This window comes from Leifsonia shinshuensis (assembly GCF_014217625.1).
Classification (GTDB): domain Bacteria; phylum Actinomycetota; class Actinomycetes; order Actinomycetales; family Microbacteriaceae; genus Leifsonia; species Leifsonia shinshuensis_A.
The window spans coordinates 2,084,526-2,142,196 of sequence record NZ_CP043641.1 but is presented as its reverse complement, the minus strand read 5'-3'; the positions used below and the strand labels follow the sequence as shown (position 1 = coordinate 2,142,196).

Here is a 57,671-nt window from a genome sequence, read left to right as displayed (position 1 = left end):
GGGCAAGCAGCAGCCACGGGTCCGTGACCCCGGTCTGCAGGGCGGCGACGTGCGCCAGGAGGCCGGCGTCGGTCTCGAACCACTCGGTCCCGGGGATGCGCAGCGCCGCGAACTCGGCGTGGCGCTGCTGCTCCACGGCGCGGTCGCCGCGTTCGAAGGCGAGCACTTCGTCGTGCGGGAGGCTCGCGAAGCGCTGTGCCGGGTTGGCCGTCGTGCCGATCTTGATGCGGTCGCGGTAGCGGAGGTAGTAGACCACGTCGACGCGCGACGCGCGGGCGCCGTCGGGCGGCGGCTCGCCCACCCTCCACTCGCAGATGGCGCAGAGCCAGCCGGACGGGTACCGCACGCCCAGCCGCGAACCGCAGAACGCGCACGGCGACGGGAGCAGATCGGTCCGGCCGTACTCGCCCTCCACCCACTCGTGCGCCTCCAGCAGGTGCGCGAGGCACAGCTCGAGCGGCGCCCCGGGATGGGCGGGCGCTCCGCAGAGCGAGCACGGCTCGGTCACGCGGTGACGTTACCGCGGGCCGCCGACACGGTCGATCGCCCGGTTCCGGTTTCGTGCGTCCACCCGCGCGCATCCCACACCCTCACCCTCCGCGCCACCTTCCATGACGCCCCGTTTCACCCGCGCAACACAGTGTCACGCCGGCTCGACCGCGGTTGCGGTCCGCCCGCATCCTGGGCTGCATCCCGTCCCGCATCCGATGCATTCCAGGAGTCTCCATGCGTTCCCGTTCTCTCCGCACCCTCGCCGGCGCCGCCGTCGCGCTCACCGGTGTGCTGGCGCTCGCCGCGTGCGCCGGCGCCTCCAACGCCGCGACCGGCGGCCAGAAGGTCGACGGCGGCACCATCGTCTACGCCCACCAGCAGGAGCCCGCCTGCGTGTTCGGCGGCTGGATCGAGCAGGCCTACCTCTCGTACCAGGTGCTCGACAACCTGACCTCGCTCGATGAGAACCACAAGGTCGTGCCGTGGCTCGCCACCGCGTGGAAGCAGTCCGACGACGGCCTCACCTGGACCTTCACCCTGAAGAAGGGGGTGAAGTTCACCGACGGGACGCCGCTCACCGCCGCGGCCGTCGCCTACAACTTCGACTACTGGGTGAAGGGCGGGAACACCACCGCGAAAGTCTGGCTCGACGGCTACTACAAGGATGCCAAGGCCGTCGACGACCAGACGCTCCAGATCGACCTGTCCCGCCCGTACCCGCGGCTCGCCGACAACCTCACCCAGGGCTATTTCGGCATCCAGTCGCAGCACGCGCTCGAGACCCGCACGAAGGAGCAGAACTGCGAGGCCCCGATCGGCTCCGGCGCGTTCACGGTCGACAAGTGGAACCGCGGCCAGGACATCATCCTCAAGAAGAACAAGGACTACACGTCCCCGCCCGCGAACGCGAAGCACACCGGACCGGCCTACGTCGACACGATCGACTGGAAGTTCGTCGCCGACCCGACCACCCGCGTCGCGGCGCTGCAGGGCGGCCAGGTCGACGCGATCTACGATGTGCCCTCCGTGCAGTGGAGCGTGCTGAAGGCCGGCGGCTACCAGCTCGAGAAGTTCGTCACCCCGGGCCGGCCGCAGCAGATCTCGTTCAATACGGCGAAGGGCCCGTTCACCGACGAGCAGGTGCGCCAGGCGTTCGCGTACAGCCTGGACCGGCCGCAGATCGTGAACACGATCGGCCGCGGGGTCATCCCGTCGGAGGGCAACGGCGGCGTCAGTCAGGCGACCCCGGGCTACAGCCAGAAGGCGGCGGCCTGGTACACGCAGGACGTGAAGAAGGCGAACGCGCTCCTCGACGCCGCCGGCTGGAGCCAGAAGAACTCCGACGGTGTGCGGGTGAAGAACGGCCAGCCGCTGACCGTGCGCCTGCCGTACGGCGCCGGCTCGATCATCAACGCCGACGGCGCCGCCATCCTGCAGGGGGTGAAGGGGCAGGCGAGCAAGGTCGGCTTCGACGTCAAGCTCATCCCCGTCCCGCAGAGCGAGTTCTTCTCCGGCAAGTACTCGGGACCGGACGCCTACGACCTCCAGGCCGGCTACTGGACGAGCGTCACCGCGGGCATCCTCTACATCAACTGGAGGCCGTCCACCGCCGACGACCCGAACTACAGCAACAGCGCCTTCGCCAACGACCCGGTGCTCGCGCAGTACATCCTCGACGGCAACTCGGCGGCCACCGTCGAGCAGCAGAACGCCGACTACCAGAAGGCGCAGGACTACATCGCGCAGCACGCGCTGTCGATCGGCGTCTACGACCGGCTGAGCACGCTCGCCGTCTCGCCCAAGCTCCACGACGTCTGGCAGGAGCACGCACAGGGAGGACCGACGTTCTATGACGCGTATCTCACCAAGTGAGCTCGCACCGAGCGAGCCGGCGGTCGCTGACGCGGAGGCCGCACCGGGCGGCGCGGCGGTCCTCACGACCGTCCGCACCCGGCGCGGCCGGGCCGTCGCCCTCACCCTCCTGAAGAAGGTCGGCGCGGCGGTCGTGGTCCTCTGGGGCGCGGCGACCGTGGCGTTCTTCGCCCAGCTCGCCCTGCCAGGCGACCGGGCGACGACCATCCTCAACATCCGCGCCGGCCAGGTGCAGCTGCGGACCCCGGCCGAGCTGGAGCAGATCCGTGCCCAGTACGGCCTCGCCCGTCCGGTCATCCTGCAGTACCTCGACTACTTGCGCGGGCTGGTCGCAGGTGACTTCGGGACCTCGTACCAGCAGTATCGCCCGGTCACCGCCATCATCGGCGAGCAGCTCGGCAACACGGTCACCCTCTCGGTGACAGCTATCGCCCTGGCCTGGGTGATCATGGTCGTCTGGGTCACCCTCACCGCCGGGCGCGGTCCGCGCGTCGGAGCGATCGGCTCGACCGTGGACGTCGTCACCGCGGGCCTCCCGGCCTACTGGCTCGGCATCATCCTCCTGCTGGTCTTCGGGCTGGGGCTGCGCTGGTTCCCGATCATCAGCGGCTCGTCCCCGAACGGGATCGTGCTGCCTGCGCTGACGCTCGCGATCCCGCTCGCCGGATTCATGGCGCAGAGCGTGCGCACCGAGTTCGAGCGCTCGCTCGACCAGCCGTTCGTGCTGTCGGCCCGGATGCGCGGCATGGGGGAGTGGGGGATCCGGCTGCGGCACGTCCTCCGCCACGCCGTCATCCCCGCCGTCACCCTGTCCGGCTGGGCGCTCGGCGCGACGCTCTCCGGCGCGGTGATCGTGGAGTCGATCTTCTCGCGGCCCGGGATCGGCTCGGTGCTGGTCACGGCCGTCAACTCGCAGGACCTGCCGGTCGTCACCGGCATCGTCACCCTCGTCGCCGTGGTCTACGTGGCGGCGAACCTCATCGTGGACGTCGTCTACACGGTGATCGACCCCCGATTGGAGCTGTCATGACCTCCGTCGCCTCACCCTCGAATCAGCGTCTCGCGTCGTCCGCGGTCACCCGGATCACCCGTGCTCCGTGGGGGCTGTACCTCGCCGTCGCCTTCGCGGCGCTGCTCCTCGTCGCGGTGATCGCCCCGCAGCTCCTCACCACTCACCTTCCGACCGCCGTCGACTATGGTGCCGCCCTCCAGCCGCCGAGCTGGGCTCACCCGTTCGGTACGGATGAATCGGGGCGCGACCTCTACACCCGGGTGGTGTGGGGCGCCCGCGACTCACTCACCATCGGCGTGGGAGCCGCGGCCGTGAGCATCGGCCTGGCGCTGATCCTCGGCACCCTCGCCGCGCTGGGCGTCAAGCCGGTCGCCGTCGTCATCGACCGGTTCGTGGAGATCCTGTTCGCGTTCCCCGCCCTCCTGCTCGCGTTGCTGCTGATCGCGATCGCCGGGCCGAGCGCGGCCACGCAGGTCCTCGCCGTCGGCGTCGGGACCGCGCCGGGTTACGCGCGGATGATCCGCGGCCAGATCCTCGGCGCGCGGAACTCGGCCTACGTGGAGGCCGCGACCGCCCTCGGGCACTCGCGCTGGCGGATCGTGCGCGCGCACATCCTCCCGAACGCGCTGCGTCCGCTGGTCGCCGTGTTCGCGCTGTCGATCGGCCAGTCCATCGTGTGGGCGTCGAGCCTGTCGTTCCTCGGGCTGGGCGTCGCGCCCCCCGCGTCCGAGTGGGGCGCGCTGCTCGACGCGGGGCGCGCCTACCTCACCACGGCCTGGTGGCTGGTCGTCATCCCGGGTCTCGTCATCGTCGCGGTCGCCCTGGCCGCGACCACCATCGGCCGGCACATCCAGGCGCGCCTGGAGAAAGGGGAGCGATCGTGAGCATCGCAGAGCAGGGGACCGTGGAGGCCGCGAGGACGGGCGCCGCGAGCACGGGCGACCCGGCCGCCACCACCTCAGACGACCTCGCGAACCTCGACTGGCCCGCGGCGCGCCTGCGCGTCCGCAACCTCCGCACCGGCTTCACCGTGGACGGCGTCCACCGCCCCATCGTCGAGGGCGTCTCCTTCGACCTCCTCCCCGGCCAGTGCGTCGCGATCGTGGGCGAGTCGGGGTCCGGCAAGTCGGTCACCGCGCGCAGCCTCGTCGGCCTCGCCGGGCGCACCGCGACGGTGGAGGCCGACCAGCTCGAGCTTCACCACGAGGACGCCCGCGCTTTCACCCCGCGCCAGTGGCGTCGCGTCCGCGGCCGGGATATCGGCTTCGTCCTGCAGGACGCGCTGGTGTCCCTCGATCCGCTGCGCCCGGTCGGCGCGGAGATCGCGGAGGCGCTGCGGCTGCACCGCTGGGGGGACCGCGCCGCGCGGAAAGCCAGGGTGCGCGAGCTCCTGGAGCGCGTCGGCGTCCCGTCGCCGGAGGTCCGGGCGCGTCAGCGTCCCGACCAGCTCTCCGGCGGCCTCCGCCAGCGCGCGCTGATCGCCTCCGCCATCGCGCTCGACCCGGACATCGTGATCGCCGACGAGCCGACCACCGCCCTCGACGTCACGGTGCAGGCGCAGGTGCTCGCCCAGCTGGAGGCGATGAAGGAGCGCGGTGCGTCGCTCATCCTGATCAGTCACGACCTGTCCGTCGTCGCCCGGCTGGCCGACCACATCCTCGTCATGCGCGGCGGCGTCGTGCTGGAGCAGGGTCCCGCCGAGCGTGTGCTCGCCGATCCCGAGCACGAGTACACCCGCGCGCTGATCGCTGCGGTCCCCGGCGAGGCCACCCGCGGACGTGCGCTCACCCCGGGTTCACCCGATCCCGCTCCGCGACCTCCCCTCGGCGCACCGGTGCTGGAGGCCCGCGATCTCACCAAGCGCTTCCACACCTCCGACGGCACCGTCACCCGCGCGGTCGACGGCGTCACCTTCAGCCTCCGCGCCGGCGAGACGCTCGGCATCGTGGGGGAGTCCGGCTCGGGCAAGAGCACGACAGCCAAGCTCGCGCTCGGACTCGAACGCCTCGACGGTGGCGACGTCCGGTTGCTCGGCCAGGAGTGGTCGGCCCTGCCCGAGTCCCGCCGCCGCGCGCTGCGCCGTCGGATCTCTGTCGTCTACCAGGATCCGCTGAGCTCGTTCGACCCGCGCTGGACCGTCGAGCGCATCCTGCTCGACGCCCTCCGCTCGGAGCGCTTCGCCGACGGAGCCGCGCGCGACGCCCGCGTGCGTGAGCTGCTCGGCCAGGTCGGGCTGGGTGAGGAGGTGCTGCCGCGCTTCCCGCTGAAGCTCTCCGGAGGCCAGCGCCAGCGCGTCGCCATCGCCCGCGCCCTCGCCCCGCGGCCCGACGTGATCGTGCTCGACGAGGCCGTGTCGGCGCTCGACGTCACGATCCAGGCGCAGATCCTCGACCTGCTCGTCACCCTCCAGCGCGCGTCCGGCGTCGCCTACCTCTTCATCTCGCACGACCTCGGCGTCATCAGCCACCTCAGCGATCGCGTGCTCGTGATGAAGGACGGCCGGGTCGTGGAGGAGGGGACGGCCGAGGACGTCTTCGAGCGCCCCCAGCAGACGTACACTCGTGACCTGATCGCAGCGATCCCGGAGTTCGCCCCGGGAGCCGGAGACGCACGCAGCGACAGCAGAACCCCGGAAGGCGACGCATGACCACCGAACCCAAGCAGCTCTTCGTCAACCTGTTCGAGATGGCGTGCGTGAGCCACATCACGCACGGCCTCTGGCCGCTGCCGGGCAACAACCGCGAGCGCTTCGCCGATCTCGACTACTGGCTGGAGCTCGCGCAGCTGCTGGAGCACGGCGGCTTCGACGGGATCTTCCTCGCAGACGTGATCGGCGCGTACGACGTGTTCCGCGGCGGCCCCGAGACCGCGCTGCGGGAGGGCCTGCAGAGCCCGAACCTCGACCCGCTGCTGCTCGTCCCGGCGATGGCGGCCGTCACCGACCGGCTCGGTTTCGGGGTGACGTTCTCGACCACGTACGAGCCGCCGTTCGCGTTCGCCCGCCGGATGTCGACCCTCGATCACCTGACCAAGGGACGGATCGGGTGGAACATCGTCACCTCCTACCTCCCGAACGCCGCCCGCAACTTCGGGCTCGACGACGAAGTGCCGCACGACGAGCGCTACCGCCGCGCCGAGGAGTACCTGGACGTGCTCTACAAGCTGTGGGAGGGCTCCTGGGACGACGACGCGGTGATCGCCGACCGGGAGGCGCGCGTCTTCACGGACCCGTCGAAGGTGCGCTACATCGACCACGTCGGCGAGCGGCACAGGGTCGCAGGCCCCCACATCGTGCACCCGTCGCCGCAGCGCACGCCCGTGCTGTTCCAGGCGACCGGCTCGCCCGCCGGGATCGAGTTCGCCGGCCGGCACGCGGAGGTCGTCTTCACGGGCGGCCGCACGAGCGAGGAGTTCCGCCGCAACGCGGACGGGATGCGCGACGCGGCCGCGCGCCACGACCGGCAGCGCGACGACGTGAAGTTCATCGCGATGGCGGGCGTGATCGTCGGCCGCACGACGGAGGAGGCCGAGGACAAGTGGAGGCTGTACCAGCAGCACTCCAGCCTCGACGGCATCCTGGCCCACAGCAGCCTGCCCGTCGACCTCACGGCGTTCCCGCGCGACATCACCGTGCGGGAGGCACTGGCGCGGGCGGAGTTCCCGGCCGAGCGGGTGCCGTTCCTGCCGCTGGACAGGACGGTCGGCCAGGCCCTCGACTTCATCAAGAACGGCCGCGACGACCGGTTCCTGGTGGTCGGCGACCCGAAGACGGTGGCGGACGAGATCGAGCGCTGGCTGGACGAGGACGGCCTCGACGGCATCAACCTCCGCCAGTACCACTCGTTCGAGACGGCACGCGACTTCGCCGAGCTGGTCGTCCCCGAACTGCGGAGGCGCGGACGGCTGCCCCAGGAGGGGGAGCGGTCGGGGACGCTGCGGGAGCGGTTGTTCGGCGACGGGCACAGCCGGCTGCCGCAGCGGCACCCCGGCACGCGGTATCGGGGCGGGGCGAACCTGCACGCGGAGGCGGTGGGCGCGGCGCGCTGACGCACGATCTGTGCGCACCCGCACGCTAGGTTGGACAAATGCGTGCGATGGGGGCGTTCTGGGTGCAGCGAGCCCGCGCGCAGGCCGGCACGCTCGTCGCCACCGGGCTCGTCGTGGTCGTCGTCGCCGCGCTGGCGAGCGTGATGACCGGGCTCGCCTTCCGCTCGCCGACCTCGGCCGTCCACGCGACCCTCGCCGCGGAGCCCGCCGCCGTCACCTCGGTGGCCCTCGAGTCGAGCGCGCTGTCCGACCTGAACGCCCAGGACGCCGAGGTCCGCCGCACCCTCGCGAAGCGGCTCTCCGGCCTCCCGGTCGCCGTGGCCTCCACGTTCTCGGCGCCGTCCGTCCCGGTCGAGGGAGGGGGAGGCCGGACGGCCGAGCTCCTGGTCGCCGGCGACGGTCTCCAGGGGCGCGTCACCATGACGCAGGGCCGCTGGCCCAGCGGTGACGCGGAGGCCGCGGTCGACACCGCGTTCGCCCGCAGCCACCAGGTCTCCGTCGGCGACCACGTGACGCTCCTCGGTCCCTCCGCGCCCGTCACGGTCGCCGTCACCGGCCTGTGGCGCCCGGCCGATCCCGCGGCCCCGGCCTGGCTCGGCCTGAACTCCGGCGACGGACGGCTCGTCGTGTCCGCCGCGACCGCCGTCGCCGCGAGCGACGGCGTCGTCGGCCGCTGGGTCCTCACCCCGGACGCCCGCCGCACCTCCGCCGCCGACCTCCCGCGCCTGCACGACGCCCTCGGCGGAGCGTACTCCCAGCTCAGCGGCGACTCCGCCGCGGGCGCCAGCCCGTTCTCCACGAGCGGCGACGGCGTCGCGACCGTCGCCGCCATGCAGCGGTCGGTCGTCGCGCTGCACGCCGTCATCCCGGTCCCGCTCGCCGTCCTCGCCGCGTGCTCCGCGATCGCGCTCGTGCTGCTCGCGCAGCTGCTGGCCGGGGCGCGCCGGGTGGAGACCCGGCTGCTGCGTTCGCGGGGCGTCACCGTCCCGGCGCTCGCGCGGGCGACCGCGGTGGAGTCCGCGCTGGTCGTTCTGGCGGCGACCGTCGTCGGGACGCTTGCCGCGCAGCTCGTCCTGCTCGCGACCGTCGGACCGCCCGCCGGCGCGCTCGACCTCCTGCTGCCTCCCGCGCTCACGGTCCTCGTCGCCGTCGCCGCCACCACGCTGACCGTCGTCTTCTCGGCGCGCGCGGCCTCCGACTCGCCCGGAGCGGTGGAGGCCGGGCGCGGGCGCACCGCGGTGTCCGCCGGTGTCACCGTGCTCGCCGTCGTCGCCGCGGCCGTCACCCTGTGGCGGTTCGTGGCCTTCGGGCCGACCGTCGGCGGCGGCGCGGACACGGTCGACCCGACCGGCGTCGTCGCACCTGCCGCTGTGCTGTGCGCGATCGCGCTGGTCGGCCTCCTGCTGTTCGGCCCGGCGTCGGCCGCCGTCGAGCGCGTGGCGGGCCGGGGCCGCGGAGTCGCGGGGGTCCTGCCCGCCCGTCAGGTGGGGCGCGGCGTCGCGCTGTTCGCCGGGCCGGTCGCGCTGATCGTGCTCGCGGTCGGCTCGCTGACTTTCGCCGCCGGGTACGCGGGGACCTTCGGCGGCTTCCTGCGCGACTCGGCGCTGCTGGTGAACGGCGCGGCGGTCCGCGCGGACCTCGGCGTCGGAGGCAGCCCGCACGGCCCCGGCGACGTGTCGGGCGCCGCGCGGCTCGGGCGTCTTCCCGGCGTCACGGCGGCCTCCCCGGCGATCGTGGACAGCGGGACGGTCGGCGACACCGACGTGGCCGTCGTTGCCGCGAACTCCGCGAAGCTGCCCGCGCTGCTCCCCGTCGGCGGTTACCTGCTCGACACCGCGACGCTGTCCACGCGGGTCACGCCGAAGGGCGCACTCGACGGCGCGGCCATCCCCTCCGGAGCGCGCGACCTGCGGGCGACCGTGACGGTCGGGGCGGGAGGCGGCACGGCCACGCCCGTCGGAGCGACCGCCTGGATCGCCACCGGCACCGACGAGGTCGTACCGGTCTCCGCGGCGCCCGGCCCCGACGGCTCCGTCGACTTCGCGCTGCCGTCCGGAGCCGACCGGCTCGTCGCGGTCGATGCGACGGTGGAGGCTGTGGACGGCGCCGACGAGGTGACCGTCACCCTGGCCGGACTGCCGGCCGCGGTCGCGCGCTGGGTGCAGGCTCCGACGGCCTTCGGCTCGGCCGGCGCCTTCCGGGCGGACGGTCCAGGGACCACTGCCCGCGCGGCCTCCCTGGCCGGCGACGGCAGCGTGCGCTTCGTCCCGCCGGGCGCCGCGGCCCTCCCGCTCGCGGTCACGACCGGGCTGGCGCAGGACGACTCCCTCCAGCTCGGCCAGCGCATCGAGGTGCGCAGCCCGGCCGGCGACGTGCAGGGCACGGTCGCGTCGATCGTGCCCGCGCTGCCCGGGACGACGTCCGAGCGCGCCGTGTTCGCCGACCTGCCCGCGCTGACGGCGCTGCTGCTGCGCACCTCGGCCTCCGTGCCGCGCGCCTCCTCGGTCTGGCTCGCGGCCGACGACGCGGAAACCGTCGCGGGCGCCGTGCGCTCGGCCGCCGGCTCGGGGGCGACCGTCACCACCGCGTCCGGTGCGTTCGTCGCGCGTTTCCTCGGCGGCGCGGTCGCCAGCACCTGGCTCGGCGCGGCCGGCTGCGCGCTCCTGGCCGTCGCGGCCGTCGCCGCCGCGATCACGGCCGCCCTCCGCCGTCGCCGCGGCGAGGTGATCGTGCTGCGCGCGGTCGGCCTGTCCGGACGCCAGCAGGCCTGGGCACGTCGGCTTGAGGTCATCGGCGTCGCCTGCGCGGCCGGTGTCTTCGGCCTCCTCGGCGGGATCGTCGTGGTGCTGCTCGTCGGCAACACCCTGGCCCGCCTCTCGGTCGTGACCGCCCCGGCGACGCTGTCGGTGCAGGGCCGGGTGGACCCGGCCGGGATGGCGGTGGGCGCGGTCGCGCTGGCCGCCGCGCTCGCGGTGGCCGTGTGGGGATACGGGGTCGCGGTGCGGAGGCAGGCGGCGGACACCGCGTATCGGGAGGAGACGCGGTGATGGCCCGCGCGCGCACCTCCCACCTCTCCGACGCCGGGCTCGCCCTGCGTGCGCTGCGCGCCTTCCGCGGCGGCCTCCTGCTCCTCGCGATCGTCACCGTCGTCGCCGCGACGGCCCTCTCCGCGTGGCCCCGCGTGTCCAGCGGGCTCCTGACCGCCGAGCTCCAGCACGAGCTCGGCCAGGCGGGCGCGGGCGGCCGGGACGTGACGACCTCCATCCCGACCGGGTCGTTCGCCCCGGGTCCCGTCCTGGACGCGTCCGCGGTGTGGCGCGACCTCCCGGCGATCGCGGACACGGTTCGGCAGGGGATGAAGCCGCCGCTGCGCGCGGTGGTGGGCCACGGCGACAGTTCGGCGCGCAGCTTCGACGTCCCGATCATCCCGCCCGCCGGGGCCGCGAGCAACAGCCGTTATGCGGTGGGCGTGGAGGCCTATCGCGGCCTCCGCGGCGAGGCGCGGCTGGTGAGCGGGGCGTGGCCGAGCCCGGTCGCGGCGACGGTCGCGGGCGCGGCGCCGGGCGCCGGCGGGATGCCGGGCGCCGGCGGGACGCCGGGCGCCGGAGGTGGGGCGGGCGCGAGCGGCACCCCGGCCGCCGCCCCTCCGACCGTGGAGGTCGTCCTCGCTCCCGAGGCGGCGAAGCTCCTCGGCTGGACGGTCGGCACCACCCGCGAGATCGCCTCGAACCCCGGGCTGACGCTGAAGCTCACCGGGCTGGTCGAGCCGACGCACGCCGCCGACGACTTCTGGAACCTCGACGCCGTTCGCGCGCACGGCCACTTCGTGGACAAGGGCGACGCGGGCAAGGAGTTCGGCGCCGTCGCCTGGCTGGACGCGGACTCCTGGCCGAAGGTCACCCCCGCCTTCGACGGCACGGTCGCCTCCCTCTGGTACCCGGTCGCGCCCGGTGGCTTCCGGGCGGAGGACCTCCCCGCCGTCCGCGGCGCGCTCGGCAGCTTCCTGGCGCTCCCTCCCACGGTGCGGGTGGGCGAGGTGCCGGCGCCGCTGACCTTCGGGACCAGCCTCCTGACGCCGTTGGACGCCTTCCAGTCCCGCGCGCAGCCCGCGAACACGCTGTTCGCCATCCTCGCCGCCGGCCCGCTCGTGGTCGCTCTGACCGTCCTGGCGCTCGGCGCCCGCCTCGTCGTGTCCCGGCGCAGGGAGGCGCTCGCCCTGATGGCGGCGCGCGGCGCGTCCCCGTGGCGGCTGCGCGGGAGCCTCGCTCTCGACGGTGCGCTCGCGTCCATCCCGGCTGCGGCCCTCGGACTCGGGATCGCGCTCCTGCTGACCCCGGGCGCCGTGCCCGTCCTGCTGCCCGTTGGTCTGGCAGCGGTGTGCGCGCTCGCGCCGCCTCTCGCGCTCGTGCTCGCGGCGGGCTCCCTCGTCCCGAGTCCGGTCGCGCCGCCCGCGCGGTCGCGCTGGGCGTGGGTGGCGGAGGTGATCGTACTGGGCCTGGCCGCGCTCAGCGTCGTGCTGCTCGCGCGCCGCGGCCTGTCCTCGCCCGGCAGCGGTCTGGAGGTCGACCCGCTCGCCGCGCTCACCCCCGTTCTCGTCGCGCTCGCCGCGTGCGTCGTCGTCCTGCGGGTGACGGCCGTGCCGCTCGCCTGGTTGACCGGGGCGCTGCGGCGCGGACGGGGAGCCGTCGCGTTCCTGGGCGCCGCCGGCTCGCTCGGCGCGTCCGGACGGCGCGGACGCGGCGCCCTGCTCTGGCCGGTCTTCGCTCTCATCGCCGGCGCGAGCATCGCCCTGTTCTCGGTGAGCGTCCTGGCGACGGCGCGCGACGGCCTCGACCAGGGCGCGCGAGCCCGGGTCGGCTCCGACCTGTCGCTGACCGCGGCCTCCACGCTCGACGCCGGCCGGCTCGCCGCGGTGAAGCGCGTCCCCGGTGTCGCCGCCACCGCGACCGTCGACTGGGCGGGAGGCGTCACGATCAGCGCAGCAGGGACCTCGCAGGTCGTCTCCGGCTACCTCGTCGACCCGAAGCAGCTGGAGGCCGTCCAGCGCGACCTCCCCGCCTCCGCGCGGCTGTCGACGCTGCTCACCGGCGGCCTGCCCGGCCGGACCGGGGCGGTCCTCGGCGGCTGGGAGAGCCGCATCCCGGTCACCAGCGCACTGATCGTCGGGCAGGGCAGCAATGTGCACCTGGCCGTGACCGAGCTGGACTTCGCGCCGGGCGTCTACATCCACGACTCCCGCTGGGCGATCATCGACCGCACGACGCTGCCGCACTCCAGCGACCTCAGCGGCACGCCGCAGACCGTGCTGGTCGCCCTCGCGCCCGGCGCGGACGCGGCGGCCGTCCACACCGCGCTCGCCCGGATCGGCGGCGCGGGGGCCGTCGTCGGGGACGCCGTGGCCGAGCGCGCGGCCCTGCACGGGTCTCCGCTCGTCGCGGGCACGGAGGCGGTCGCGCTCCTCTCGATCGCGCTCACCGTCCTGCTGTGCGTCGCCGCACTGCTGCTGACCCTGGTGATGAACACCGCCGCCCGCATCCGCTTGGTCGCCACGCTGCGGACCGTCGGCTTCAGCGCCCGCCAGACCGCCGGCGTGCTGGCCTGGGAGCTCGGCCCGGTCCTGGTGGTCGGCCTGATCGCCGGAACCGTGGTCGGCCTCGTGCTGCCCGCCGTGGTCCTCGGCCCCCTCGACCTGCGCGGCTTCACCGGAAGCCCCGTGCAACCTGCGATCGTGCGGGACCCGTGGCTCACTGCCGCCGCACTGGCCGGATTCCTGGCCGTGGCAGCGCTCGCCACGCTCGTGGCTCTGGCAGGAGCGCGCCGGTCGTCGCCGGCGGCCGTGCTGCGCGCCGCGGGCGACCTGCCCACGACAGGAGGACAATGACCGGGATGACCGCTCAGCACCCCGCAGCTCAGCACCCCGCCGGGGCGAACCCCGCTACTCCGCACCCCGACGCGGCGATCCGCTGCGCCGACCTCGTGCGCATCTTCACCGCCGACGGCGTGGAGGTCCAGGCGCTGCAGGGCCTCACCCTCAGCGTCGACAGCGGCGAGCTGGTGGCGATCGTCGGTGCGTCCGGCTCCGGCAAGTCGACGCTGCTCGGCATCCTCTCCGGCCTGGACAAGCCGACCGCCGGCCAGGTCTCCGTCGCCGGCCGCGACCTCCTCGCGCTGTCGTCGCGGGAGCGGGTGGACTACCGCCGCCGCACCGTCGGCTTCGTCTGGCAGCAGACCTCCCGCAACCTCCTGGGCTACCTCACCGCCCGCGAGAACCTGGCCCTCGCGATGTCGCTGGCGAAGACCCCCGACCGCGAGCGCCGCTCGGCCGACCTCCTGGACCTGCTGGAGGTCGCCCACTGCGCCGACCGCCGGCCGTCCGAGCTGTCCGGCGGCGAGCAGCAGCGCGTCGCCATCGCCGTGAGCCTCGCGAACGAGCCGCGCGTCCTCCTCGCCGACGAGCCCACGGGTGAACTCGATGAGGCCACGAGCGCGGAGGTGCTGGAGGCCATGCGCGGCGTCAACCGCGAGCTCGGCGTCACCACCCTGATCGTCACCCACGACCCGACGGTGTCCGAGCACGTCGCGCGCACGGTCCAGATCCGCGACGGCCGCACCTCCACCGAGGTCCTGCGCCGCACCGGCGTCACCGCGGAGGGCGACGAGCACACGGTCGCGGAGGAGTACGCCGTCCTCGACCGCGTCGGCCGCCTCCAGCTTCCGCAGGAGTACCTGACGACGCTCGGGATGCGCGAGCGCGTACGCCTGGCGCTGGAGGCGGACCACGTGGGGGTGTGGCCGCACGTGGCGGCGAACTCACCCTCGGATCACCCGGAAGCGGAACGGGGCCCAGAAGCACACGAGAGTCAGGAGGCCGCCTCATGACCACCGTCGACACCGTGGCAGACCCCGCCGGCGCCCGTCCCGCCGTCCCCCTCCTGGCCGCCGAGGGCGTCAGTCGCGTGTTCGAGACCGCCGCCGGCCCCGTGGTCGCCCTCGGCGAGGCGAACCTGGAGGTCCACTCCGGCGAGCTGGTCGTCGTCAAGGGCCGCTCCGGCTCCGGCAAGACCACCCTGCTCAACGTGCTGAGCGGACTCGACCGGCCCACCTCCGGAACGGTCGTCGTCAACGGCGTGGACGTCGCCACAGCGGACGAGGCGGCGCTCGTCCGGCTCCGCCAGCGCAGCGTCGGCTTCGTCTTCCAGTCGTTCGGCCTCATCCCCGTGCTGTCGGCGGCCGAGAACGTGGAGGTCCCCCTCCGTCTGCTCGGAACCGAGCCGGCCGAACGCGACGCCAGGGTCGCCGAGCTCCTCGACCGCGTCGGCCTCGCCGCCCACGCCCGGCAGCGCCCGACCGAGCTCTCCGGAGGCCAGCAGCAGCGCGTCGGGATCGCCCGCGCGCTCGCCGCCGACCCGCCGCTGCTGTTCGCCGATGAGCCGACCGGCCAGCTCGACAGCGTCACCGGGCGCCAGATCATGGACCTCCTGGTCGACCTCGTCCACGGCAGCGGGGTGGCCGCGGTGGTGACGACCCACGACCCGCTCCTGATGGCGAGAGCCGACCGCGTGCTCGAACTGCACGACGGCCGGCTGGGGCACGCGGCCTCGCGGCGGGGGCGTCACGCCGCGGAGGGCTGAGGCCGGGCGCCGCGCGTCATGCCGACGTCCGAGCACTCACGCCACGCGCCCGCACCCGCCGGAACCCGACGAACGCGAAGTACACCCCGAGGAACGCCTCCCACACGATCTCGGGCAGCGTCGCCACCGCCGACACCGGCGATCCCTGGCCCCAGAGTCCGAACAGCACGCCGATCCCGGACAGTGCGACGAGCGAGCCGCCGACCATCCCGACCACCGCCATCGGGCGCGGGACCAGTCCGGAGCGGAGCAGCAGCCAGCCGAGCAGGACGCCGTTGCCGAGCCCCGCGACGAAGCCGGGGCCGAGCAGGAACGTCCAGTTCCGCATCCCGATGAGGGTCTGCGCCGAGACCGCGAGAGCGTCCGGGTCGCCGATCGCCGCGGCGTGCTGGCGCAGGGTCACGACGGTCAGGAGGCACAGCATCCCGACCGCGATGAACACGCACTCCATCACCCGCGCGACGACATAGCCGAGCGCAAGGCCCTCGGCCCGGCGGCGGAGCAGGGGGAACAGGGCGAGCGCGGTGCCGAGGTTGGCGGCGATGAGCACCGCCTCGCAGAGGATGCCGGAGAGCACCCGGCCGTCGGCGCCGGCGCCGAGCACGTAGTGCGGATCGTCCAGCACCGGCGCATAGAGCAGGACGCCGGCGATGGCGGACACGAAGGTGACGATGAAGAGCACGCCCGCCGTGAGCGAGCGGCGGCGGTCGGCGCTCGCCGTAGCGGACGGCGCGGGTTCGATGGTGGCGGTCTGGGCGGTCTGGGCGGTCATGGGGTCCTCGGATTCGGGTGGCGGCGCTGGTGATCTAGGATGGGTGTACGGTGTACACCTGAACGATAGGTGTACGGTGTACACCTTGTCAATACCCCGTCCAGAACCCTTCAGGAGCCGCCGATGCCGCAGCCCTCGCGCCCACGCCTCACCCGTGACACCGTGCTCGCCCGGGCGCTCGAGCGCGCCGACACCATCGGCCTCGACGCCCTCTCCATGCGCGCCCTCGCAGCCGAGCTCGGCGTCGTCCCGATGGCGCTCTACAAGCACGTCGCCAACAAGGACGAACTCATCGACGGGATGGTCGACCTCGTCTGGGCCGAGGTCGACCCTCCCGAGCTCGGCAACCCCGACACACCCTGGCGCGACGCCCTCCGCGCCCGCGCCGTCTCCCTGCGCGAGGCGCTGCGCCGGCATCCCTGGGCCGTCGGCCTGATGGAGTCCCGGATGCGGCCCGGGCTCGCCAACCTCGCCGCGCACAACGCCCTGCTGGGCCGCCTGCGCGAGGCCGGGTTCCCGTTCCGCGCGACGGTGCACGTGACGTCCGTGCTCGACGCGTACGTCTACGGCTTCGCCCTGCAGGAGCGGACCCTCCCGTTCGACACCCCGGAGGAGTCGGGGGAGGTCGCGGCCGCGAAGGAGCAGACGCTCCCGCCGGAGGTCGCGCTCCGGTTCCCCTACCTCCTGGAGGTCGTCGCCGAACTCGCCCAGTCCGGCTACGACTACGACGAGGAGTTCGCCACCGGCCTCGACCTGATCCTCCAGGCCGTCGAGCGCATCCAGCCGTGACCCGGCCGCGCGGATTCGTGCCGAATGCGGTGAATCGGCCGCCCGAACGCGACATTCGGCACGAAGGTGCGCGCCCGAGCCGATTTTCCCGCCGGTGTCGATTTCCCACTATGGCGCTCGACCTCGTCGATGAGAGGGTCGAAGGGACCCACCAGAACAAGGAGTAATCATGGCCAAGTACATGCTCGTCCTGCGTCCGACCGCCGAGGCGGAGGAGGCGTTCCGCAACGTCGACTTCGCCGCGGTCCTCGACGCGATGGGCCGGTTCAACGACGAGCTCGTCCGCGCGGGCGTGCTGCTCGCCGCAGAGGGCCTCGACCCGGCCGAGAGCGTGGTCGTCGACTTCACCGGGGAGGCGCCGGTCGTCACCGACGGTCCCTACGGCGAGACGAAGGAGCTGTTCAACGGCTTCTACATCCTCGACGTCGCCTCGGCGCAGGAGGCCGTCGAGTGGACGAAGCGGATGCCGTACATCCAGGGCAGCAAGGTGGAGATCCGTCGCGTGACCACCATCGACGAGTTCCCGCAGGACAACGAGTGGATCCAGAAGGAGCGCGCGTGGCGCGAGGCGACCGGCCAGCTGTAGGTCGCCGGGCGGCGGGGGGCCGCCGGTGACCGGCCGCACCCCGACCGACGCGCGCCGCGCCGTCGAGGCGGTGTGGCGCATGGAGTCCGCGCGGATCGTCGGCGCGCTCGCCCGCTACACCGGCGACTTCGCGCTGGCGGAGGACGTCGCCCAGGAGGCGCTCGCCGAGGCGCTCGTCAGCTGGGCGACCTCCGGGGCTCCGCGCGATCCGGTCGGCTGGCTGCTCACGGTGGGGCGGCGGCGCGCGATCGACGCGTTCCGCCGCCGCGCCGGCCGCGACGAGCGCTACGCGCTGCTCGCCCGCGACCTGGACGAGACGGCGCCGGGCGCTGACCTCCTCTTCGACCCGGACGACATCGACGACGACGTGCTCGCCCTGATCTTCACGGCCTGCCATCCGGTGCTGTCGCGGGAGGCGCGCATCGCGCTCACGCTGAAGGTCGTCGGAGGCCTCACCACGGACGAGATCGCGCGGGCGTTCCTCGTCCCGGTGCCGACCGTGCAGGCGCGCATCACGCGCGCGAAGAAGACGATCGCCGCGGCGCACGTCCCGTTCGAGGTCCCGTCCGGCCCCGACCGCCGGGAGCGGCTCGGCTCCGTGCTCAGCGTGGTCTACCTGATCTTCACCGAGGGATCGTCCGCGACGGCGGGGCAGGCCTGGATGCGCACCGACCTCGCGTACGAAGCGGTCCGGCTCGCGCGTGTGCTCGCCCGGCTGGAGCGCGAGCCGGAGGCCCACGCTCTGCTCGCGCTACTCGAACTGACCGCGGCGCGCTTCCCGGCCCGCACCGCCGACGACGGCAGCCCCGTGCTTTTGGAGGACCAGGATCGCCGCCGCTGGGACCGCTCGGCGATCCGGCGCGGCCGGGCCGCCCTCGCCACCGCGGTCTCCGCCGGCCGCGGGCTCGGCCCGTACGGCCTCCAGGCGTCGATCGCCGAATGCCACGCGGTCGCCCCGTCGGTCGCCGGGACGGACTGGCCGCGGATCGTCCTCCTCTACGAGGCGCTCGCGCAGGTGGCGCCGTCCCCGATCGTCGACCTCAACAGGGCGGTCGCGGTCGCGATGGCCGATGGGCCGGCTGCGGGACTCGTGGAGGTGGAGGCGGTGGAGCGCGGCGGCGGGCTGGCGGGATCGCATCTGCTGCCCGGTGTGCGGGCGGAGCTGCTGGCGCGGCTCGGGCGCGGTGCGGAGGCCGCGGGGGAGTACCGGCGCGCGGCGGAGCTGTGCGCGAACGACGCCGAGCGCGGGGTGCTGTTGGCGAAGGCGGCGGGGCTCACCCCGTAGGCGCGGCGCTGAGCGTGGCTGGCTTCTTCCCGCTCTGGGCCGGCGGCCGCGGAGGAGACGCGGACGCAGAAGCGCCGCCGGCCGCCGCTCCTCAGTCCAGGTGGTCGAGATACCGCAGGATGATCCCTTCCCGCAGCGCCCACGGGCACACCTCGAGCACCGGCACGTCGAACGCGCGCATCGCCTCGCGCAGCACGACGCCGCCCGCCACGATCTGGAACGTCCGGTCGGCGGTGATCCCCGGCAGCGCCGTGCGGGCGTCCGCGGTCAGCTGCGCCAGACGCGGAACCCAGTCGGAGAGCTCCGAGCGGCGCAGGAGGCTGCGCTCCGTCCCGCCCGGGCCGCTCGCGGTCGATCCGGCCAGGCGGGCGAGCGAGCGGATGGTCTTGGAGGTGCCGATGACGTGCGCGGGGCCGCGGTCGGTGAAGCGGCCGACGGCATCGGCGATCGTCGTCCTGGCGTGGTCGCGGAGCGCCGTGAGCTGGTCGGCGGTCGGCGGGTCCTGGTGCAGGAAGCCGATGGTGCTGCGGCCGGCGCCGAGCGGGAGGGACACCGCGGTGTCCGGGTACTCGTCCACGCCCGCCGCGATCTCCAGCGAGCCGCCGCCGATGTCCATCAGGAGGATGGAGCCGGCCGACCAGCCCGACCAGCGGTGCACCGCGAGGAACGTCAGCCGGGCCTCGTCCTCGCCGGAGAGCACCTGGAGGTCGACGCCCGTCTCGTCCAGGATGCGGGCCAGGATCGCGGGGCCGTTGGCGGCCTCCCGGATCGCCGAGGTGGCGAACGGCAGCAGTTCCTCGATGCCCTCGGCGCGGCCGACCTCCACCGCCGAGCGGATGGCGTCGAGGATCGCCGTCTCGCCCTCGGGGCTGATCGCGCCGTCCTCGGTGATGTAGCGCATGAGGCGCAGGACCGACTTGTGCGTGGCCGCGGGGAGCGGGCGGGCGCCCGGGTGCGCGTCGACGACGAGAAGGTGGACGGTGTTCGATCCCACATCGAGGACTCCGAGTCGCATAGTCAGACAGTAGTGGGCGCGGGAGGCCGTCCGCGACACGCCGTCGGGGAGGCCGACACGCCGTCCGGGAGGGTCGACACGCCGTGCGGATGTACCCAGTTCGGAGGTACGGATGTCGGTGGTGCCGTGATCGGTCTCACGCCCAAGGATCAATCTCACGCAGTTGCGATCAATGAATTACTGGGATCTCGCCAACCCACGGTCGGGTCTAAGTATCAGAGTTGATGACAGTAATCTGGGGGTGCTCCACTCTGTAACAAATATCCAGGTCAGAGGCAGTTTTTCGTTAAGGTTCGTGCGCCTGTGCTGCCACCGCTTCAGGAGCTTGCTTTCCGTAGGTCGGATTCAGAAAACGGAATCCAGCCAGACTTTCGAAGCGATGACTCCAAAGCCTGCTCCGCTATGGATGCGGCCTCGCGCTGTTTCGCGTCCCAGTTCGCCAAACTTGATGCTGACCGCTAGCACGGCGCACTCAAGGCGTTCTGCCTCGTCCGCGAATCCAGTCCGAATTAGCGGATGCCGCTGTCCATCTACCGCGAGTTCCGCAGCCAACTGCTCCGCCACCGGGATCAAGTAGCTGTTACGTTCTCCACTCATCGCGGCTCGCAGATGAACAGGGGTCGGAAATACCAGCCGCGTTATTTCGCGGAGTTGCTCTTTCAAGCTCTTTTGGGCTTCGCTGATTCTCTGTTCGGCGGCAGCCTTGTTGACCGAGTTACCCAGCCGTATAGCACCTGTTCGTGACTGTTCGGCGTTGCCGAGCGCCTTTCTCGTGTGGGCGTAGTCCAGATAATCACGCTGGAAGAGTGTGTCGTCCATCAGCAGCGCCGCATTCCGAAGCACCTCGAAAAGTTGCCACCATTGCTCCCGCTTCTCTGCCGGCACGGGGAACGCCTCGTCGAGGATCGGTGCCACGACCGAATACGGGCGCCGCCCGCCTTCGGGGATATTTACCGTGAAATGGTCGATGGCCAGGCAGCTGGCCAACGGTTCACGCCTTCCCGTGAACTGGCTCTCACGAGTCAGCGTGAACAGTTGCCTCAACAAGCCATAGCGTTGAGCAGCGACTGCGGCCACACCGGCCGTGTAAAACATCGCTGATCCGGCGATGAGGCGACGCTCCAACAACAGTGTGGACCCGCTACCTTCACCAGCCTGGGCGAATCGGGGCAGTTCGTCTATCCACCATCTGTCGGTAACCTCGTCTCCCCAGTAAGCCAGCGTGGCGATCAGCCCATCGACGACCTCAGCGGCTTCGTCGATGCGAGCGACAATGTCGCTGAGAGCCGAATCGGAACTGCCTGACGGGTTGCGGATGTCCTCCAGCTCATAGAGTCTGCGGAATTCCGCCGCTATTGTGTCGTGCAAGCTGATGCTCACCTTTCCGCCCGCGAGTTCACGCTTCGCTGTCTCTACGGCAGTGGCCAAGGTCAGCGGGTGGCGAGCGTGGCGAGAACGCATCGACTGCACCGCGTCGGCGAGGCGACCGAATCCCCTGTCAGCGTCCGTTTGGACGAGAACACCGTTCTTCGACAGGCGCAACTGTGTCGCTTCCTCGCCGGGGGTTCCCGGCTCGATCCAAGTCAGTGTGTACCGACCTGGATAACTTTGTTTAATGGCCTCGCGAAGGGCGCGGTCGTACACCGCCGACCAGCCGGCGGCAATGAGACCGTAATCGGTGAGGATCCGTTCGAGTAGCTGTCTGCGATCGTCCCCGTACTCTGAAAGCTCCTCGACCGTGTTCAGCATCGACGGCGGGTTCAAGTAGTCACCGTGTAAATGGACGACACAACAGGGGGCGGTGTGTAGCGGCGGCATCCCTGCGATGTCCGCTTCGCTCGCGATCACCAACGGTTCAATGCCGGCCTCACGGAGCGCCCGTTCAATGAGCCGGTCAAAGTTCAGGGTCACGATCACACGGACAGCGCCTTCACTGACTAGCCGCGCAATCGCCCGATGCGCTTCAGTGGGTTCCGCGCTGCCGTCCTCCTCGGGATTGGGCTCGAAGTAGGTGCGCAGCAAAGCTTGACGTTCGTACGTCGTCGGCGCTAGCCGTTCTAGGACGGACTCGTAGGTCGTCACTGTCTCGAACGTTTCCTCATACCAACGCACGGGATCGTCCGGCGTCTCGCCCTTCAAGTCGGCGACTCTACCGGTCAGGTCCACGAGGACATCCCATGCGGACGGAAGGCCGGCGCCTTTGGACACGCCCGCGCCTACGAGGAGCGCATACGTTCCTGGGCTGGAAGCCAAACCGAATGAGACGCTTATGAGGGTGTCCTCGTCCGCGGCGGCGGAGTTGAGGTTTTCAGTTTTCATGTTGCTGGTCACCCTACTGTGGAGTGTCTACCGCAATCCGGAGGCTCTCGTTTCACCCGAAGGCGCGACGTCCCCCATTCGCGGGAAGCGCAGACTTGTCTTCCTCGATCGCATAAATCGTGCGCACTCGGTCGGTGAGCAGGTCGACGTTCTCCTGGGTGATGTTGATTGCGGCTGACCGGTTCTTCAGAATCTGCCGTAGTTCGGTTTCGGGCCAGAAGAGCTCATCGAGATAACTGTTGAATCGACGTCCAGACGCCTTGCTGTAGCGCTTGACCGCACCGGTCCGTTCCTCCTCGTTCGGCCGGAACGCGATGATGAGTTCAACGTCAACGTCTCCGAGCGGATCGACATCCTCTCGTTGATAACTTCCGAAGACACGTAACCGGGCGACGGACACAACGTACGTCGGATCTGCGTTGAACTTCTTGGCTCGTTCCACCAATTCTGCGACGAGTCGGTCGGCTGTCTTTCGGCTGATTGGTTTGCCGAAACTTGCTTGGGCAAGTGCGTTTCCGGCGATCGTCGTTACCCACATGTCCGCATCGTCATCGCCCGCGGGTTCGAGGTATCCTGCGGAGGTCAACGCGTTGATGGCCAACTGAGCCTGGTCGTCGCCGACGATCCTTGCGACACGACTGATATGACCTGTCGAGGACATTCGCCTGGCGATTTCGCGTGCTTCCGGGGCCGGGATACCGGCAACAAGGTCGGTCCTTACTAGTCGCATCGCCCCTCCGAAGCTATCGCGCGATTGCCGAGCTGCGAATGTCAATTGGTGACAACCGGCTTGCTGCTGAACGTACCATTTGCGTGGCTTGCGTTTCGGCCCGTCGCCGGACGGCTTCGGAGAGCAGCACCAGCGAAGTCGCGGGCGGTCGAGCACAAATCGATCTGGGGAAGCGCTTCCCTCATGCAGTAGCGTGACGGCGTGACTTCCCTTTCAGCGCCAACTCTCGCCGACGTCGCAGCCCACGCTGGGGTGTCTTTGGCGACCGCATCGCGTGCCCTGCACCCGTCGGCGCGAACCGTCAGACCTGAGCTCAAGCAGCGAGTGGAAGCGGCCGCAGTTGAACTCGGCTACAGCGTCAACGCTCAGGCTCAGGCCGTTGCGCGCGGATCCAACAACACGGTTGCACTCGTTGTCGGCGACATCGCCGACCCGTACTTCGCGTCGATCGCGGCCGGGGTGATGGATGTCGCGAAGTTGCGTGGGCTGATTGTCACCATTGCCACATTGCCTCACGATAATCAGCCGGACGCGCAACAGCTCGAAGCGGAGACGTTGACTGCGTTGCGAGCGCAGCGACCGCGAGCGGTGCTGTTCGCGTCGAGCCGCGACGCGACCGCAGACTGGTCGGCCTTCGAGGCGATCAATCAGCTCGCGATCATCGGGCCGGAAGCCCCAGGACTTCGGAGTGTTGTCGTCGGAAATCACGAAGGTGCGGCAGATCTCGCGCGCACGCTAAGCGAGATCGGATACTCGGACTTCGCGATCGTCGCAGGACCAGCCGAACTGTCCACGGTTCGTGATCGGGTCGCTGGCTTCGCATCAATCGCGCCGGGCGCGACGGTGCACAACCAATCGTTCTCCCGTGATGGCGGGTATGAGGCGACCGCGGACTTGCTTGCCTCCGGACGCCGACCTGAATGTGTTTTCGCAGTCACGGACGTGATGGCGATCGGTGCCATCTCAGCGATTCGCGACGCAGGGCTCACTCCAGGTATAGATGTGGCGGTCGCCGGGTTCGACGACATCCCCCTTCTCAGAGATGTCAGCCCGCGGTTGACAACTGTGGCGTTGCCTCTGGATCGAATCGGTGCGTCTGCTCTTGAGCTTGCCCTCGACAATGATGGCGAGATGCCGTCGTCTGTGACGGTAAGCGGCCACGTTCTGCTTCGAGAGTCGACTCCCGGACTCAGGCGTTAGTCGAGCAGGCCCGTAGAGCACTTGGCGGGTGAAGCGCGGGCATCTCGGATTGCGTGCTTCGACAGTTCCGTCCGTCGGGCGCGCGGATGAACGTCCCCGGTTTCGCATGACTTGACCCTGTGACAGACGTCCCTGTACTCTCTGGTAAGCGCTTTCCACATTCGCACAAATCAAGGAGTACCCAGTGTCAACGTCGACCATCGGCATCATCATGAACGGCGTCTCTGGCCGTATGGGCTACCGCCAGCACCTGCTGCGTTCGATCCTCGCCATCCGCGAGCAAGGCGGGGTGCTCCTCGCCGACGGCAGTCGCGTCCAGGTTGAACCCATCCTGGTTGGCCGCAGCGAGGCCAAGTTGGCCGAGCTTGCCGCCAAGCACGGCATCGAGAACTTCAGCACCGACCTGGATGCGGTCCTCGCAGACGAACGCTGGCAGATCTACTCCGACTTCCTCGTCACGCAAGCCCGCGCATCCGCAATCAAGAAGGCTATCTCCGCCGGCAAGGCCATCTACACCGAAAAGCCGACCGCCGAATCGTTCGAGGAGGCGCTTGAGCTCGCCCGCCTCGCGCAAGCCGCCGGCATCAAGAACGGCGTCGTGCACGACAAGCTGTACCTGCCCGGCCTGCGCAAGCTGAAGCGCCTCATCGACTCCGGCTTCTTCGGCCGCATCCTTTCAGTGCGCGGCGAGTTCGGCTACTGGGTGTTCGAGGGCGACTGGCAGGCCGCGCAACGGCCGAGTTGGAACTACCGTGCGGAGGACGGCGGCGGCATCGTCGTCGACATGTTCCCGCACTGGTCGTACGTGCTGGAGAACCTGTTCGGCAGGGTCGAGTCCGTTTACGCGCACGCCGTGACCGAGATCCCGACCAGGGTCGACGAGAAGGGCGAGCCGTACACCGCAACCGCAGACGACGCCGCGTACGCGATCTTCCAGCTGGAGGGCGGTATCACTGCACAGCTCAACTCCTCCTGGACCACCCGGGTGAACCGGGATGAGCTGGTCGAGTTTCAGGTGGACGGCACCCTCGGCAGCGCCGTCGTCGGTCTGTTCGGCTGCAAGATCCAGCCGCGCAACGCCACCCCGAAGCCGGTCTGGAACCCGGACCTCGCCGACGAGCACGACTACGACACGGACTGGATCGAATCGCCCGCCAACGAGGTGTTCGAGAACGGTTTCAAGACGCAGTGGGAGGAGTTCATCCGCCACGTCGTCTACGACGCGCCCAACGCCTACGACTTCCTCGCCGGAGCGCGCGGCGTCCAGCTCGCCGAGCAGGGTCTCATCTCCTCACGCGAAGGCCGCCGCATTCACCTGCCCGAAGTGAGCATCTGATGACGTCCATCACTCTGCTCAACGCCGACGGAACAACCACCACGGCGCAACTCGAAGACGCGCCGATCTACACCCGACCTACGACGGGTTTGAAGTCTCGCGTCGCCTACGCCGCAGCGCACGTCATTCCGAAACCGTGGGCGGACAACGTGCCCGGCGCACCGGCCGACATCGACTGGGACGCGACCCTGGCCTACCGGCGGCACATCTACGGCTGGGGCCTCGGCGTCGCCGACGCGATGGACACAGCCCAGCGCAACATGGGATTAGACCCCGCTGCGACCCGTGAACTCATCGCACGCAGCGCCGACGACGCGCACGCGGTCGGAGGCCGCATCGTCGTCGGAGTGAATACCGATCACATCGAGGATGAGGTCATCCCCCTAGATGCAGTGATCGACGCATACAAGCAACAGCTCCATTTCACCGAAGATGCTGGCGCCGGCGTCGTTCTGATGGCCAGTCGGCACCTTGCTCGTGCTGCCCAGTCGCCCACCGACTACGAGCGTGTCTATCGGGAGGTGTTGGATGCGGCGTCCGCTCCGGTCGTCCTGCATTGGCTGGGTCCAGCGTTCGACCCGCAGCTTGCCGGCTACTTCGGTGACGTCGACACGGTGCTGCGCATCATCGAAACCGGCGTCGACAACGTCGACGGCATCAAGATGAGCCTGCTTGACGCGGACGCTGAGATTGCGTTGCGGTCCCAGCTACCCGAGCACGTCCGGATGTACACCGGTGACGACTTCAACTATGTGCGTCTGATCGCGGGCGAGGACGACGTTCATTCCGATGCGCTGCTGGGCGCATTCGCGGCGCTGGCGCCCACAGCATCCGCTGCGATTCAAGCGTTGGATGCCGGTGATGTCGGTCGCTACCGGGAGGTCCTCGGTCCGACCGAAGCGCTCTCCCGGCAGATCTTCGCCGCGCCGACGTACTACTACAAGACCGGTGTGGCGTTCCTCTCCTGGCTCAACGGACATCAAGCCTCCTTCACAATGGTCGGCGGGCTACACGCCGCACGGAGCCTTCCACACCTCTCGGAGATCGTCCGGCTCGCGAACGTGTCCGGAGCGCTCGAACGTCCGGAGCTCGCCGCAGCGCGATGGAGCCAGCTGCTGACTATGCATGGAGTGACAGCGTGACCACGGCACACCCTCGACTGTCCATCAACCAGGCGACGATCAAGTACGCGAACCTCGCCGACGCCCTCCAACTCACCGCGACCGCCGGCGTCCAATCGATCGGTCTGTGGCGTGAACCCGTTGCCGAGGTCGGTCTGCAGAATGCGACGCGTATGGTCGCCGACTCTGGCCTCCGAGTCTCAAGTCTTTGCCGCGGCGGCTTCTTCACCGCGTTCGAGGGCCCTGCTCGGCGCGCAGCGATCGATGAGAATCGTCGGGCCATCGACGAGTCGGCCGCTCTTGCGGCAGCAGGTGCCGCGGGATCGGCACCGGTACTCGTCCTCGTCGCCGGGGGCTTACCGGACCGTTCCACCGATCTGATCGGGGCTCGCAGCCGTGTTGCCGAGGCCATCGCCGAACTCGTGCCAGATGCACAGGCAGCCGGCGTCACCCTCGCAATTGAGCCGCTGCACCCGATGTACGCCGCCGACAGGGCCGTGATTTCCACCCTTGGCCAAGCCCTCGACATCGCTGAGCCGTTCCCCGCCTCGTCTGTCGGGGTGGTGGTCGACACGTTTCACATCTGGTGGGACCCGGAGGTGCTGACCCAGATCGAGCGGGCCGGTGCGGCCGGGCGGATCGCAAGCTACCAGGTGTGCGATTTCCTCACCCCGATCCCGTCCGACGCGTTGCTCGCGCGCGGCATGATGGGCGATGGGCACGTCGACTTTCGGAGTCTCACCCGGGCAATCACTGCTACCGGGTATGCAGGCGATGTCGAGGTAGAGATCTTCAACGCCGAGATCTGGGACACAGAGCCGGCGGAAGTGGTCGCGCGAACGGTTGATGCGTTCGCCGCGTGCATACCGCTGGCACTCCCATGACCGCCTCGCACGAGTCGGCCAGGGTGGTCATCGCCCCGGACTCGTTCAAAGGCTCCGCATCAGCATCAGAAGTTGCGGCTGCGATAGCTGCCGGCTGGCGATCGGTGCGACCCGATGATCACGTCGTTGTCGCGCCGATGGCGGACGGCGGCGAAGGCACCATCGACGCGTTTCGGTCCGCATACCTTGACGCGCAGGAGCGGCCGCTCACCGTGCTCGGACCCGCCGGCGAGCCTCACCGTACGTCATGGCTGCTGCTGCCGGACAACACGGCAATCATCGAGCTGGCCTCTACGAGCGGGGTCAGCCTTCTGCGCGAATTGGCTCCATTGGATGCCCACACTTTCGGGTTCGGTCAAGCCATTGCGGCGGCACTTGCGTCTGGTGCATCCCGTCTGGTGCTTGCCATCGGGTCCAGTGCCTCGACGGACGGGGGAGTCGGCGCGCTCACCGCCCTCGGCGCATCGTTCATGAACAAATCGGGCCGCCCAGTGCCGTTGGGAGGGCGAGGGCTCGCCGAGATCGCCGCGGTCGACCTGTCCACGTTGCGGCCGCTCCCACCAGGAGGGGTGCAGATCCTCAGCGATGTCACCAACCCTCTCTTGGGACCGAACGGCGCTGCCGGCGTCTACGGTCCGCAGAAGGGAGCATCAGCAGATGTGATCGCGAAACTTGAAGCCGGGCTGCGTAACCTCCAACAGGCGCTTGGTCGTGCGGACAGCGCCGGTGCCGGTGCCGCCGGTGGGACCGGCTACGGACTCCTAGCATGGGGCGCCACACTCCACTCCGGAGCCTCCGCCGTCGGCGACATTCTTGGACTGCCGGGGATCGTCCAGAACGCTGACGTCCTCATCACCGGCGAGGGGCGATACGACAGCCAGTCGGCGTCGGGAAAGGTCCCGCATTACGTGTCGCAGTTGGGGCGAGCCAACGGACGGCAGACGTTTCTCGTTGCTGGGGCGATCGCCGCAGACACACGCGGATATGGCATTGCACTTAGCCTGACCGACCTCGCCGGGGGCGTGGATGCCGCTACCCGTGAGCCAGAGCGATGGGCCCGAACGGCTGGTGCGTCCCTGGCCCGAGTCTACCCAGCATTGCGCCGATGAACGGGCCGCGCGCCGACCTGCCAGGCGGGCCGAAGCCCTCGTCGGGAGCATGGCAGCGCATTGGCGCTGGCACGCTAAATGCCAAGCTCCCGCGCGATGGTGATGATGTGGTGGGACGTCTGCCACGCCTTATAGCCGGCGCCGTTCGTGGCCCGACGGTCCCGATGTAGTGTCAGGAACTCGTCAAGCCCCGGAGAACTGTCAAACCGTGTCGGCGTCACCCGCACCTGCTCAGCCAGGTGGTCAAGCGCCTCGAGGAACTTGGTGGAGTTCGTCCCATCGCCCTGCGTGGTCGAGTCAGAGACGAAATGCTGGACGTTGATGTCACCGCTGTCTCGGAAGCTCATGTGCAGGGCAATCGCCGCGGCAGGGCCACCGCCACCACTGTTCATCCGCGGAGGCATCGGCGTGAAGTCCGAGAATCCCGGTCTGCCCGCGGCGGCATACGTTGCGTGATCGTCGTCGAAGGTTTCGATTCCGCTGTAGCTAGCGTTCTTGTCCTGCGCGTTGAACGCATCACGCACGACCACCACGCTGCCAGCCCCGAAAGCATTCACATACGCGTTAGGTGTAGCGGTGGCGTAAACGAAGATCAGCGCGTTCGCCCCCCCCAGCGCGGTCTTCACATCAGCGGCAGACAGCGTGCTGGAGCGCACAACGACGCCGACAGGCTGTGAGGGGTAGGTGGTCGCGAAGGCGCTCACCTCGCCGAGAGGCGTCGTCGGGAGGATCAAGAGCGTCGGACGGACGACTGGTGATGCCAGCCAACTCGAGAAGTCAGACTGCCATTGAGCCAACGCGGCCAGATCCGCCAGCTGCCCCTGCGACGGGTTTGTAATCACGTACAGCTGCGCGTTGGCGGTCGCGAAGTCGGTGAAGACTGCACGCTCCAACGCCTTGATCGATCGAACCGGTTCCAGAATGGGAAAGATCCGTTGCGGGGTTCCCAGGAGCGCCGCGACGCTCTTGAGCGCCTTGAGCTCACCCTCCTTGCCGTGCAGGTATGGAAAGTACATAGCGGATCCCCCTCTTATCGGTGCCCGCTAAGACTGTCGGTCCTGACCGGGTCTCTCAACCCTCCAAAACGAGGGTAAGCGGTTTCCTCAATCGGTCCACGAGGCGTTCGCGGCCCACCTTGGAAAGGTCCACTCCGTACGCCAAAGCCCGGAGCGCGTCGGGGAACCCGTCGCGCGAGGTGAGGTCGATCGCTGTGGTGGATCGCCCGCGCAACGCACGAATGGTTTGTTCGTGGGCAACATCCACCGGGAGGCCGCTGAAGAGTTCCCGCGCTCGTTTCCAGGCGTCTCCGGACGGCACGTCGAGTTGGTAGCCGACAGCGTTGCCGAGGGCTTCGATGGCTTCGCTGGTGCGCAGCATCTGGAATAGGTGATCCGAGCGCAAACGGTCGAGGCCGCCCACACTCGGCCTGATCGTCGTCATGGCGCCGTTTCGTTGCAGAGCGATGATCCCGACATGCGCGGGCAACGACGCCTCGGCAGCAGCAGCCTTCGAAGTCGACGTCACCACGTTCACATGCTCGCTCCGTGTGGAGTAGTCGCGGATCTGGCCTTCGAGACGGGCGAACGAGTCCAGCTCCGTTTTGATCTCGTACGTCGTCGACGTGCCGTTGAAGACCACGACGTCAGCGTACGAAAGTCCCATCTGCAGTTCCAGCTGGGCGGCAGCAGTCCGAGAAGTGTGCCTCCCGAACACGATCTTGGAGATGATCGTGTTCTTGTAGAGGTACTCGTTGCGATAATTCGAGCGAAGGTAGTTGTGGCCAGCCTCGAACGCCTCGGCCAATGTCTGCTCGCTGGGATCGCTGACCAGCGGGGCCAGGAGCTCTACCTTCCTCGCGCGACCGCCTGGGCGCGCGTCGGCGAGGGCGCGGAAGACAGCGGTCGTGAAAACCTCCGCGACCGCCGGACGGGACGCCGACGTACTCCTCCGAACCACCATCGCAGCTTACCCACCTTCTCTCCGACCGCCGGACGCGGACTCACTAGAGATGTATGCGGCCAAGCATTCTCCTCTCGGCGGGGCGCCTCCGCGCCTGACACGCGCGCAGGAGGTGAGGCCCAGGGCCGTGGGTGTGGCGGTCGCGGGCCTTCCGAGTCGTCAGGCGTCGATGCGGCGCGAATACACTCGGGCGGACATCGATGGCGCCTTGAGCACGAGGTCTCCCGCGTCCGTTTTGCCGGTCGCCCACTGCTGTGCATTGTCCCCATCGGCTGGGAACACGCACTTGAGGTGCGAGGTGCCGGGGATCACGATCGGTTGCTCTTCGGCGTCGCGGTTCCACACGAAAAGCAGCTCGTCGTCGTCTCCGTCGAGTTCCAGTGTGACGACGGGGCTATCCCAATCGGGCAGGCCCAATGGCCAACGTGGGATCGTCGTCTGCAGCCAGCTGGCACGATTCTTCGCGAACGCTACCGCGGAGTGGACCAAGCCAATTTGGCTGGGACGTAGCTCATTGAGGAAGCCTGAGAGGTAGAGTCGGCCGGCGAGACCGGACACGAGAGTGAAGATCGTCTCCTCGTCGTTCATCGCCGCCGATGGGTACGCCCAGTTGCCGCACTGTTCTGGAAGGACGGTCATCGGGCTGGACGCCGACACTGGCGGGTAGAGCTTGAAGTCCTGCTGATCCGAGGTCGAAAGGATGTGCGCGTGGCGAAGGACCGCGTAGTCCAAGCGCATACCGCCTGAGCTGCAATGCTCCAGCAGCAGGCCGGGGTGTCGGCGCTGGATGTCGGCCAGCCAGTCAGCGAACTCCCGAATGTGACCAAGCAGACCGTCTCCTGGCGCGATCACCCCCAGGTCAGTACCAGGTCCGTTGTTGATGTTGTAATCCAACTTGAAGTAGCCGATGCCGTACGTTTCCACGAGGTGATCGACAGTCTCGTCAAGATGCCGACGTGCAGCAGGGTGACGCAGGTCAAGCCGGTAACGGTTGTGCTCAACGATTCGTTCGCCGAACCGGCTGAAAAACGCCTCCTCAGGGAGGGAAATGGCCAGAGGGCTGAGTACCCCGACGACTTCTGGCTCCAGCCAGAGCCCGGGTGTCATCCCTTTTGAACGAATCCGGTCGGTCAGTGCGCGCAGGCCACCTTCGAACCGTCCTTCCAGTTCACGCCACTCACCAACGGTGTCCCACCAGTCTCCGAACCCTGACCAGCCAGCATCGATCATGAAGTATTCAGCGCCGACTTCCTCAGCAGCATCGATCAAAGGGGTGAGCGTTTCCGTTGTCGCTGCCCCCATCAACGTGTTCATGAAGTCGTTGTAGATGACCGGAAGGGCCGCCGGCTTCGGCGTGATCTGGCGCCGGTAGGCGGTGAGCTCACCAACCACGCCTTCAATGTGGTTGGTGGAGATCGCGATAGCTGCCGGGACCGACTCGAAGCTCTCCCCGGGAACCAGGCGACGCGCGAAGTGGCTCTCAAGGTCGGTGGGTCCCGACATCGTGACCGTCGCACCTGCCCGGCTCTGTACTACCTCCCACTGCCAACCGGCACCGGACTCGATCTGCCAACCCGCGGCAAGCGAGGAGCTTCGATCAATAAGGATGCCGACCGGGAGGTATGCGCCGGACGACCAGGCGCCGTTGCTTGAGACCGCGAACCGTCCACGCGCGTCCTGATCGTGGAACGTGAGGTTGAGCTGCGGTAGCAGGTCGCGCAGCGGCTGAACGTGCCAGCGGTTCTCGGCCAGCCATTCGTTGCTGGCCCACGCCAACTCCAAGTCATCGAGCTGCGGTTCGCTGTGGCCGACTCCGATCGTCGTCGCGAGCGCTGTGAGGACCTGCGGAACGCCCGAATCGTTGACGACTCGGTGAGTGATGCGAACGACGGAGAGGCCGTTCCAACAAGTCAGGCTGCTCTCCACGAAGAGACCGGTGATCGGGTCGCGCTGCTTCACACGCAACGTTTCGGTCGCTTCCTCAGTCGTCAGCTCTGTGTCAATCACTCGAAGTCGTGTCCCGACAGCTGACTCAATGTAGCTTTGGCTGCTGCGTGCGCGCTGCTCAGCTGCGGTGAACAGCTCAACGAGCGGCGACGGCCGCAGCAACGAATCGACGTCATCCAATGCTCCCACCGTCCAATGAGCCGGCTGCTCGTCAGACCATTGGACGCGGAATTCCTTTCCTTCGGCGTGGGGGAGTGCGAGCACGTTCGCGGGCGCAGCGGACATGGGTGAAGAGAGCCTTTCCGACAGTGACAGCTCGGGGTCAGGTGCAGAACTGGTCAGGTGAAGAACTAAAGGCGAGGAATCGTGGAGTCTCGAATCACCACTGAGCACGGCAGATACTCGATACCCGCATTCGATGAGAAATCTGGGTCATAAAGTCGTTGCGCGGCGGTTCGGCCCAACCGTTCCAAGTTCAGATCGACCGTGGTCAGCGACGGCCGCGAGTTCGCGGCCAGCAGCGTCCAGTTGTCCACTCCCATGACGGCAATCTGGCCGGGAACGTCGATGCCTCGCTCCCGGAGGGTATCGAGTGCGCCCCGCGCGATTTGGTCGCTGCCGCAGAGGATTGCGTCGATGGGTTCGTCGCGGTCCAGGACCATCGCCGTAGCCGCACGTCCCCACCCTTCGGACCAGTCTCCGAACAAAGGCGTGCCGACGAGCTCCATCTTGTTCTCGGCGAGGGTGTCAACGATTCCCTCAAGCCTTTTGCGCGCGGCAGAGTGCGGAGCCTCCCCGGAAATGTGAGCGATCCGGCGGCGGCCGGAATAGATCAGGTGCTGCGCCGCAATCTGCCCAACCTGATAGTTGTCAACGGTGACCGATACATCTTCTGGGTCCTCTGACATCGCGTACGCGTAGACGATCGGCAAGCCGAGGTCACGGCCGAGGGACGGGCGAAGGTCGGTCTGATTGCCGACAATGATGACGCCTTCAACCCGTCGTTGGATCAGCGCGTTCAAGAGCGTCTGCTCCCGGACGTCGTCACCGCGGGCGTCGCAGAGGAAGGCGAAGACCTTATCCGAGCCGAGTGCGTCTTCGACGCCCATCAGGATCGGCAGAGCGAACCGCCCGTCGAGATCACTGGTGATGACGCCAACTGTTCCGGTGCGGCCGTTCATGAGCCCGCGTGCCAACGTGTTTGGTACATAGCCGAGTTCTCGAGCCGCGTCTTCCACCCGGGCACGAGTGGCCTGACTCACATCGATCTTCGCATTTAGCGCTTTCGAAGCGGTCGCTTGGGAGACGTTTGCCAGCTTGGCGACATCCGCCAGGCTGGCGCCTCCTTCTTTGGTTAGGCTCATCGTCTTCCCCGGTTTTTCGCGGTATTCAGCGATCAAGAACTGATTCGACTATACGGCAGAAAGCTCTGTCTTGGAATTCGTAAGCGTTTGCGATATTTTCGAAGATACTTCCTGCACCCGTTCCGTTCTGAGGAGAAACAGTTGCACACCGAAGTGCTCGCCGCGCCCAAAAGGGCAGCGGCGCCGGTTACACCGACCATCGGCGAACTGGAACCGATCGGGGTTCCATCCGTTCACCTGTCGGCGGGTTTCTGGGGTGACAGGCAGAAGCTCAACGCGGAAGCGATCATTCCGCACGCCGTTGAATGGGTGGACCGGCTCGGTTGGACCGCGAACCTCGCCGCCGCCCGTTCTGGACAGCCCTACACCCACCGTGGCCGCGAGTTCGCCGACTCAGAGATCTACAAGCTCATCGAGGCGATGTCGTGGGAGGTCGCCCGCGGCTCGACGGCGCTGGAGCCCGTCCTCGACCGGTTCATTACCCTCGTTGAGGGAGCGCAGGATCCCGACGGGTATGTGCAGACCCTTTTCGGTCGCCCGTGGCAACGCCCGCGCTACTCGGACTTCAAATGGGGCCACGAGCTCTACTGTTTCGGTCACCTCATGCAGGCGGCTGTGGCACACCATCGCGCCACCGGTAGCGATCGACTGTTGAAGGTCGCAATCCGGCTTGCCGACCACGTCTGCGTGATGTTCGGGCCTGACGGCCTCAACCAGGTGTGCGGGCACGCCGAAGTGGAGCTGGGGCTGGTGGAACTGCATCGGATCACCGGCGAGCAGAAGTATCTGGACCAGGCGGCGTTGTTCATCGAACGTCGCGGCGAGGGCACCCTGCCGCTGTTCGAGTTCGGCCGGGCATTCTGGCAGGACGACATGCGGGTTCGCGACGCCGACGTCCTCCGCGGTCACGCGGTTCGCGCGCTGTACCTAGCGGCGGGGGCCGTCGACGTGGCTGTGGAGTCCGGTGACACCGAACTGCTGGACGCTCTGGAGCTGCAGTGGCGGAACACGGTGGCGAAGCGGACGTACATCACTGGGGGAATGGGATCCCACCACATGGATGAGGCTTTCGGCGAGGACTTCGTCCTGCCTCCGGATCGGTCGTACTGTGAGACCTGCGCCGGCGTCGCCTCGATCATGTTCAGCTGGCGTCTGCTGCTTGCCACCGGGAAAGTCGAGTATGCCGACTTGATCGAACGGACGCTCTATAACGTCGTCGCGACGTCGCCGGCTGCTGACGGTCGTTCCTTCTTCTACGCCAACGTCCTTCATCAGCGGGTCGAGCACGTTCCGCCACCGCTGAACGAGGACGGAGTCGTGATCCGCGGTGGCGCGTCTGGCCGTCAGCCCTGGTTCGAGGTGTCTTGCTGCCCCCCGAATGTTGCGCGCACTCTCGCGAGCATCGGGTGTTACATCGCTACGCACTCCGCGAGCAGTCTCCAGATCCACCAGTTCGCCTCCGCACGCATCACCGTCGATGGCTGGGACGTCGAAATGCAGACCGACTACCCAGCTGATGGTCGAGTGACAATCCTCGTGCACAGTGCGCCCGACGGTGCAGGTTCGCTCGAATTCCGTGTTCCTTCCTGGGCCGGTACCGCGGTGCTCTCCGACCGGGCCGGGCAGCGAGCCGTCCTGCCGGGATATGCGTCCGCGCCTGTTCGCGACGGTGACCGACTGACCATCGAGTTTCCGCTCGAGGTTCGGGTGAGCTACCCGGATGACCGGATCGATGCTGTCCGCGACACCGTCGCGTTTGAGCGTGGTCCCGAGGTGTATGCGTTGGAGTCGATTGATCTGCCAGAAAACGGAAGCATCGACGACGTACGTGTTTACGCCGACAGCGGCCGATACGACGGAACGACCGTCCGGGTGAGGGTGGGCCAAGTCGGACGAGAGCGAGATCGACCGTGGCCGTTCGCCGCCGAGTCCGTCCACATCGGTGCCGCCGCCGCCGAGGTGCCCCTCGTGCGCTATCACGAATGGGCCGAACGAGGACCTTCGACCATGCGAGTGTTCCTTCCTGCACTGCACTGACCGACGCTTCCCGGCAACCAGACTGAGACGCTCGCCGCCGGGACGCCGACCACTCGGCGAAGCCCTGACCAGCGAGCGTCGACGCGGAATGTCCGGCACTGCCCTAACGGCACGCCGGACATTTCTGTCTCCGCGAACCGATCCAGCCACTGCCCCCTCCGCGCCTGAGTTCCTCTGCTCCGATCGCGCCCGAAGAAGGGGGGGCGAACATAAGGGCTCGACGCGATCGCTCCTGCGGGGCGTAGGGCGGGTTGGGGCCGTTGACGTCGCGCTCATGGGGACCCGGGACGGTTTGAGCCGATTCGCTATCGACGTGTTGCCGGCGGTCGCGGCCACGTGACAGCTCACCCGGTGTGGTTCGGAAGGCGCGAGTTGCGCACATGATGCGTCATCGTGGCCGGCCTGCGAGACAAGAATGGGAGGCTGCCCACGGCAGCCTCCCATTCGCCCTTACGCCCCGCGTCTCCCTGCACTGAATAGACGGAGCGTGAGTCTGTTCAGTCGGCGCGTTTCTCCTCGGCGGCGACAGTAAGCGGTTCCTCAATCGATGCTCGAGCAGGCGGGGAATCGATGGTCAAAGCCTCGCGAATGATCTGGCGAGGGTCGTACTGGCGCGGATCCAAGCGTTTCCAATCGATCTCATCGAACTCCGGTCCCACCTCCTCGCGCATTCGATGGGAGGCGTCAGTGGCGAATGCTTTCGCTCCGCGCACGAATCGGCCCAACGCCGCGGCAGCTGCCGGCAGACGCTGCGGTCCGATCAGGAACGCGGCGATAGCGCCGATGATCAACAGTTTGTCGAAGGTGAGTCCAAGCATGGGAGAGAATCCTCACTCCACAGAAGTGGGTGCCAGCATTTGCCGAGTCTCGGCTTCAAGCCGACGCTCGCGACGGCGGTCGTTGACGACGGTGATGCCGCACGCGGCGATGTAGAGAACCAGCATCGGCGCCGCCAGCAGCAGCATCGACAGTACGTCGGCGGCCGGGGTCGCGATCGCAGTGAAGAGACAGATTCCAATGACGGCCCACCGCCAGGAGTGCAGCACCGCCGTGCCTGAGACGACACCCGCCAAGTTAAGGACCACAACGAAGACCGGCAGAACAAACGCGACACCGGTGACGATGACTAGCTTCATCACGAAGTCGAAGTAGCCGCTCGCGTCGATGTATGACGAGGACCCGGCAGGTGCGAACCCCGTCATCAGCTGGACGATGTGCGGCATCACGAAGAGCCCAGCCGCACAACCTGCAATGAAGAGTGGGATAGCCGCGCCAAGAAAGCCGAAGGTGTACCACTTCTCGCGGCGAGTCAGCGCCGGCACAAAGAACGCGAAGATCTGATAAAGCCAGACCGGGCTTGAGATGACCAGACCCGTGATGATCGCGATCTCTATCCGCAGATCAAACGCGGCCGACACCGACGGGAAGTTGATCGCCACCGGCCTGCCCTGAGTCGATGCAGCAATTGTCACAGGCGTTCGCAGCCAATTCAGGACGAGGGAGGAAACGAACCAGCCGGCGACGGCCCCGACGATCACTCCAAGCGCTGACCGGAATAGCCGCTTGCGTAGTTCACGTAGATGCTCCAGTAACCCCATCCGGGCTTCCCGGTTGGGGGTTCGTGAACGCCCCATGATCGCCTCGATCAGGCGTGTCGAGCGGACGCGTCCGTCGACTCGACCGCGCCGTTGTCCCTGTTGGCGACCGAGGTGTCCTCGCCAGAGGTCGCCGGCTTATCGCGAACTTCCTTCTGGAGGATCTTCACCGACTGACCAACGCTCCGCGCGAGAGCCGGCAGTTTTGCGGCACCGAAGACGAGAAGCACGACAGCCAACAGGATCAGCGCGTGCCACCCGGTCAAATTGCCAAACATGGTAACTCCTTTGTTCACCCACGCCCCACTGGCAGCGGGGCTGCCGACAATCGTCACACGCTCTTCGCAACTTCGCAAGCGCATTCGGCACTTTCGATAATCACGCTTTGATCACAGTGCGCACTCTCTTCCCTGTGTTGGCGGGCTGTCGCCCAGGTCGCCCCTTGTCTGCAAAGACTCAGAGTTGACGAGGCTGAGGGAGTGTGCCAATCTCTCCTCAAGCGCTTTCGAAATTTCGAGGCGAGCAACGACGCTAGGAGATGTGATGCACAGCGAGGTGCCTACCGTGGCAACGCTGCAGTCGGCAGTGTCAGCTGAAGGTCCCGAAAGACGGGACAGCAATGGCTGACATGCTCAGCGCCGACCAGGGAATCGCGCAGACGGCCGAGACCAACGCGCAGCGCCGGAAGAAGAATCGTAAAGCTACCCGCCTTCGATTCAGCCGCCGCGACTATGGGCTGGTCATCTTGGCGCTGCCGGCAGTGGTGTTCTTCCTGATCTTCTCGTACGGGCCGATGGCGGGCCTGGTCGTGGCGTTTAAGAACTTCAACATCACCGACGGCGTATTCAACTCACCGTGGAACGGTTTTGACAACTTCGCGTTCTTCTTCAGTTCCGGAGACGCGGGCCACATTCTGTTCAACACGATCTTCCTGAACGTGCTGTTCCTGGCAGCGACGATGATCTCCGGAGTTCTGCTTGCTCTGATGCTCAACGAGATCAAGGGGCGTCTGGTCAAGCGGGGGCTGCAGTCGATCGTGTTCGTCCCCTACTTCGTCTCGCCGATCATCGTCAGTATCTTCCTCCAGGTGTTCCTCGCCGGCGTCGGCGGCCGGGGCGGTCTGGTCAACGACGCACTCAACGTGTTCGGTGCGCCCTCTGTGTCCTGGTACACCACCCCGGGACCGTGGCCCTGGATCCTGACATTCGTCAAGATCTGGCAGCAAGCGGGCTATCTCAGCGTGATCTTCCTGGCCGCCATCACCGCCATCCCTGAAGAGGTGTACGAAGCCGGTGTCATCGACGGGGCGTCTCGAGCGCAGATGGCCTTCCGCATCACCGTTCCCTTGCTCATCCCGACTGCGGCGATCCTGCTCGTTCTCGGAGTGGGGCGCATCTTCTACGGCGACTTCGGGACGATCTACGCGATCGTCGGCGACAACGGAACGCTCTTCCCAACTACCGACGTCATCGACACTTACGTCTTCAGAGCTCTGCGCACCCTCGGCGATTTCGGCACCACCGCGGCAATCGGCCTGTTCCAGTCCGTTGTCGGTCTGGTCCTGGTCACCATCGCGACGCTCATCCAGCGCAAGGTTTCCAAAGAATCGAGCATCCTGTGACAACCACTACCACCGCCCCGCAGTCCGCTAACGACGGCCAGATGCTCGAGCTGCCGGCACCGGCCACTCGCCGATCGGCGCGACGACGTCCCGAGTCGTTCACTGTCATCAGCTACATCGGGGTGAGCCTGTTCGCCCTGATCTGTATCTTCCCGTTCTGGCTGATCGTTTCCGGTTCGTTCACGAGCGAGAAGGTTCTCTCGCGCACCGGGTACTCGCTCTGGCCTTCGCCTTTCTCCCTCGACGCGTACATCGCCATCTTCACCGGTCCACGGCTTGGACTGGCCTATTTCTCGACGATCTTCATCACCGCGGTCGGAACCTTCCTGGCGGTTATGGCAACCTCAGGGATTAGCTGGGTGATCGCCCGCGGGCTGCCGCGGATCAGTCGGTTCCTCGCGGTGTTCTCCTATATCCCGATGATCTTCGCCGGCGGCCTGGTCCCTTTCTACATTCTGGTCACCCAGTATCTGCAACTGCGCGACAGCTACTTTGCGGTCATCCTGCCGTTGATGGTCGCTCCGTTCCTCATTTTTGTTCAGGTCAGCTTCTTCCGAGGTATCCCGATCGAGCTGCTTGAATCTGCGCGGCTGGACGGGGCCGGCGAGCTCAGAATCTTCTTCCGCATCGTGCTCCCGCTATCCAAACCAGTCATCGCAGTCATCGCGCTGTTCTACGCCGTGACGTATTGGAACGACTGGTTCATGGCGCTGCTATTTATTAGCAACACCGACATGTACCCGCTGCAGTTGGTGCTACAGAACCTGATCTCGTCGGTATCCAACGCGGCGAACCTTTCCAACGCTCCCGCCGCCCCGGTCTACCAGCTCCGTCTGGCAATGACCGTCGTCACCGTCGGCCCGATCCTCCTCGCTTACCCATTCGCACAGCGCTATTTCGTCAAAGGTCTGACGCTCGGCGCTTCGAAGGGTTGACACGACCCTGCACCCACCCGCACCACGCTCACTGAAAGGTAGTCACATGTCAGCATCCACCAATGGCGCTGCGCTGTCGCGACGCGGTTTCCTCGCGGGAACCGGCGGAGCTCTCGCCATGTTCGCGCTGGCCGCCTGCACCCCGGGCGGCGCCGCTGGCAGCGGCAAGGAATACAGCCTGCTGCTGCCCGGTGTCGCTCCAACCGGCAACTGGAACGGCGTCCTCGCCGCGCTCAACAAGAAACTGCAGGCGGACAAGGGCTTCACCATCAAGCCCGAGTTCATCAACTGGACGAACTACCCGACCCAGTCCGTCCTGAAGTTCACCTCCGGCGAGAAGTTCCAGACCGCCCTCTCGGCACGGTGGCTGAACATGCAGAAGCTGGTCGCCTCCAAGGCCATCGTCGGCCTTAGCGACAAGCTCAACAGCGGCCAGTACAGCAACATCACCAAGACCGTCTCCAAGCGGGTCATCGACTCCAACCTGTGGGACGGCCAGCTCTACGGCATTCCCGCCGTGAACACCGCCGCCCGAGTGATCAACTTCACCGTCCGAGGTGATCTCGTCGACAAGTATGCCCACGGGGAGCTCGCCGACTACGACGCGCTCGAGAAGTTCTGGTACGACATCAAGCAGCACGAATCGGGAATGACCCCCTACGTCGACTCCGGTAACTCCGCTCTGATCGACGTCATCGGCTCCCCGACTGCCTCGTGGACTCGCGCGGCCTGGGAGAACCCGAACCGGATGCCCGTCGGCTTCTCCAACAACTCGATCCTCTACTTCCCGGCCCTCGACGCTACCAAGACCGGCAGCGCCAACCTCGTGCCGTTCTACGAGGACCAGAACTCGATCGACTCGATGAAGCTCGTCCGCAAGTACTACCAGGACGGCATCATCAACGCCGACGCTCTGAACACCGACGCGGCCACCCGCGACGGATTGTTCAACCAGGGCGGCGCCGCCACTGTTTGGGCGATCACCGACGGCACCGCGACCAGCTCGCACCTGCCGCTGCTGAAGAAGGCCGTCCCGAACGCCAGCGTCATGACCGTCCTTCCGTTCCGCGACGGCAAGAAGGCCAAGCCCAACCAGACCTTCCAGGCCGACAACCAGGTCGTCGTTAACGCGCGCGGCGACGTCGACGCCGCCCTCGAACTGATCGACTGGGTCTCCATCAAGGAGAACCACGACCTGCTCCAGTACGGCATCGAGGGCACCGACTGGAAGGCCGTAGGCGACACCAAGTACCGGCAGGTCAGCGACTACAACGGCTTCCCCGGATACGCACTCAGCTGGCGAGTCCCGCTCGAGCGTCGCTCCACCGACATCAGCGAGTCCGAGGCCGGATGGCTGGACTGGGCCCAGGACTACAACAACTTCACAACCGACCCGTTCGCCACCTTCATCCCCGACCTGACACCGGTTCAGAAGGAAGACGCTCAGGTCCAGGCAGCCCTCGTCCAGTACGGGCTGCCGCTGGCGGTGGGTGCAGTCGATGTCGACAAGGGTCTCAGCGACCTGAAGAAGGCCGTTGACACCGCCGGCGCCGACAAGGTGCGCGAGGAGCTCGAGAAGCAGGCCAACGCCTACCTGAAGAAGCAGAAGAAGTAAACAACACACCACGTGCAACGCGGGGCGAAGCCGAGACGGCTTCGCTCCGCGTTCCAAAACAGACTGCGAGGAGTGACGTGAGCAAGGGCGCTGTCTTTGGGCTTAGCGGATACCGCACCGTCAACGGTCACCGCACGTTCATGCTTGACCTCGGCGAGCCGAGCAGCGACACACTCTTTGTCCTCATCCACGGTTGGGGGAGCACCTGCTCAGCATGGGCGGAAGTGCTTCCTGGTCTCCTTCGAATCGGCTGCGCGATCGGACTGGATCTGCGTGGTCACGGAGGCACTCCAGCAGGCGACATTCCCGTCACTATCGACCTGCTGGTAAACGACGTCATCGCGGCAATAGAACAGTCGCGACGAAACCGCGTCATCCTCATCGGACATTCGCTCGGCGGGTCAATCGCCACGATGGTCGCCGTGAGACGCCCAGACCTCGTGGACGGTGTGGTGTCCATTGATCCCTCCTACGGCGCCCGCGCGTCGGAGATGAGGGACGTGCCGAACCGGCTGGCTGCCTACCGGCGAGATGGGGGACTAGACCCAGCCGAATCGATCGAGGGTGGATTCTCCGCGGGCGCGGATTACGGCCTCAAGCTGCGGGCAGCTCACGACGTTGCCACGACGCCCGCCGCGGTACTTTCTTCCATCTACGAGTCGAACTACCTCACCAGCAACGCAATCGGACCGATCACCGGAGCAGCGCGTTGGGTTGGGGCGCGAGTGACACCTACACTCGCGTTCTACCCGAACCCCGAACGCGCACGTGTCGATATTGAACACGGGCACCAGACCTCGATCAGCATCTGGAACGGAGCCGGCCACTTTCTCCATCAAGAACGACCGGACCAGTTCGTTGCAGAGATCAAACGCTGGTTGGCCGGCCTCGAGAACGACATCACCGAGTTCGATCAGGACCTCACCCGACAGTGAATATCGGTCAGCCACTCGGCTGAGGCGACGGTTACGAGATTCGGTCGCGTAGCACCGCATCGCGAGTGGAATCCCGCGTCACGCGGCGTTCACCCGTGCCCAAGCAGACCGCAGTGTCTAACCCATATTGGGTGTCATTTTCGAAGCAAATTCGAAAGCGATCGAAAGCGTCCAGGAGCCTTGGCAATGCTCATCATGTGATCTACGCTGACGGGGCAAGCGCTTTCCACAACGATGTGAGAGGAACATCAGTGGCCACAGAATTATCGCGCAGAACCGCCTTGATCGGCGGAGCAAGCGCTGTCAGCGCAGCGGTGCTCAGCAGCACCGCTTGGAGCTACACCGACGTCCAATCCGACAAGAAGATGACACCGCCGAGCACCGGCCCGCTGGATACCGTCATCTTCGGCGACCCCACTTCAGAGACCGCCCACGGCCTGACCGCCATCAGCTCCACCACTGTGGCCGGCGATCTGAGCCAGAGCGCGCGGGTTCTGAACCCGCTCAGCCCAGCACAGTTCTGGGGCGGCTCCGTGACGTTCACGATCAAGGTCGCGCCGACCGGCACCACCTACGTCAGCATCAAGCTGTTCGGCGGAGAGTCCACCCCGGACGACAACCACGACTGGCGTCTTCAGTTCTTCATCAACGGCCAGAGCCTGGGCTATCTCGAGCAGGGGAACATCGACAACGCCGACCTGCGGACAACGGAAGAGCGATTCCCTGGCCGTTTCTTCGTTCACACACTCCCGCTTCCCGAAAAGCTCACCCAGGGCAAGACTTCTTTGCAGTTGGAAGTGAAATCCTTCGGCAGCATCTACGCATACGGCCAGAACGCGGCGCAGTTCTTCGGGAACCAGACCACTGACTCGCGGAAGCTGTACCGTGCCTACAGCCACGCGGATCCGTACTTCGTGCCGGCGTCAGACGACGTGTTCGGCAATGCGCCCACGCCGACCACACGAGCGAACACGGACGCAGCAGCGCTGGCAACGATCCGAGCTCGCGTGCTCAGCGACCAGCAGAGCCTGATATACGGATCCGATCACTCCACCACCGACGGATGGGGTATGGAGACGATCGCCCGCGGTTACTTCTGGAAGGACGGCGCCGGATACAACAACCCCGACGCACTTCGGGCAACGTGCGAAGCAATCGACGGCCGTTACCGGGCGTGGAAGAAGGACGCCACGGTCCTCACTGGTTCTGACCAGCAGTGGCAGGGCTTCGGCCGCGTCGGCCTGGTCACTGCCCTGCTTTGGAACGAACAAGGCTTCCAGAGCGAGCTCGCCAAGTCCGTGTCGACCGGCGCCACCCAGTTCGTCAACCCCGGATTCGAACTCGGAACCGCCATGCCCACCGGCTGGACTTGGATCACCTGGGCCGGCCCAGGCACCGCCAGCCGAGACACCACCGAACACCACACGGGAACCTCATCGCTGAAGATCGCGGCAGGCGGCGGTCCCGGCGACACCCTCGTCGGGCCTTCCGGCCGAATCCAGGTCGGCGCCGGCTCCTTCACTTACTCGGTTTGGGTGAAGACGGACGCCGCCAACGCAAAAGCCGGCATGGACGCCGTGTTCTGGGACGGCAACAACGTGTTCACAGGCGGAGACCACAACATTTTCGCGCCCGCCGGGTCAACCGGCTGGACGCTCGTCACCAACACCATCACCGTCCCGGCTGGTGCCACCCAGGCCGAGATCTGGTTCCGCACCGCTCCGGGAACGACGGCGTACTTCGACGACCTCACTATCGTCGCCCAGCCGCCCGCGCAGGCATCCCCGGTCGCCCGGCGAGACGCATACACCGACATGCTCAAATCCAGCCGCGACTACTGGGTGCAGAACTTCCGGCACTACAGCAACCAGGCACAGATCACCGCCATCGGCATTTACCAGGCCAACCGTGGACTCAGCCTGCTCTCACCGCAGGACGCATGGCCGGAGGATCAGGCGCGTGAATGGGCGCGTGAGGCGGTCGGCATCAAGCCGTGGCTGGGAGTGCTGCAGGCCGACGGTTCCCGTTCCAAGCCGCTCGGCAGCAACTACTTCACCACTACACCGGCGGGACTCACTCGCGAACTCGGCTATGTCGGCAACTACGGTGAGGTGACCGACTGGCTGGTGATGCTCTACGAGTCGATGACCGACGGGGCAAATCCGGTCAACCCGACCGATATCCGGGACCAGATCGTGAAGATGATCAAAGCGCGGTCCTACTTCCGCTACTTCGACATCGACAAAGACGGCAACAAGCTCGGCCGGCTGGAAACCGAGATCGGCTGGCGCAACGAGGTCTACCCCGGTGAGATCGCGTACGCGGAACGTACGGCCTGGGACTCCAACCCGCTCATGGCCGCAGTCGCGTTCAGCGACGCAGACATCATCGGCTGGACCCAGGAGATGATCGGTGACGGCCAGTTCGCACCGCAACTCGATCTCCTGCTGACCAATTTCAGCGCACGAGTCGGATTGAACGCGTTCCGGCTGATCTCTCGCGACCTTCCAGGATTCCAGGCGCTGCCCAACTCCAACAGCCGGCTGCCCGGCAACTGGGACGCACCAAACTTCCTGTTCACCGATGAGACCAATGGGGTGGTGGCGGTCAAGTACGGCGAGGAAATGTTCTACGCCTCCACGTACTGGCGGGCCCGGCAGGGCATCAACAAGATCGCCCGCGTGCACCTGGTGCGACCCGCCGAGAACCGCTGCGCGATCGTCCGTGAGGAGATCGCGGGTCAGGTCTCCGCCAACACCTATACGGTGCCGGACTGGGTTACCTGGGATTTCGCCATCAACGACGGAACTGGCAAGCCCAGCTTCATCCCCGGAGGTGGTTTCCCGCCGCCCGGTGACGCTATCCACCAGGCGCTTGCGGGAGACGTTCTCGCGTTGGCGAAGATCCCTGCCGATATCCCCGATCCGACGCTCGGCGCTGCCGCCATTCCTGGTGTGGAATCGATGCTCGTCGGCAAAGCGCCGTTCTACAAGTTCGAGTACGGGCCCTACATCATCGGGCAGAACACCACCGCCAATCAGACGTTCACACTCAAGACCGACGGAAAGGGCAAGGCCGAACTGCTCACCTCGGGCAAGCCGGACAAGCACGGACGGCAGAATTGCCAGCGGACAACGATCGAACTCGGCAGCTCCGTCAAGGTGCCGGCGATGACGACAGTGGTGCTGCGCATCCCCGACGCCGCCAGTAAGTAGCGGCACACTCACCAAGGGCCGGGTCGCCAACGGGCGGCCCGGCCCGCAACCATGTGAAGGACCATGAACCGCACAGCCCTCATCCTCAGCGGCAGCGGCCGCTACGCTGATCCGTGGCACCCCTTTGCGGCCACCACAGAGCGGTTGGCAGGCATCCTCGCCGAAGAAGGCTTCATCGTGAATGTCGACGGCAACGTCGACGAGCGGCTGGCCCACCTGCCGGAGAACCCACCTGACCTCCTGGTCGTCAACATCGGCGATCCCGCTCTCAACTACCCTGATGACCCTCAACCGGCGGCTGAAGCCCGCGCTCGTGCTGGCCTACTGTGGTACGTGCGGGAAGGGCTTCCCATTCTCGCGATGCACACGTCGGTCACCTCTCTACGTGGCATTCCAGACTGGCCGCGCATTATCGGAGGCATCTGGCGGCGCGGCACGAGCTACCACCCGGACTATGGCACCGCCGCGATCCGCATCGGACCCGCTCACACCGAAGTCAACGATAAGATCCAAGACTTCTCCGTCGACGATGAGCGATACACCGACCTTGACGTAGAACCGGACAACACTATTCTGGCTACCCACGAAGAAGGCGGCCGAGATCATCCGATCATTTGGCAACGCACGTATGGTCCGAAGGGCGCTCGCGTCGTCCTCGACGCTCTGGGTCACGACACCGCCTCCTATGACTCCACGGAGCACGTCGCCCTGCTGTCCCACGCTGTTCGCTGGCTCACTACCTGACGCGAGGTCGTCAGGCTGGTCCGCGGGAGGCGCCCAAAGCGCTCCCACAGCTGAGGACAGGAGCGGGTCCGCGCGAAGACGGCGGGCTGCCGTTGCGACAGCCTGAATCGCCGTACGACACTACGCAATCAAGCTAGCGCCGGGCCGCAGCCTCGACTGTTCGCGCAGTAGAGGAGATGCCCCTGTCCTACGCGGGTGTTGCGAACGATTCATCAACGGCGACGCGACGCAGCTCCGCGATCACATGCTTGCCGATTCGCAGGAGTTCGGTACCGGTTGACCCAGCCATGTGTGGAGTGAGGACCACGTTGGGTAGATCCCAGAACGGTGAATCAGCGGGCAACGGCTCGGCCGGGTCGGTGACGTCAAGGACCGCGTTAATGCGACCGGAAATCAACTGTTGAAGCAGCGCCTCGTCATCGACAAGCGAACCTCGAGCGGTATTTATGATGGTGGCCCCATCGCTCAGTGAGGCAAGCTCGGATTTACCGACAAGGTGGTGCGTTTCTGGCGTAGCCGGTGCATGAATGGAGACGACATCGCTGCGCTTGAACAACTCGGCAAGCGGCACAAGCTCGACGCCCAGTTCCGCTGCTCCGACCTCCGACAGATACGGGTCGTAGAGGACGATTTCCAGGTCGAAAGGTCGAAGCAGCTCCACCACCCGGCGGCCGATGCGGGAAGCGCCGACGATCCCCACAGTCTTGTACGCGTTGCCTGCGAACGGGAACGCGACCTCTCGGTCGATGAAACGGCGATGCTGACGGTACAAACGCTCGGAGCGGAATACCTCTTTGTTCGCCAACAGAATCATCGCCAAGGTGTACTCGGCGACGGGTACCGCGTTCACATCGGCTGCGATCGAGACTCGCATCAATCGCCGCTCCCGAACGGCGGGGGGCACCGGCGAGTATCCGCCGGCGTGAACGATGGCATCCACATTCGGCAGTCGCTCGATGATTTCCACGGTCAGTTCCGGTGCACCCCACCCTGTGACGAGGACCTCAGCGTCGTGGATCCGTTCCAGCACGTCGTCGGTGAACGCGGTGACTACAGGCCCTAGCCGGGTCCCCGGAACGGACGACAAAGCGTGTAGGTCGGCGCCGAAGAGCCGTTCAGCCAGCAGCGCAGATCCCATCAAGACGGCGTATTTCACTTCGGCTCTTTCATCAGAGAAGCGGTAAGGGCACTCATCACAGTAATTTCGGCCCATCGAGCGGAATCGGAAGCAAACCGGATCGGATCCTCCAAGTGCAGAAAATGGCCCGCGCCGTCCCACACGCGTATATCCGACCCTGCGGGTGCAGGCAAGGCCCGCTCCTGCAGCGCACGCTCCAACGTCGAGTGGAAAGCGAGCACCGGCCGAGTGCGTCGCTTCGCCGCGCGGAAAGTCTGAGTCCAGAGGCCGACAGCATCCGCGTCGACGTACTCCGAGCGCAGGTAGCTGGAGATCACGGATGCTGGCGTCGCCGACAAGTCGTTGAGGATCCGTTCGCGATCCGGCCCGCTCAATGCGGGCCCGAACGACTCCGCGAAGAACTCCGCCAATGCTGAAGGACCGGCCTGATTGATCTGCGCCGCCCACTCGATCATGGGCATCAACTGATGGTCCTCGGCCGCGTACGCGGGATCAATCACGATCTCGCCGCCCAGCTTCTCGGGGACCAGCGCCTGAAGGCGGAGTGTGACCTGGGCCCCCATTGAATGACCGACCACGATCACCGGACTCCGTAGCTCCTCGATGAGCTCAGCAACGGACTCAACAGCGTCGGCGATGGTCGGACGTCGTCCGGACTGCTCCCCGGGCGAACCGGGCAGGCGCGCCGCCACGACCGGCGCATCCCAGCGGTCTTTCAAAGCGTCGAGCACGGGGCGCCACGACTCCGCAGAGCCTGCCCAGCCGTGGACGAGCACCATTGGAATCGGTTCGAAACTCACGCGCAAACACTCCATCACTTAACTACACTGTCTGCCCCACTCTGCCGGAAATGTAAACAGATTGCAAGCGCTGTCCCAGACGCAACGGCAATCAAACACTAGTTGACATCCACTGATTGGCGTCTTATGGTGATAGCGCTTGCTCCAAGAGTGGGCACCTTCATCAAAGGAGAGAAGATGGCAACACGCAGGCGCTTCGCGGCCGTTGCGGCGATCGGGCTCGCGCTCACCCTCGCCGCGTGCAGTTCCACCGCTGGAAGCAATCCGACGTCCACCAGCACCGAGAAGGTCCAGCTGACCTTCTGGGGCAACACCCAGGGGCAAAAAGACCAGGTCGCCCTCTGGAATGAAAGCCACCCGAACACACTGGTGACCTACGTTCAGCAGGGCGGTGACTCCGACCTGACCCAGGCAGTCCAGAACGCAGCGAAGGCTGGCAACGCGCCCGACTTGTTCCAGATGCCGCGCGGAACATCCGTATCGTTCCTCGTCGAGGGAGTCACCCAGGACATCTCGAAGTGGTTCAACAACGACGACAAGGCGTTCGACAAGACCGCCTACGACTTCGTCCACATCGGCAAGGTCGCGGTCGGCGTCCCCTACGCGACCAACCCGACCTTCAACGCGATCAATGCGAAGACGTTCGCGCAGTTCGGCTATTCCGCTCCCAAGAACTGGGATGAGGCGATCCAGCAGGCGATCGAGATGAACAAGAAGGGCGTGAAGAGCTTCAACTTCCCTGGCGAAGACCCGTCCTACCTTCGCGACTGGGCCACCCAGGCCGGCGCGCAGTGGTGGTCCTCCGATGGGAACAAGTGGAAGGTCGGATTCACCTCAAGCCAGTCTCTCGCGGCGGGTGATCTAGTCCAGAAGGTGATCGACAACAATCTGGACGCCAACTACACGTACATCGAGTGGGACGCGCTGATGCAGTTCTTCAGCTCAGGCCAGCTGTCCCAGTTCACGACGTCGACCTGGCAGCTTCCGGTGTACGAGCAGAACTTCGCGAAGTCGGTCGGAGACTGGGAACTCGCTTCCTACCCCACCTGGAAGGACGGCGGAAAGCTCGTATCTCCGAGTTACTTCAACGCGTACGGGGTTTCGAAGGCGACCAAGCACCCGCAACAGGCTGTCGAATTCGCTCGGTGGCTCGCGACGAACCCCAAGTCGGTTGCCCTCCTGGCCGACACCGTCAAGGGTGCGGCAACGTTCCCCGTCGTCGCTGACTCGTCGAAGTACATCGAAGGGCTGCTCCCGTCGAAACTGCTCGGCGACACCAAGAAGGACGCACCTGCAGTGATCGAGAAGGCGGTGCAGACCAGCAGGTCGATGAAGGATGGACCTGACCAGTCCGCAGCCCTGGAAGAGCTCGCGACCTGGTGGGCGAAGGCCGTCAGCAAGCAGGTCACCGTCCGTCAGGTGCTTGAGCACATGCAAGAGTGGACCGTCTCGGACCTCCAGTCCAAGCACATCAGTGTCGCCAAATAGAAGAGATCATGACAACTAGCGTCACACCAACAAGACGCGCCAGCTCCCGCGGCGGACGTTCCCCCCGTCCGCCGCGGGCCGCCTGGCGCGGCGCCCAGAACCGCAATGGCGCACTGTTCGCTCTGCCCTTCTTCCTCGGTTTCGCGTTCGTGTTCGTCATCCCGATCGTCTACGCAGTAGTGCAGAGCCTCTTCACCGTGCAATCGTCCGGCGGCCTGGGTCTGGGCGACTCGTCCACAGTGTTCGCCGGGTTCTCCAACTACATCCGGGCCTTCCAGGACAGCGGGTTCTGGGCATCGATGGTTCGGGTGGGGATCTTCGCCCTCATCCAGATTCCGATCTCACTCGGCCTGTCCCTAACCGCGGCGCTGCTGCTGGACGCAGTGACAAAAGAACGGCGCAGCGGCATCTTCCGGTTCTTCCTCCTCGTCCCCTACATGGTCCCCGCGATCGTCGCCGCGCTGATCTGGGTGTACCTCTACAGCCCTCGCGTCGGTCCGTTCACCGCCGCAGGCAACCTCGTGGGGTTGGACATCAACTTCTTCAGCCCGCAACTGTTGTGGGTCTCGATCGGCAACCTCATCGTGTGGATGGTGCTCGGCTTCAACATGCTCATCATCTACAGCGCCCTGCGAGGAATCGACCGATCCATCCTCGAGGCGGCCCGCGTCGACGGTGCCGGCGCATTCCGAATCGCTTGGTCCATCAAGATCCCGAATGTGCGCGGAACGCTCGTCCTCACCGGACTGATCTCCATCATCGGAATGCTGCAGATCTTCAACGAACCGCTGCTGTTCCGCGGCGCATCCCCGCAGACGGTGACCAAAGACTTCACCCCGATCATGTCGATCTACTTCCAAGCGTTCACGAGCAACAACTACAACTACGCCGCCGCGCTTTCCGTCATCCTCGCGGCCGTGATCGGTTTGTGCTCCTTCGCCTTCTTCAAGCTCACGAATAGAAAGGCGAAAGCATGACAGCCGTCGCCGACCGTCCTGCCCGCCCCGTGACTCCGGACGCAGCGCCGGCACAGCGGGCCAAACCCAAGCGACGCCGCGATCGGGAGCAGTTCGTCGCCGCCGCAGGTCTGGTTCTGTTCGCGATCTACTCGCTTGCCCCTGTGTGGTGGCTGATCGTCAACTCAACGAAGGACCGCCGCGACCTCTACAACACGAACGGTCTCTGGTTCGGTAACTTCAACCTGCTCAAGAACCTCGAACAGCTTTTCACCTACGAGAACGGCATCTTCTTCCGCTGGCTCGGCAACACCCTCCTCTACGCCGGTGGCGGGGCTGCCGTCTGCACGCTCGTCTCCCTCGCGGCCGGCTACTCCCTCTCCAAGTTCCACTACCCGGGAAGAGGCGTCGGTCTCGGAATTGTGATCGGCTCCTTCCTCGTCCCTAGCACCCTCATCACTGTCCCCCTCTTCCTGTTGTTCTCCCAATTGGGTCTGGTGGACAGCATGTGGGCGGTCCTCATCCCGCTTTTCATCTCACCATTCGGTGTTTACCTGTCCAAGGTCTACATCGACGGTGTCGTCCCAGATGAACTGCTCGAGGCCGCACGTCTCGACGGCGCAAGCGAGATTCGAACCTTCTTCCAGATCGTTCTCCCGATGATGCGGACCGGCGCGGCAACCGTGTTCATCCTGTTGTTCGTCAGCAACTGGAACAACTTCTTCCTGCCATTGACGATGCTGCGCGGATCGGACAAATGGACACTCGCGGTCGGCTTGTACAGCTGGTTCGTCGACAAGAACGATTCCTTCGTCGACCGCACCGCGTTGACCATCACTGGGGCGCTGATCTCCGTGATCCCGCTGGCCATCGTCATGATCGCTATGCAGCGCTACTGGCGCACCGGCGTCACTCTCGGCGCTCTAAAGTGAGAAACGTAAAGAGGTGACTGCAGAACCTCGGAACGGAGCGCGAATGTCCTCGCCACGGACGGTGACCCTCGAGGACGTCGCTCGCGAGGCCGGCGTATCCGTATCGACCGCGTCCCGGACCCTCAACGGCAAACCGGCCAAGGTGGGGGCAGCCACGCAGGCACGCGTTCGAGCTGCCGCGCAAGCACTCGGCTACGCCACCAACCTCGCTGCCCAAGCAACCGCCCTCGGTCGATCGAAATCGATTGGCCTGGTTGTTTCGACCATCCCCGAGGATTACCAAAACCCGGTCACCGCCGGGCTGTTCCGTTCCGCAGGCAACCGCGACCTCTTGGTCAGCACCGGCATCTCCGCGCTGACAGACGTCGACAAAACCCGGCAGGTTGTGAGGCAGCTGCGCGGTCAACGCCCGTCCGTCATCTTCGTTGTGGGAACCGAACCAGCCGATAGCCCCGGGATGGCCGAACTCATCGAAGAACTCAACTGGGCCGAACGCGAAGGTAGCCGCGTCGTGCTCATCGGAGTGCGCGGCACAAACCTCGACAGCGTCGTCATGGACGATCATCGGGCAGGCGGTGACATGGCGCGTGCCCTCATCGAGGTCGGGTACACCGAGTTCGCAGTCATCGCCGGCACCGCACCAGGGCTGCTGTCTAAGCACCGGGTTGCCGGCTTCCGGGAAGCGGTTCTTGAGGAGGGGCTCCCATTCACTCCCGACCGAGTCATCTGGCAGGAGTTCACCCACGACGGTGGTTACCGCGCGGTAGGAGAGCTGCTGCGTCGACGGGATGGCATCAACGCCGTCTTCTGCGTCAATGATGCGATGGCGATCGGCGCAGCGGTAAGAATGCGCGAGGCAGGGCTTACGATCGGAGCCGACATCGCTCTCGCGGGCTGCGACGACATTCCGGCCCTTCGCGACATTGACCCGCCGATGAGCAGTATGCACCTGCCGTGGACCGAAGCCGCCGAGGAAGCGTTCGCGTTGGCGGAGTATCCCGAGTCAGACGGTCGCACCGTGGTGCTCGAAGGGCACGCCGTTCTGCGACGGTCGACCCCAGGGTTAGTCAGCCGATAACAGGCGAACCCGGTCAACAGGCTCACATGCCTGACGTCGGCCGCCACGCGAACCGGTCCTCGCAACGTGGGAGCTACCCAGCAACCAACCAGTTTCTCGCGCCGCGCATAGAGCTCCCGTTGACCCAGACGGTGTCACCGATTGGAGGAGCCATGACTGTAAAACCATCCACCCGGCGTGCGCACGCAGAAGTCGTGCGATCCGATGTTCGCGCGATCGTAGGACGACTCAACGATGTGCTCGGGGCGGCTGTTGTCGCAGACCTGGCTGGGAGCAAAGACTCGAAAAGCAGCTACAGGTGGGCACGACCCGACGGAACGCAACCGAAGGATGATTCGATCAGGCGCCTTCTGTTCGCTCACCTGCAGTGGTTGGAAATCTCCCGCACATATGGTGAGGACGCCGCCCGAAACTGGTTCATCAGCGCTAATCCGCTTCTCGGGTATGCCACCCCGGTGGACGCGATCCGGAATGACCGCTTCCGGCAGACTTCGATCGCCGCACAGACGATGCTGTCTGAATGAGGGAGCCGGTGGCGAGTGCCGCCACCGGCTCACACCAGTCAGAAGGTTCCTTTCTCCAGCCCGTTCGCGATGCGTAGGTCTTTCGGACACCGGGCGCACCCGCGAGTCAGCCGTCGATTGTGGAGTTTCGATACGGTCAGGTGGCCGTTCGCTTCACACCGCCAGAAGTACTTCGCGTCGACACGGGCCTTCGCGGCTGGGATGCGGTTCTCGACCTCGTCGAACTCGCTCATGATGAGGGGAAAGCGCGTGACCGCGTTGCTGTCCGCGCTTGAGTTGTGTCCGCTGCAGTATCCGCAGCCCGCTTGAAGACGGCGGTAGGTGCTCTTGTAGGTGAGGTGGCCGTTCGTGCAACGCCAGGTTCGAATCTGTCGAACGGAGCCGAGCAAGTCCGCGAAGGCGAGGCCATCGTTGAGAGCAGGATCCCATTCTGCTTCCAGTTCGGGACGGACTTCGGCGATGCGCTGGGCCCGCTTCATGACGCCTGTTTCAAGGGAGCACACCCGGCATTTCGTGCCGTTCATCCGTGCGCCGATGTTGCCTCGGTAAGGCGGATGACCGTTAGTACATTGAAACCAGGCGTACTCGGTGGTGCACGCCTTAACTTCCCGAGGGGTGCGGTCATTCAGCGTCGGATGCCATTCGGCGACGAGCTGTGGAGCCTTCACCGCCACGGAGTTCACGTCGGGGTCGAAATCCCAGTTGAAGCAGACGGTGCATGGGCGCTTCGAGGTGCACTGTGCGGCGACTGAGCGGGTGTACTTGTGCCCTTCGGGGCAGACCCAGGCAAGCTTTCGGGCGCTTGTCGAGACGTACTCGGTGGGTGAGGCGGTGCCGTTAGCGTCCTGGTCGAACCACGATGCTCGCTCGGGGTGGGTCATGGTGATGTCGGTCTCGCCTGGGACTGCGATGCGGCGAGTGCAGTACGCGCATTGGAAGTTTGTCCTCGTGCCGACCCCTTTCAGCGCGCTCATCGAGATGCGATGCCCGTTGACGCAGATGGCCGGGAGCGCGGCGCGTGCGTGGAAGAACTTGAGGGCGTGACCTGGATTTCGATGCGTGAGCACTTCACGCCAGTTCTCAGCAGTGACCTCTGTGACATCACTGGCCGCCAGGTACCGGTGGAACGGCTCGAGCGGGCGCATCGGGATCTTCCACATGGTGACGACGACCGGGTTGATGCGGAAGTCATGTTCCCAGTGCGGTCGGAATTCACCTCCTGCGAGGACCCACTCCCGGATCGTCAGTGCGGTCGGCCTCAGATAGTGCCAAACCCGGCGTACCAACCCGGCATCGCCGAGCCCGCCCAGTACCTCGCGCAGGTACTCGAACGCTTCAGCGTAGGTCTGGCACGGGTCGAAGAAGCTGCGCTGGAAGTCCACAGTGGCCAGGACAGCCCACAGCCGCATCGCGGCGGGGAACGGCTGCGGGGGCATGATGTGGTGTTCGGCTTCGTCTGCGAGGGTCGGGTCGATGACGTGCACCAACTCCCATAGGGTGGCCGCTGACGCCCAGCCCTTCCGGCGTAGCTTCTGGAACGTTCGCTCCGCCGCCAGGTACTCGTCGCTGACCGTGAACTGGTCGGCCGGGCGGGTACCCGAACCCACCCAGAGACGGTGACGCGTGCAGACCAGCTGCTCCAAGTGGGGTCGCAGCTTGACCTCCGCCCCATGCGCGCAGAGCCGGCACATCCACTGTTCGCCGACCCCGACACGGCAGCCGTTGCAGACGCTGCCGTCGGAGTGGCTCAGCTCCACCGCGTCGCTCACAGCGAAGTGGTCCAGGCGTAGTCGTGCACGTGCAACAACGATCTCCTTCCATAACTCCGCCGGCAACCTGCCGGGGAGCTCGGGCCGGAGCTCCTTAAGAATGATGTGTCTGTGGCTGCGGTTTTCGAAGTTGGCCGCGGTGATTCGGGACTCGAAACTCGCGAAGGTCTCCAAGTGCCGCGGGCGGACCGGGAAGATGTACGGGCGGAGCCGGCGGGTGAAGGTGTCATGCTGCATGGGTGCCTCCGAGGTAGTTGATGGATTCTGATGTGACGTCGCGGCGCTGTCCGAGGAACATGCCCTTGGTGAAGAGCTCCGCGTCGGGTTCGGCGTCGTAGATGAGGTCGACTGTCGTGCGAGCAAGGAGCTTGCTGAGCGCCCCGATGGAGCCCTTGGTGGCTCGGTGGAGTTCGTCCGCGTGGGCGAGGATGCTCTTCGGCTTCTGCGCGAGGAGCGGCAGTTCACGCTCGAACCCCAGGAGGAGCTGCTGCCACCGGAGCTTCTCGTCCTCGTTTGCGAGCGTGTACGGAGTTATCTCCTGTCGGATGAATCGGCTGCTGAGTTGGTTGCCGCGTGCACCCGCGAGGATTTCGCTCCTTAGGACGTGGATGCCGGAGATGATGAACGTCGCCTTCACCTCGTTGGTGAGTTCCTTGATGTAGTCGACGGTCTCGCCGTTGCCAGGGTTCTTCGCTGCGATGTTCTGGAACTCGTCGATGACGACCAGCTGGGTCTTCGCCTTGCGGAGCAGGTCGATGACCTCAGCCGTGAGCTGGTCGGTGTTGTACCGGTTGGGTACCGGCCGGCCGAAGAAGTCGCAGAGCGCTCTCATCAGGGATTTGCCGTTGGACCGCGGGCGTGCTTCGACGTAGACGATGGGGACGGTGCCATCCTCGGCGCTGTTCGGGAAATCCGAGATGTACTTTCGATACGTCCAGTCCATCAAGTACTGGCAGAGGGTGGTCTTGCCCATGTGGCCGGCGCCGTCGATCATTAGCCCGGTCCGGTTCGGTGCGTAGAGGTTCGCTCGGAGCGTCTGTCGGAATAGTTTGACGGTCTCCTCACCGAGGGGGGTCTTCACCCGAAAGCCACCCGTGGAGTAACGGGCGCGCGCCTCGTCGAACTGAGTTCGGGCGAACGGGGTCAGGTTCCGGTATTCGTCCACGGTCGGGAGAGCCGGCTTGACGATACTGGTGCTGAGGGAGTGTCGGAGTCCGTCTAGCGTCGTGATGTGGGGCGTGTCGATGTCGTCTCGGAATAGGGAGCTCACAGCTCTTCTCCTTCGAAGTAGGGGACCTCGTCGGGGTTGAGGTCATCGGGGGTGGCGGGGTCAGCGGCGGTCGGTGCAGCTGCGGTGAGGGCGGGGGTGTGGAAGGGGGTGCCTGCGGCTTCGGCGAGCTTGAGGGCTGCTGCGGCGCGGGTTCGGGCCTTGGACTGGGCGGTGATGGACGCGTCCGTCTGGCTGAGGATTTCGAGCGTCAGGTCCTCGTAGTAGTGGTCGTCACGTCGGGTGTCCGAGGCGGCGACGATGCGTCGCGCTTCGGCGGCAATGGCCGTCGAGTGCGGTTCGGAGGTGACCCCGTCGTGGCGCCAGATGGCTTCAATCCAGCCACCGTCGGGGTCTCGGACCCAGATGGCGCGCACGTCGTAGGGGTTGGCGCGGAACTCGACCTTGTTGTCCGGCCGGCCGTTCACATCCACCTTCTTGGGGGCGATGCGAAGCTTGTGCAGACCGAGCGAGTCGTAGAACCGGTTGTTGTACTGGATGCCGTTCGCGGTGACGGTGCGCTCGTACGTGGGGAGCAGCTCGATGTAGTCGATGGTGTCGATGGGCACAGGGGGCTTGCCTTTCAAGTTGAAGCACGCTGCGTACATCTCGTTGGGTGACAGGCTGACGCTGGGGTGGAACGGGTCGATGAGCGAGTCGCTCGGACGGTTCTGGTACACCCGGGCCACCCACTCGTCGAACAGCAGGTCCAGCGTGATGAGGTCCAGCAGGGGATACTTGCCGTCCATGCGCCCGCGGTTGTCCGGCGAACCGCCGGTAAACGCGGCGATGTACTGCACGAAGCCGTCCTTGATGGTGCGGAATGCCCGCTCGACGTGCGGCTTGTCCGTCCCGGTGGCGGGGGCGGCGTAGAGAAGGTCGACTCCGAATTTGGCGCAGGCCGATTCGAACGTCGTTCCGGTGTAGTCCGTCCCGTGGTCCACGGTGATGGCTGCGGGAACGATGAACGGCCTCTGTTCGTCGAGCTTGTTCCGCTCCTCGAAGCTCACCAGCTCGGCCCACGGGAAGCGCCGCGCCATCATCCGCCATGCCTGGTTGGCTCCAGGTCGCAGCCGGCGCGGGGTCATCGCCTGGGCGAGCAGGAAAGCGTGGTCCATGCTGGTTGCGGCCACGAGCCGGAAAGAGTGTGCGACGATGCTGCCCGTGCAGACGTCGACCATGATGGTGAGGATGGGACGCTGCACGTTCCCTTCCTCGTCAAGCACCGGCGCGTCGAGGGTGGTGCTGTCGATTTCGACGACCTGACCGGGCGCGTACTTCCGGGTGTCTCCGAACGGTCTGCGCGGGGTGGCGATACGTTCCTGACGTCGCTTACTCGTTCCGGTGGTGTACTTTCCGTTAGCGATGTAGTTGAACTGGCGGTACTGGGTGGCGCGGGAGCCGACAGCGATGACCTGGCCCGGGTACTGCTCTTTCAGCCGGCGGCGGGCGATGGCGAGGAGACCGGCTGCCGTCCGGGTGGACTCGTTGGCCGCTTCGGCGATGACCTGTCGAAGAGCCGCGACCCAGCGTTCGTCGGCCTTGTCGAGCG

Annotated in this window: 45 protein-coding genes (2 of these 45 cut by a window edge); 28 read left to right on the top strand and 17 right to left on the bottom strand. The window is 66.6% G+C overall.

Translation table 11 applies throughout. The annotated features are described in order from the left end of the window. Window positions 1-508 carry the 5' portion of a GIY-YIG nuclease family protein gene (locus F1C12_RS10215; RefSeq protein WP_185278619.1) on the bottom strand. The gene continues 32 nt to the left of window position 1, outside the view, so 508 of the gene's 540 nt are visible here — the first part of the coding sequence; its start codon is at window positions 506-508; the stop codon falls past the left edge of the window. Between the two features lie 218 nt (window positions 509-726). On the opposite strand from F1C12_RS10215, the gene F1C12_RS10210 reads away from it, so the two are divergent. From F1C12_RS10210 to F1C12_RS10170, 9 genes are all read left to right on the top strand, one after another. Beyond that, window positions 727-2,364, top strand: a complete 1,638-nt coding sequence (locus tag F1C12_RS10210) for an ABC transporter substrate-binding protein (protein ID WP_185278618.1) — start codon at window positions 727-729, stop codon at window positions 2,362-2,364. Beyond that, window positions 2,342-3,394: an ABC transporter permease gene (locus tag F1C12_RS10205; protein ID WP_258046213.1), complete on the top strand. Its 1,053-nt coding sequence runs from the start codon at window positions 2,342-2,344 to the stop codon at window positions 3,392-3,394. Before F1C12_RS10210 ends, F1C12_RS10205 begins: the two co-directional genes overlap by 23 nt. Beyond that, window positions 3,391-4,260: an ABC transporter permease gene (locus F1C12_RS10200; protein WP_185278617.1), complete on the top strand. Its 870-nt coding sequence runs from the start codon at window positions 3,391-3,393 to the stop codon at window positions 4,258-4,260. Before F1C12_RS10205 ends, F1C12_RS10200 begins: the two co-directional genes overlap by 4 nt. 146 nt (window positions 4,261-4,406) lie before the next feature. After that, on the top strand, window positions 4,407-6,023 hold the full coding sequence (locus F1C12_RS10195) for a dipeptide ABC transporter ATP-binding protein (RefSeq protein WP_445626113.1): 1,617 nt from the start codon (window positions 4,407-4,409) through the stop codon (window positions 6,021-6,023). Then, window positions 6,020-7,423, top strand: coding sequence for an LLM class flavin-dependent oxidoreductase (locus F1C12_RS10190; protein WP_185278616.1), 1,404 nt, complete (start codon window positions 6,020-6,022; stop codon window positions 7,421-7,423). The genes F1C12_RS10195 and F1C12_RS10190 overlap by 4 nt, the downstream gene beginning before the upstream one ends. 38 nt (window positions 7,424-7,461) lie before the next feature. Beyond that, a complete protein-coding gene (locus tag F1C12_RS10185; protein WP_185278615.1) occupies window positions 7,462-10,470 on the top strand; it encodes a hypothetical protein in 3,009 nt (1,002 codons plus the stop codon). Continuing rightward, a complete protein-coding gene (locus F1C12_RS10180) occupies window positions 10,470-13,304 on the top strand; it encodes an FtsX-like permease family protein (RefSeq protein ID WP_185278614.1) in 2,835 nt (944 codons plus the stop codon). The genes F1C12_RS10185 and F1C12_RS10180 overlap by 1 nt, the downstream gene beginning before the upstream one ends. A gap of 5 nt (window positions 13,305-13,309) precedes the next feature. Then, window positions 13,310-14,302 (top strand): ABC transporter ATP-binding protein, encoded by a 993-nt coding sequence (locus F1C12_RS10175; protein ID WP_258046212.1) that lies wholly within the window; start codon window positions 13,310-13,312, stop codon window positions 14,300-14,302. After that, window positions 14,299-15,054 carry an ABC transporter ATP-binding protein gene (locus F1C12_RS10170; RefSeq protein WP_185278612.1) on the top strand — a complete coding sequence of 252 codons (756 nt, stop codon included), beginning with the start codon at window positions 14,299-14,301 and terminating at the stop codon, window positions 15,052-15,054. Before F1C12_RS10175 ends, F1C12_RS10170 begins: the two co-directional genes overlap by 4 nt. 16 nt (window positions 15,055-15,070) lie before the next feature. Here F1C12_RS10170 and F1C12_RS10165 read toward each other — a convergent pair whose 3' ends face one another. Continuing rightward, window positions 15,071-15,826 (bottom strand): DUF4386 domain-containing protein, encoded by a 756-nt coding sequence (locus tag F1C12_RS10165; protein WP_185278611.1) that lies wholly within the window; start codon window positions 15,824-15,826, stop codon window positions 15,071-15,073. Between the two features lie 123 nt (window positions 15,827-15,949). Here F1C12_RS10165 and F1C12_RS10160 point away from each other — a divergent pair, with 123 nt between their 5' ends. The 3 genes from F1C12_RS10160 (at window position 15,950) to F1C12_RS10150 (ending at window position 18,486) form a co-directional block, all read left to right on the top strand. Then, window positions 15,950-16,615 (top strand): TetR/AcrR family transcriptional regulator, encoded by a 666-nt coding sequence (locus F1C12_RS10160; protein WP_185278610.1) that lies wholly within the window; start codon window positions 15,950-15,952, stop codon window positions 16,613-16,615. Between the two features lie 169 nt (window positions 16,616-16,784). Next, window positions 16,785-17,201, top strand: coding sequence for a YciI family protein (locus tag F1C12_RS10155; protein ID WP_185278609.1), 417 nt, complete (start codon window positions 16,785-16,787; stop codon window positions 17,199-17,201). 79 nt (window positions 17,202-17,280) lie between these two features. Then, window positions 17,281-18,486, top strand: coding sequence for an RNA polymerase sigma factor (locus F1C12_RS10150; protein ID WP_185278891.1), 1,206 nt, complete (start codon window positions 17,281-17,283; stop codon window positions 18,484-18,486). A 91-nt stretch (window positions 18,487-18,577) separates the two neighbouring features. Here F1C12_RS10150 and F1C12_RS10145 read toward each other — a convergent pair whose 3' ends face one another. The 3 genes from F1C12_RS10145 to F1C12_RS10135 form a co-directional block, all read right to left on the bottom strand. Further along, window positions 18,578-19,501, bottom strand: a complete 924-nt coding sequence (locus F1C12_RS10145; protein WP_185278608.1) for a Ppx/GppA phosphatase family protein — start codon at window positions 19,499-19,501, stop codon at window positions 18,578-18,580. Between the two features lie 345 nt (window positions 19,502-19,846). After that, window positions 19,847-21,832, bottom strand: coding sequence for an SIR2 family protein (locus F1C12_RS10140; RefSeq protein WP_185278607.1), 1,986 nt, complete (start codon window positions 21,830-21,832; stop codon window positions 19,847-19,849). Window positions 21,833-21,872: 40 nt separating this feature from the next. Beyond that, entirely contained in the window at window positions 21,873-22,481 is a 609-nt protein-coding gene (locus F1C12_RS10135; RefSeq protein ID WP_258046211.1) for a hypothetical protein, read from the bottom strand. Between the two features lie 270 nt (window positions 22,482-22,751). Here F1C12_RS10135 and F1C12_RS10130 point away from each other — a divergent pair, with 270 nt between their 5' ends. The 5 genes from F1C12_RS10130 to F1C12_RS10110 all read left to right on the top strand — a co-directional run bounded on the left by F1C12_RS10130 (window position 22,752) and on the right by F1C12_RS10110 (window position 28,200). Then, entirely contained in the window at window positions 22,752-23,750 is a 999-nt protein-coding gene (locus F1C12_RS10130) for a LacI family DNA-binding transcriptional regulator (RefSeq protein WP_185278605.1), read from the top strand. A gap of 211 nt (window positions 23,751-23,961) precedes the next feature. Then, window positions 23,962-25,086: a Gfo/Idh/MocA family protein gene (locus tag F1C12_RS10125; RefSeq protein ID WP_185278890.1), complete on the top strand. Its 1,125-nt coding sequence runs from the start codon at window positions 23,962-23,964 to the stop codon at window positions 25,084-25,086. Beyond that, complete coding sequence (locus F1C12_RS10120; protein WP_185278604.1) at window positions 25,086-26,228, top strand: dihydrodipicolinate synthase family protein; 1,143 nt, start codon at window positions 25,086-25,088, stop codon at window positions 26,226-26,228. Before F1C12_RS10125 ends, F1C12_RS10120 begins: the two co-directional genes overlap by 1 nt. Then, the gene (locus tag F1C12_RS10115; RefSeq protein WP_258046210.1) at window positions 26,225-27,091 is read left to right on the top strand and encodes a sugar phosphate isomerase/epimerase family protein; all 867 of its coding nucleotides are present in this window, start codon (window positions 26,225-26,227) and stop codon (window positions 27,089-27,091) included. The genes F1C12_RS10120 and F1C12_RS10115 overlap by 4 nt, the downstream gene beginning before the upstream one ends. Further along, window positions 27,088-28,200, top strand: coding sequence for a glycerate kinase (locus F1C12_RS10110; protein WP_185278602.1), 1,113 nt, complete (start codon window positions 27,088-27,090; stop codon window positions 28,198-28,200). The genes F1C12_RS10115 and F1C12_RS10110 overlap by 4 nt, the downstream gene beginning before the upstream one ends. Window positions 28,201-28,274: 74 nt before the next feature. Here F1C12_RS10110 and F1C12_RS10105 read toward each other — a convergent pair whose 3' ends face one another. From F1C12_RS10105 to F1C12_RS10090, 4 genes are all read right to left on the bottom strand, one after another. Next, window positions 28,275-29,216, bottom strand: coding sequence for a sce7725 family protein (locus F1C12_RS10105; protein ID WP_185278601.1), 942 nt, complete (start codon window positions 29,214-29,216; stop codon window positions 28,275-28,277). Window positions 29,217-29,271: 55 nt separating this feature from the next. Further along, on the bottom strand, window positions 29,272-30,159 hold the full coding sequence (locus tag F1C12_RS10100) for a sce7726 family protein (protein ID WP_185278600.1): 888 nt from the start codon (window positions 30,157-30,159) through the stop codon (window positions 29,272-29,274). Between the two features lie 159 nt (window positions 30,160-30,318). After that, window positions 30,319-32,391 carry a glycoside hydrolase family 36 protein gene (locus F1C12_RS10095; RefSeq protein WP_185278599.1) on the bottom strand — a complete coding sequence of 691 codons (2,073 nt, stop codon included), beginning with the start codon at window positions 32,389-32,391 and terminating at the stop codon, window positions 30,319-30,321. A gap of 65 nt (window positions 32,392-32,456) precedes the next feature. Next, on the bottom strand, window positions 32,457-33,506 hold the full coding sequence (locus tag F1C12_RS10090; protein WP_258046209.1) for a LacI family DNA-binding transcriptional regulator: 1,050 nt from the start codon (window positions 33,504-33,506) through the stop codon (window positions 32,457-32,459). Between the two features lie 105 nt (window positions 33,507-33,611). Between F1C12_RS10090 and F1C12_RS10085 the strand changes: the two genes are divergently transcribed. After that, window positions 33,612-35,507, top strand: a complete 1,896-nt coding sequence (locus F1C12_RS10085; RefSeq protein ID WP_258046208.1) for a glycoside hydrolase family 127 protein — start codon at window positions 33,612-33,614, stop codon at window positions 35,505-35,507. 497 nt (window positions 35,508-36,004) lie between these two features. Here F1C12_RS10085 and F1C12_RS10080 read toward each other — a convergent pair whose 3' ends face one another. From F1C12_RS10080 to F1C12_RS10070, 3 genes are read right to left on the bottom strand one after another with little or no spacing between them, the layout of a single operon-like run. Continuing rightward, entirely contained in the window at window positions 36,005-36,325 is a 321-nt protein-coding gene (locus F1C12_RS10080; RefSeq protein WP_185278598.1) for a twin-arginine translocase TatA/TatE family subunit, read from the bottom strand. A gap of 12 nt (window positions 36,326-36,337) precedes the next feature. Further along, complete coding sequence (gene tatC, locus F1C12_RS10075) at window positions 36,338-37,105, bottom strand: twin-arginine translocase subunit TatC (RefSeq protein ID WP_185278597.1); 768 nt, start codon at window positions 37,103-37,105, stop codon at window positions 36,338-36,340. A 47-nt stretch (window positions 37,106-37,152) separates the two neighbouring features. Beyond that, complete coding sequence (locus tag F1C12_RS10070; RefSeq protein ID WP_185278596.1) at window positions 37,153-37,380, bottom strand: twin-arginine translocase TatA/TatE family subunit; 228 nt, start codon at window positions 37,378-37,380, stop codon at window positions 37,153-37,155. Window positions 37,381-37,721: 341 nt separating this feature from the next. Here F1C12_RS10070 and F1C12_RS10065 point away from each other — a divergent pair, with 341 nt between their 5' ends. The 6 genes from F1C12_RS10065 (at window position 37,722) to F1C12_RS10040 (ending at window position 46,167) form a co-directional block, all read left to right on the top strand. Continuing rightward, window positions 37,722-38,723, top strand: coding sequence for an ABC transporter permease (locus F1C12_RS10065; RefSeq protein ID WP_219732704.1), 1,002 nt, complete (start codon window positions 37,722-37,724; stop codon window positions 38,721-38,723). Next, on the top strand, window positions 38,720-39,658 hold the full coding sequence (locus F1C12_RS10060) for a carbohydrate ABC transporter permease (RefSeq protein WP_185278595.1): 939 nt from the start codon (window positions 38,720-38,722) through the stop codon (window positions 39,656-39,658). Before F1C12_RS10065 ends, F1C12_RS10060 begins: the two co-directional genes overlap by 4 nt. Before the next feature lie 46 nt (window positions 39,659-39,704). Then, complete coding sequence (locus F1C12_RS10055; protein ID WP_185278594.1) at window positions 39,705-41,273, top strand: ABC transporter substrate-binding protein; 1,569 nt, start codon at window positions 39,705-39,707, stop codon at window positions 41,271-41,273. Window positions 41,274-41,350: 77 nt separating this feature from the next. Next, window positions 41,351-42,208 (top strand): alpha/beta fold hydrolase, encoded by an 858-nt coding sequence (locus F1C12_RS10050; RefSeq protein ID WP_185278593.1) that lies wholly within the window; start codon window positions 41,351-41,353, stop codon window positions 42,206-42,208. A gap of 281 nt (window positions 42,209-42,489) precedes the next feature. Beyond that, the gene (locus F1C12_RS10045; protein ID WP_185278592.1) at window positions 42,490-45,423 is read left to right on the top strand and encodes a Tat pathway signal sequence domain protein; all 2,934 of its coding nucleotides are present in this window, start codon (window positions 42,490-42,492) and stop codon (window positions 45,421-45,423) included. Window positions 45,424-45,486: 63 nt separating this feature from the next. Next, on the top strand, window positions 45,487-46,167 hold the full coding sequence (locus F1C12_RS10040; protein ID WP_185278591.1) for a ThuA domain-containing protein: 681 nt from the start codon (window positions 45,487-45,489) through the stop codon (window positions 46,165-46,167). Window positions 46,168-46,354: 187 nt separating this feature from the next. Here the strand turns inward: F1C12_RS10040 and F1C12_RS10035 are convergent, their stop codons facing one another. Beyond that, complete coding sequence (locus F1C12_RS10035) at window positions 46,355-47,323, bottom strand: hydroxyacid dehydrogenase (RefSeq protein ID WP_219732703.1); 969 nt, start codon at window positions 47,321-47,323, stop codon at window positions 46,355-46,357. After that, complete coding sequence (locus F1C12_RS10030) at window positions 47,320-48,105, bottom strand: alpha/beta fold hydrolase (protein WP_185278589.1); 786 nt, start codon at window positions 48,103-48,105, stop codon at window positions 47,320-47,322. The genes F1C12_RS10035 and F1C12_RS10030 overlap by 4 nt, the downstream gene beginning before the upstream one ends. A 150-nt stretch (window positions 48,106-48,255) precedes the next feature. Between F1C12_RS10030 and F1C12_RS10025 the strand changes: the two genes are divergently transcribed. From F1C12_RS10025 to F1C12_RS10010, 4 genes are all read left to right on the top strand, one after another. Next, on the top strand, window positions 48,256-49,593 hold the full coding sequence (locus F1C12_RS10025; protein WP_219732702.1) for an ABC transporter substrate-binding protein: 1,338 nt from the start codon (window positions 48,256-48,258) through the stop codon (window positions 49,591-49,593). An 8-nt stretch (window positions 49,594-49,601) separates the two neighbouring features. Further along, entirely contained in the window at window positions 49,602-50,570 is a 969-nt protein-coding gene (locus F1C12_RS10020; protein ID WP_185278587.1) for a carbohydrate ABC transporter permease, read from the top strand. Next, window positions 50,567-51,481, top strand: a complete 915-nt coding sequence (locus F1C12_RS10015) for a carbohydrate ABC transporter permease (protein ID WP_185278586.1) — start codon at window positions 50,567-50,569, stop codon at window positions 51,479-51,481. Before F1C12_RS10020 ends, F1C12_RS10015 begins: the two co-directional genes overlap by 4 nt. A gap of 61 nt (window positions 51,482-51,542) precedes the next feature. Next, window positions 51,543-52,559 (top strand): LacI family DNA-binding transcriptional regulator, encoded by a 1,017-nt coding sequence (locus F1C12_RS10010; RefSeq protein ID WP_185278585.1) that lies wholly within the window; start codon window positions 51,543-51,545, stop codon window positions 52,557-52,559. A 562-nt stretch (window positions 52,560-53,121) separates the two neighbouring features. On the opposite strand, the gene F1C12_RS10005 is transcribed toward F1C12_RS10010, so the two are convergent. The 3 genes in view from F1C12_RS10005 to F1C12_RS09995 are tightly spaced (each overlapping or abutting the next) and all read right to left on the bottom strand, a layout consistent with a single transcriptional unit that may run on beyond the window. Next, a complete protein-coding gene (locus F1C12_RS10005; RefSeq protein WP_185278584.1) occupies window positions 53,122-55,089 on the bottom strand; it encodes a zinc-ribbon domain-containing protein in 1,968 nt (655 codons plus the stop codon). Then, window positions 55,079-56,122, bottom strand: a complete 1,044-nt coding sequence (locus tag F1C12_RS10000; protein ID WP_185278583.1) for a TniB family NTP-binding protein — start codon at window positions 56,120-56,122, stop codon at window positions 55,079-55,081. Before F1C12_RS10000 ends, F1C12_RS10005 begins: the two co-directional genes overlap by 11 nt. Continuing rightward, on the bottom strand, window positions 56,119-57,671 hold the 3' portion of the coding sequence (locus F1C12_RS09995; protein WP_185278582.1) for a Mu transposase C-terminal domain-containing protein. It continues 472 nt past the right edge of the window; only the last 1,553 of its 2,025 coding nucleotides appear in the window; its start codon lies beyond the right edge, outside the window; the stop codon is at window positions 56,119-56,121. The genes F1C12_RS10000 and F1C12_RS09995 overlap by 4 nt, the downstream gene beginning before the upstream one ends.

What these genes read in the sequence shown, in the direction of transcription:
- F1C12_RS10210 (WP_185278618.1), top strand. Translation starts at nt 727, where the DNA reads ATGCGTTCCCGTTCTCTCCGCACCCTCGCCGGCGCCGCCGTCGCGCTC.
- F1C12_RS10205 (WP_258046213.1), top strand. Translation starts at nt 2,342, where the DNA reads ATGACGCGTATCTCACCAAGTGAGCTCGCACCGAGCGAGCCGGCGGTC.
- F1C12_RS10200 (WP_185278617.1), top strand. Translation starts at nt 3,391, where the DNA reads ATGACCTCCGTCGCCTCACCCTCGAATCAGCGTCTCGCGTCGTCCGCG.
- F1C12_RS10190 (WP_185278616.1), top strand. Translation starts at nt 6,020, where the DNA reads ATGACCACCGAACCCAAGCAGCTCTTCGTCAACCTGTTCGAGATGGCG.
- F1C12_RS10185 (WP_185278615.1), top strand. Translation starts at nt 7,462, where the DNA reads ATGCGTGCGATGGGGGCGTTCTGGGTGCAGCGAGCCCGCGCGCAGGCC.
- F1C12_RS10180 (WP_185278614.1), top strand. Translation starts at nt 10,470, where the DNA reads ATGGCCCGCGCGCGCACCTCCCACCTCTCCGACGCCGGGCTCGCCCTG.
- F1C12_RS10175 (WP_258046212.1), top strand. Translation starts at nt 13,310, where the DNA reads ATGACCGCTCAGCACCCCGCAGCTCAGCACCCCGCCGGGGCGAACCCC.
- F1C12_RS10170 (WP_185278612.1), top strand. Translation starts at nt 14,299, where the DNA reads ATGACCACCGTCGACACCGTGGCAGACCCCGCCGGCGCCCGTCCCGCC.
- F1C12_RS10165 (WP_185278611.1), bottom strand. Translation starts at nt 15,826, where the DNA reads ATGACCGCCCAGACCGCCCAGACCGCCACCATCGAACCCGCGCCGTCC.
- F1C12_RS10160 (WP_185278610.1), top strand. Translation starts at nt 15,950, where the DNA reads ATGCCGCAGCCCTCGCGCCCACGCCTCACCCGTGACACCGTGCTCGCC.
- F1C12_RS10155 (WP_185278609.1), top strand. Translation starts at nt 16,785, where the DNA reads ATGGCCAAGTACATGCTCGTCCTGCGTCCGACCGCCGAGGCGGAGGAG.
- F1C12_RS10150 (WP_185278891.1), top strand. Translation starts at nt 17,281, where the DNA reads ATGGAGTCCGCGCGGATCGTCGGCGCGCTCGCCCGCTACACCGGCGAC.
- F1C12_RS10145 (WP_185278608.1), bottom strand. Translation starts at nt 19,501, where the DNA reads ATGCGACTCGGAGTCCTCGATGTGGGATCGAACACCGTCCACCTTCTC.
- F1C12_RS10135 (WP_258046211.1), bottom strand. Translation starts at nt 22,481, where the DNA reads ATGTCCTCGACAGGTCATATCAGTCGTGTCGCAAGGATCGTCGGCGAC.
- F1C12_RS10125 (WP_185278890.1), top strand. Translation starts at nt 23,962, where the DNA reads ATGAACGGCGTCTCTGGCCGTATGGGCTACCGCCAGCACCTGCTGCGT.
- F1C12_RS10120 (WP_185278604.1), top strand. Translation starts at nt 25,086, where the DNA reads ATGACGTCCATCACTCTGCTCAACGCCGACGGAACAACCACCACGGCG.
- F1C12_RS10110 (WP_185278602.1), top strand. Translation starts at nt 27,088, where the DNA reads ATGACCGCCTCGCACGAGTCGGCCAGGGTGGTCATCGCCCCGGACTCG.
- F1C12_RS10105 (WP_185278601.1), bottom strand. Translation starts at nt 29,216, where the DNA reads ATGTACTTTCCATACCTGCACGGCAAGGAGGGTGAGCTCAAGGCGCTC.
- F1C12_RS10100 (WP_185278600.1), bottom strand. Translation starts at nt 30,159, where the DNA reads ATGGTGGTTCGGAGGAGTACGTCGGCGTCCCGTCCGGCGGTCGCGGAG.
- F1C12_RS10095 (WP_185278599.1), bottom strand. Translation starts at nt 32,391, where the DNA reads ATGTCCGCTGCGCCCGCGAACGTGCTCGCACTCCCCCACGCCGAAGGA.
- F1C12_RS10080 (WP_185278598.1), bottom strand. Translation starts at nt 36,325, where the DNA reads ATGCTTGGACTCACCTTCGACAAACTGTTGATCATCGGCGCTATCGCC.
- tatC (WP_185278597.1), bottom strand. Translation starts at nt 37,105, where the DNA reads ATGGGGTTACTGGAGCATCTACGTGAACTACGCAAGCGGCTATTCCGG.
- F1C12_RS10070 (WP_185278596.1), bottom strand. Translation starts at nt 37,380, where the DNA reads ATGTTTGGCAATTTGACCGGGTGGCACGCGCTGATCCTGTTGGCTGTC.
- F1C12_RS10065 (WP_219732704.1), top strand. Translation starts at nt 37,722, where the DNA reads ATGGCTGACATGCTCAGCGCCGACCAGGGAATCGCGCAGACGGCCGAG.
- F1C12_RS10055 (WP_185278594.1), top strand. Translation starts at nt 39,705, where the DNA reads ATGTCAGCATCCACCAATGGCGCTGCGCTGTCGCGACGCGGTTTCCTC.
- F1C12_RS10040 (WP_185278591.1), top strand. Translation starts at nt 45,487, where the DNA reads ATGAACCGCACAGCCCTCATCCTCAGCGGCAGCGGCCGCTACGCTGAT.
- F1C12_RS10020 (WP_185278587.1), top strand. Translation starts at nt 49,602, where the DNA reads ATGACAACTAGCGTCACACCAACAAGACGCGCCAGCTCCCGCGGCGGA.
- F1C12_RS10015 (WP_185278586.1), top strand. Translation starts at nt 50,567, where the DNA reads ATGACAGCCGTCGCCGACCGTCCTGCCCGCCCCGTGACTCCGGACGCA.
- F1C12_RS10005 (WP_185278584.1), bottom strand. Translation starts at nt 55,089, where the DNA reads ATGCAGCATGACACCTTCACCCGCCGGCTCCGCCCGTACATCTTCCCG.